53 protein-coding genes (1 of these 53 running past the window's edge) are annotated in these 57380 nt (G+C 60.1%); 18 read left to right on the forward strand and 35 right to left on the reverse strand.

The genetic code is table 11. The features are described 5' to 3' along the window. Nucleotides 1–307 precede the first annotated feature (307 nt). Both ctlX and astA read left to right on the forward strand, forming a co-directional pair. Nucleotides 308–1243 (forward strand): citrulline utilization hydrolase CtlX, encoded by a 936-nt coding sequence (gene ctlX / locus KRR23_RS13750; RefSeq protein ID WP_216742935.1) that lies wholly within the window; start codon nucleotides 308–310, stop codon nucleotides 1241–1243. After that, nucleotides 1243–2277 carry an arginine N-succinyltransferase gene (astA, locus tag KRR23_RS13755; protein ID WP_216742936.1) on the forward strand — a complete coding sequence of 345 codons (1035 nt, stop codon included), beginning with the start codon at nucleotides 1243–1245 and terminating at the stop codon, nucleotides 2275–2277. Before ctlX ends, astA begins: the two co-directional genes overlap by 1 nt. 11 nt (nucleotides 2278–2288) lie before the next feature. Here astA and KRR23_RS13760 read toward each other — a convergent pair whose 3' ends face one another. The 9 genes from KRR23_RS13760 to argH form a co-directional block, all read right to left on the reverse strand. Beyond that, on the reverse strand, nucleotides 2289–2996 hold the full coding sequence (locus KRR23_RS13760) for an HPP family protein (RefSeq protein WP_216742937.1): 708 nt from the start codon (nucleotides 2994–2996) through the stop codon (nucleotides 2289–2291). A gap of 157 nt (nucleotides 2997–3153) precedes the next feature. Continuing rightward, the gene (locus KRR23_RS13765; protein ID WP_216742938.1) at nucleotides 3154–4329 is read right to left on the reverse strand and encodes an MFS transporter; all 1176 of its coding nucleotides are present in this window, start codon (nucleotides 4327–4329) and stop codon (nucleotides 3154–3156) included. Between the two features lie 134 nt (nucleotides 4330–4463). Continuing rightward, nucleotides 4464–5813: an MmgE/PrpD family protein gene (locus KRR23_RS13770; protein ID WP_216742939.1), complete on the reverse strand. Its 1350-nt coding sequence runs from the start codon at nucleotides 5811–5813 to the stop codon at nucleotides 4464–4466. Beyond that, entirely contained in the window at nucleotides 5810–6697 is an 888-nt protein-coding gene (locus KRR23_RS13775; RefSeq protein WP_216742940.1) for a polysaccharide deacetylase, read from the reverse strand. The genes KRR23_RS13770 and KRR23_RS13775 overlap by 4 nt, the downstream gene beginning before the upstream one ends. Further along, a complete protein-coding gene (locus KRR23_RS13780; RefSeq protein WP_216742941.1) occupies nucleotides 6690–7538 on the reverse strand; it encodes a polysaccharide deacetylase in 849 nt (282 codons plus the stop codon). The genes KRR23_RS13775 and KRR23_RS13780 overlap by 8 nt, the downstream gene beginning before the upstream one ends. Before the next feature lie 226 nt (nucleotides 7539–7764). After that, nucleotides 7765–8589, reverse strand: coding sequence for an ABC transporter substrate-binding protein (locus KRR23_RS13785; RefSeq protein WP_216742942.1), 825 nt, complete (start codon nucleotides 8587–8589; stop codon nucleotides 7765–7767). 24 nt (nucleotides 8590–8613) lie between these two features. Beyond that, a complete protein-coding gene (locus KRR23_RS13790; RefSeq protein ID WP_216742943.1) occupies nucleotides 8614–9378 on the reverse strand; it encodes an amino acid ABC transporter ATP-binding protein in 765 nt (254 codons plus the stop codon). Between the two features lie 20 nt (nucleotides 9379–9398). Further along, nucleotides 9399–10274 (reverse strand): amino acid ABC transporter permease, encoded by an 876-nt coding sequence (locus KRR23_RS13795; protein WP_054597473.1) that lies wholly within the window; start codon nucleotides 10272–10274, stop codon nucleotides 9399–9401. 83 nt (nucleotides 10275–10357) lie between these two features. Continuing rightward, nucleotides 10358–11785, reverse strand: a complete 1428-nt coding sequence (argH, locus tag KRR23_RS13800) for an argininosuccinate lyase (RefSeq protein ID WP_216742944.1) — start codon at nucleotides 11783–11785, stop codon at nucleotides 10358–10360. A gap of 294 nt (nucleotides 11786–12079) precedes the next feature. Between argH and KRR23_RS13805 the strand changes: the two genes are divergently transcribed. Continuing rightward, on the forward strand, nucleotides 12080–13045 hold the full coding sequence (locus KRR23_RS13805) for a LysR family transcriptional regulator (protein WP_216742945.1): 966 nt from the start codon (nucleotides 12080–12082) through the stop codon (nucleotides 13043–13045). A gap of 252 nt (nucleotides 13046–13297) precedes the next feature. Here KRR23_RS13805 and KRR23_RS13810 read toward each other — a convergent pair whose 3' ends face one another. From KRR23_RS13810 to KRR23_RS13895, 18 genes are all read right to left on the reverse strand, one after another. Beyond that, nucleotides 13298–13819: a GNAT family N-acetyltransferase gene (locus KRR23_RS13810; RefSeq protein ID WP_216742946.1), complete on the reverse strand. Its 522-nt coding sequence runs from the start codon at nucleotides 13817–13819 to the stop codon at nucleotides 13298–13300. A 42-nt stretch (nucleotides 13820–13861) separates the two neighbouring features. Next, nucleotides 13862–15469 carry a phospholipid carrier-dependent glycosyltransferase gene (locus tag KRR23_RS13815; protein WP_216742947.1) on the reverse strand — a complete coding sequence of 536 codons (1608 nt, stop codon included), beginning with the start codon at nucleotides 15467–15469 and terminating at the stop codon, nucleotides 13862–13864. A gap of 14 nt (nucleotides 15470–15483) precedes the next feature. Beyond that, nucleotides 15484–16857 (reverse strand): UDP-glucose/GDP-mannose dehydrogenase family protein, encoded by a 1374-nt coding sequence (locus tag KRR23_RS13820; protein ID WP_054597468.1) that lies wholly within the window; start codon nucleotides 16855–16857, stop codon nucleotides 15484–15486. After that, on the reverse strand, nucleotides 16854–17267 hold the full coding sequence (gene arnF, locus KRR23_RS13825; RefSeq protein WP_123581655.1) for a 4-amino-4-deoxy-L-arabinose-phosphoundecaprenol flippase subunit ArnF: 414 nt from the start codon (nucleotides 17265–17267) through the stop codon (nucleotides 16854–16856). The genes KRR23_RS13820 and arnF overlap by 4 nt, the downstream gene beginning before the upstream one ends. Then, nucleotides 17264–17608, reverse strand: a complete 345-nt coding sequence (gene arnE, locus KRR23_RS13830; protein ID WP_019690505.1) for a 4-amino-4-deoxy-L-arabinose-phosphoundecaprenol flippase subunit ArnE — start codon at nucleotides 17606–17608, stop codon at nucleotides 17264–17266. The genes arnF and arnE overlap by 4 nt, the downstream gene beginning before the upstream one ends. Then, nucleotides 17605–19254 carry a lipid IV(A) 4-amino-4-deoxy-L-arabinosyltransferase gene (arnT, locus tag KRR23_RS13835; RefSeq protein WP_216742948.1) on the reverse strand — a complete coding sequence of 550 codons (1650 nt, stop codon included), beginning with the start codon at nucleotides 19252–19254 and terminating at the stop codon, nucleotides 17605–17607. Before arnT (KRR23_RS13835) ends, arnE begins: the two co-directional genes overlap by 4 nt. After that, on the reverse strand, nucleotides 19251–20135 hold the full coding sequence (arnD, locus tag KRR23_RS13840; protein WP_123581653.1) for a 4-deoxy-4-formamido-L-arabinose-phosphoundecaprenol deformylase: 885 nt from the start codon (nucleotides 20133–20135) through the stop codon (nucleotides 19251–19253). Before arnD ends, arnT (KRR23_RS13835) begins: the two co-directional genes overlap by 4 nt. After that, nucleotides 20135–22126: a bifunctional UDP-4-amino-4-deoxy-L-arabinose formyltransferase/UDP-glucuronic acid oxidase ArnA gene (gene arnA / locus KRR23_RS13845; protein WP_054597465.1), complete on the reverse strand. Its 1992-nt coding sequence runs from the start codon at nucleotides 22124–22126 to the stop codon at nucleotides 20135–20137. Before arnA ends, arnD begins: the two co-directional genes overlap by 1 nt. Next, nucleotides 22123–23142, reverse strand: a complete 1020-nt coding sequence (gene arnC, locus KRR23_RS13850; RefSeq protein WP_054597464.1) for an undecaprenyl-phosphate 4-deoxy-4-formamido-L-arabinose transferase — start codon at nucleotides 23140–23142, stop codon at nucleotides 22123–22125. The genes arnA and arnC overlap by 4 nt, the downstream gene beginning before the upstream one ends. A gap of 5 nt (nucleotides 23143–23147) precedes the next feature. Then, complete coding sequence (gene arnB, locus KRR23_RS13855; RefSeq protein WP_019690500.1) at nucleotides 23148–24287, reverse strand: UDP-4-amino-4-deoxy-L-arabinose aminotransferase; 1140 nt, start codon at nucleotides 24285–24287, stop codon at nucleotides 23148–23150. Nucleotides 24288–24746: 459 nt separating this feature from the next. Next, nucleotides 24747–25853 carry an ABC transporter ATP-binding protein gene (locus KRR23_RS13860; protein WP_216742949.1) on the reverse strand — a complete coding sequence of 369 codons (1107 nt, stop codon included), beginning with the start codon at nucleotides 25851–25853 and terminating at the stop codon, nucleotides 24747–24749. Further along, the gene (locus KRR23_RS13865; protein WP_253912092.1) at nucleotides 25850–27463 is read right to left on the reverse strand and encodes an iron ABC transporter permease; all 1614 of its coding nucleotides are present in this window, start codon (nucleotides 27461–27463) and stop codon (nucleotides 25850–25852) included. Before KRR23_RS13865 ends, KRR23_RS13860 begins: the two co-directional genes overlap by 4 nt. Nucleotides 27464–27467: 4 nt before the next feature. Further along, nucleotides 27468–28484, reverse strand: a complete 1017-nt coding sequence (locus KRR23_RS13870) for an iron ABC transporter substrate-binding protein (protein WP_216742950.1) — start codon at nucleotides 28482–28484, stop codon at nucleotides 27468–27470. Between the two features lie 318 nt (nucleotides 28485–28802). After that, nucleotides 28803–30338, reverse strand: coding sequence for a glycosyltransferase family 39 protein (locus KRR23_RS13875; protein WP_216742951.1), 1536 nt, complete (start codon nucleotides 30336–30338; stop codon nucleotides 28803–28805). A 155-nt stretch (nucleotides 30339–30493) separates the two neighbouring features. Continuing rightward, nucleotides 30494–32143 (reverse strand): lipid IV(A) 4-amino-4-deoxy-L-arabinosyltransferase, encoded by a 1650-nt coding sequence (arnT, locus tag KRR23_RS13880; RefSeq protein WP_216742952.1) that lies wholly within the window; start codon nucleotides 32141–32143, stop codon nucleotides 30494–30496. 528 nt (nucleotides 32144–32671) lie between these two features. Continuing rightward, complete coding sequence (locus KRR23_RS13885; RefSeq protein ID WP_216743160.1) at nucleotides 32672–33295, reverse strand: histidine phosphatase family protein; 624 nt, start codon at nucleotides 33293–33295, stop codon at nucleotides 32672–32674. 353 nt (nucleotides 33296–33648) lie between these two features. Then, nucleotides 33649–35022 (reverse strand): sensor histidine kinase KdpD, encoded by a 1374-nt coding sequence (locus KRR23_RS13890; protein WP_216742953.1) that lies wholly within the window; start codon nucleotides 35020–35022, stop codon nucleotides 33649–33651. Then, nucleotides 35000–35692, reverse strand: a complete 693-nt coding sequence (locus tag KRR23_RS13895; RefSeq protein WP_216742954.1) for a response regulator transcription factor — start codon at nucleotides 35690–35692, stop codon at nucleotides 35000–35002. Before KRR23_RS13895 ends, KRR23_RS13890 begins: the two co-directional genes overlap by 23 nt. Nucleotides 35693–35812: 120 nt before the next feature. On the opposite strand from KRR23_RS13895, the gene KRR23_RS13900 reads away from it, so the two are divergent. The 6 genes from KRR23_RS13900 to KRR23_RS13925 all read left to right on the forward strand — a co-directional run bounded on the left by KRR23_RS13900 (nucleotide 35813) and on the right by KRR23_RS13925 (nucleotide 44054). After that, a complete protein-coding gene (locus KRR23_RS13900) occupies nucleotides 35813–36502 on the forward strand; it encodes a response regulator transcription factor (protein WP_216742955.1) in 690 nt (229 codons plus the stop codon). Nucleotides 36503–36606: 104 nt separating this feature from the next. Then, complete coding sequence (locus KRR23_RS13905; protein WP_253912093.1) at nucleotides 36607–38007, forward strand: efflux transporter outer membrane subunit; 1401 nt, start codon at nucleotides 36607–36609, stop codon at nucleotides 38005–38007. Further along, on the forward strand, nucleotides 38004–39197 hold the full coding sequence (locus KRR23_RS13910) for an efflux RND transporter periplasmic adaptor subunit (RefSeq protein ID WP_216742956.1): 1194 nt from the start codon (nucleotides 38004–38006) through the stop codon (nucleotides 39195–39197). The genes KRR23_RS13905 and KRR23_RS13910 overlap by 4 nt, the downstream gene beginning before the upstream one ends. Beyond that, nucleotides 39194–42271, forward strand: a complete 3078-nt coding sequence (locus tag KRR23_RS13915) for an efflux RND transporter permease subunit (RefSeq protein ID WP_216742957.1) — start codon at nucleotides 39194–39196, stop codon at nucleotides 42269–42271. Before KRR23_RS13910 ends, KRR23_RS13915 begins: the two co-directional genes overlap by 4 nt. 26 nt (nucleotides 42272–42297) lie before the next feature. Next, nucleotides 42298–43590: a HAMP domain-containing sensor histidine kinase gene (locus tag KRR23_RS13920; RefSeq protein WP_216742958.1), complete on the forward strand. Its 1293-nt coding sequence runs from the start codon at nucleotides 42298–42300 to the stop codon at nucleotides 43588–43590. A gap of 110 nt (nucleotides 43591–43700) precedes the next feature. After that, nucleotides 43701–44054, forward strand: coding sequence for a DUF1428 domain-containing protein (locus KRR23_RS13925; RefSeq protein ID WP_054597451.1), 354 nt, complete (start codon nucleotides 43701–43703; stop codon nucleotides 44052–44054). A 70-nt stretch (nucleotides 44055–44124) separates the two neighbouring features. Here KRR23_RS13925 and KRR23_RS13930 read toward each other — a convergent pair whose 3' ends face one another. From KRR23_RS13930 to KRR23_RS13940, 3 genes are all read right to left on the reverse strand, one after another. Next, nucleotides 44125–44316, reverse strand: coding sequence for a hypothetical protein (locus KRR23_RS13930; protein ID WP_123581643.1), 192 nt, complete (start codon nucleotides 44314–44316; stop codon nucleotides 44125–44127). Between the two features lie 110 nt (nucleotides 44317–44426). After that, nucleotides 44427–44897, reverse strand: coding sequence for a cyanase (gene cynS / locus KRR23_RS13935; protein WP_216742959.1), 471 nt, complete (start codon nucleotides 44895–44897; stop codon nucleotides 44427–44429). Nucleotides 44898–44931: 34 nt separating this feature from the next. Then, nucleotides 44932–45594 (reverse strand): carbonic anhydrase, encoded by a 663-nt coding sequence (locus KRR23_RS13940; protein WP_054597448.1) that lies wholly within the window; start codon nucleotides 45592–45594, stop codon nucleotides 44932–44934. Between the two features lie 256 nt (nucleotides 45595–45850). On the opposite strand from KRR23_RS13940, the gene mdcA reads away from it, so the two are divergent. From mdcA to madM, 9 genes are all read left to right on the forward strand, one after another. After that, nucleotides 45851–47521, forward strand: a complete 1671-nt coding sequence (mdcA, locus tag KRR23_RS13945; protein WP_216742960.1) for a malonate decarboxylase subunit alpha — start codon at nucleotides 45851–45853, stop codon at nucleotides 47519–47521. Next, nucleotides 47521–48396 carry a triphosphoribosyl-dephospho-CoA synthase gene (locus KRR23_RS13950; RefSeq protein ID WP_216742961.1) on the forward strand — a complete coding sequence of 292 codons (876 nt, stop codon included), beginning with the start codon at nucleotides 47521–47523 and terminating at the stop codon, nucleotides 48394–48396. The genes mdcA and KRR23_RS13950 overlap by 1 nt, the downstream gene beginning before the upstream one ends. Next, on the forward strand, nucleotides 48396–48695 hold the full coding sequence (locus tag KRR23_RS13955) for a malonate decarboxylase subunit delta (protein WP_216742962.1): 300 nt from the start codon (nucleotides 48396–48398) through the stop codon (nucleotides 48693–48695). Before KRR23_RS13950 ends, KRR23_RS13955 begins: the two co-directional genes overlap by 1 nt. Further along, on the forward strand, nucleotides 48688–49539 hold the full coding sequence (locus KRR23_RS13960; protein WP_216742963.1) for a biotin-independent malonate decarboxylase subunit beta: 852 nt from the start codon (nucleotides 48688–48690) through the stop codon (nucleotides 49537–49539). Before KRR23_RS13955 ends, KRR23_RS13960 begins: the two co-directional genes overlap by 8 nt. Then, nucleotides 49536–50339, forward strand: coding sequence for a biotin-independent malonate decarboxylase subunit gamma (gene mdcE, locus KRR23_RS13965; protein ID WP_216742964.1), 804 nt, complete (start codon nucleotides 49536–49538; stop codon nucleotides 50337–50339). The genes KRR23_RS13960 and mdcE overlap by 4 nt, the downstream gene beginning before the upstream one ends. Then, complete coding sequence (locus tag KRR23_RS13970) at nucleotides 50333–50953, forward strand: malonate decarboxylase holo-ACP synthase (protein ID WP_216742965.1); 621 nt, start codon at nucleotides 50333–50335, stop codon at nucleotides 50951–50953. The genes mdcE and KRR23_RS13970 overlap by 7 nt, the downstream gene beginning before the upstream one ends. Continuing rightward, entirely contained in the window at nucleotides 50950–51870 is a 921-nt protein-coding gene (gene mdcH, locus KRR23_RS13975) for a malonate decarboxylase subunit epsilon (protein WP_216742966.1), read from the forward strand. Before KRR23_RS13970 ends, mdcH begins: the two co-directional genes overlap by 4 nt. Before the next feature lie 64 nt (nucleotides 51871–51934). Further along, complete coding sequence (gene madL, locus KRR23_RS13980) at nucleotides 51935–52351, forward strand: malonate transporter subunit MadL (protein WP_216742967.1); 417 nt, start codon at nucleotides 51935–51937, stop codon at nucleotides 52349–52351. Nucleotide 52352: 1 nt separating this feature from the next. After that, the gene (gene madM, locus KRR23_RS13985) at nucleotides 52353–53117 is read left to right on the forward strand and encodes a malonate transporter subunit MadM (RefSeq protein WP_123581633.1); all 765 of its coding nucleotides are present in this window, start codon (nucleotides 52353–52355) and stop codon (nucleotides 53115–53117) included. A gap of 120 nt (nucleotides 53118–53237) precedes the next feature. Here the strand turns inward: madM and KRR23_RS13990 are convergent, their stop codons facing one another. The 5 genes from KRR23_RS13990 to KRR23_RS14010 all read right to left on the reverse strand — a co-directional run. Then, nucleotides 53238–54155, reverse strand: a complete 918-nt coding sequence (locus KRR23_RS13990; protein ID WP_216742968.1) for a LysR substrate-binding domain-containing protein — start codon at nucleotides 54153–54155, stop codon at nucleotides 53238–53240. A 177-nt stretch (nucleotides 54156–54332) separates the two neighbouring features. Continuing rightward, nucleotides 54333–55376 (reverse strand): LLM class flavin-dependent oxidoreductase, encoded by a 1044-nt coding sequence (locus KRR23_RS13995; RefSeq protein ID WP_216742969.1) that lies wholly within the window; start codon nucleotides 55374–55376, stop codon nucleotides 54333–54335. A 36-nt stretch (nucleotides 55377–55412) separates the two neighbouring features. Beyond that, nucleotides 55413–55898, reverse strand: coding sequence for a flavin reductase family protein (locus tag KRR23_RS14000; protein ID WP_123581630.1), 486 nt, complete (start codon nucleotides 55896–55898; stop codon nucleotides 55413–55415). A gap of 97 nt (nucleotides 55899–55995) precedes the next feature. Then, complete coding sequence (locus KRR23_RS14005) at nucleotides 55996–57150, reverse strand: ABC transporter ATP-binding protein (protein WP_123581629.1); 1155 nt, start codon at nucleotides 57148–57150, stop codon at nucleotides 55996–55998. A 17-nt stretch (nucleotides 57151–57167) separates the two neighbouring features. Next, nucleotides 57168–57380: the 3' end of an ABC transporter permease gene (locus KRR23_RS14010; protein ID WP_123581628.1), read on the reverse strand. It continues 597 nt past the right edge of the window; 213 of the gene's 810 nt are visible here — the last part of the coding sequence; the start codon falls outside the window, past its right edge — the gene reads right to left on this strand; the stop codon is at nucleotides 57168–57170.

Raw genomic sequence — 57380 nt, forward strand, 5'->3', positions numbered from 1 at the left:
TACTTCCCCATGACACCCCCAAAGGTTGTGTCCAACATTTGGGGGTCAGTTCACTCTGCGTGGGAATGCAGCCCGTGACGCTCCGCGTCACTTCAACGGCGGACGCAGAGCGTCCAATGAGGCGTTCCCACGCAGAGCGTGGGAACTATCTATCAGCGATTTCAGACGATTTATCACGCTCACCAAATCGGCTGCAAGCCATCCCGTTTTCAGCCATTTTCAGCACCAACTCCCTCCTTATCAGCCGGGTTTTTCCGGCGCCGAATCAGACAATGAGCACCTCTCAACCCTCATTGATTCTGTGCCCATGCAAACCACCAATACCGTTTTGATGATTCGCCCGACACGTTTCTCCTTCAACCAGGACACGGCCGCCAACAACCGTTTCCAGCGCCCGGCGGCTGCGGCCGAAGACGTACAACTCAAGGCCCTGCAAGAGTTTGACGGCTATGTCGCAGCCCTGCGTGAGCACGGCGTTGAAGTCATGGTGCACAACGACAGCGAAGCACCCCACACCCCGGACTCGATCTTTCCGAACAATTGGTGGAGCAGCCATCCCGACGGCACGCTCGTGCTGTACCCGATGCAGGGCCACAACCGCCGTCTTGAGCGCGACAAAGGCGTACTCGACTGGCTGCGCGATGGTTACCGCATTGAGCAATTGCTTGACCTCTCCGACCTTGAGCAGCAGGAAGTGTTCCTTGAAGGCACCGGCAGCATGGTCCTCGATCGGGAGCAGCGCATCTGTTACGCCGGGTATTCGACCCGCACTCACGCCAAGGCCCTGGATCAGGTGGTTGAACACCTCGGCTATGAACTCTGCGCCTTCAACGCGGTGGACCGTCACGGTGTGCCGATCTATCACACCAACGTGATGATGAGCGTCGGCACGCAACTGGCAGTGGTCTGCCTGGAATCGGTCAGCGACCTGGACGAACGCAATGCACTGCGCTCTCGTCTCGAGCGCAGCGGCAAGCAAGTCTTGACCCTGAGCTTCGATCAGCTGGAGTCGTTCGCCGGCAACATGCTTGAAGTGCACAACGCCGCTGGCGAGCCGTTGCTGGTGATGTCGCGTACGGCCTGGCGGTCGCTGCATGCCGACCAGCGCCGGATGGTCGAAGCGTACGCCAAACCTCTACCGGTAAACATTGACACCATCGAGCGGATTGGCGGCGGCAGTGCGCGCTGCATGCTCGCGGAAGTCTATCTGCCTAAACGCGTGAGCCCACAGGAGCAGCATTGATGATCGTCCGTCCTGCAACAATGAATGACCTGCCGGCGTTGCTGGCACTGGCCCACAGCGCCGGCACCGGGTTGACCACCTTGCCGGCCGATGCCGGGCGTTTGCGGCAGCGCCTGGAATGGGCTGAAAAAACCTTCGCCGGTGAAGCCGAACGTGGCGATGCCGATTACCTGTTTGTGCTGGAGGCCGACAACGGTGAAGCCGTCGGTATCTGCGCACTCGCGGGTGCGGTCGGGCTGCGCGAGCCTTGGTACAACTACCGGATGGGGTTGTTTGTCGCCGCCTCGAAAAATCTCGGGATCAATCAGCAATTGCCCACACTGTTTCTGGGCAATGACATGACCGGGCAATCGGAGTTGTGTTCGTTGTTCCTGCACGCTGGTCATCGCAGCGGTCTGAATGGTCGTTTGCTGTCCAAGGCGCGATTTCTGTTTCTCGCCGAATTTCGCCAGTACTTTGGCGACAAGGTGATCGCCGAGATGCGTGGTTACTCGGACGAAGAGGGCGTTTCGCCGTTCTGGGAAGGGCTGGGCCGGCACTTCTTCAAAATGGATTTCGCCGACGCCGACTACCTCACCGGGCTGGGCAACAAGACCTTCATTGCCGAGCTGATGCCCAAGTTCCCGCTACCGACCTGTTTGCTGCCCGAGGCTGCGCGGGCGACGATCGGCCGGGTTCATCCCAACACCGAACCGGCGCTGGGGATGCTCAAGGCTGAAGGGTTCGAGCACAAGGATTACATCGACATCTTTGACGGCGGCCCGTTGATCGAGTGCGCCACCGGCGACATTCGCGCAGTGCGTGACAGCCAGGTATTGCAGCTGAGCATCGGCACGCCGGGAGAGCAGGCGGCGGTTTATCTGATTCACAACCGCCAGTTCGCCGATTGCCGGATTACTGCTGCACCGGCGCGGGTCGCCGCCGGGACCTTGATTGTCGATGCTCACACCGCCAAGGCACTGGGGTTGACTGCCGGTGCTTCGGTGCGGGCCGTCAGCCTGGCCGTACCGGTGCGGCAGCAGTCGGCGGCGTAGTGGTTTAGTGGCTAAGGCCGAATGCCAAACACTTCACTGATACTGCGGCGTTTGGCATGCAGCTCGCTGGCGTGGATTAACTGCTCAAGGTCCTCGGGCGTGACGTCGAAGAACTCCTGCATTTCGGCCAGGGCCAGCTTGAGGTCTTCGGCGGTAATCGCCAGCGCGTCTGCGGGCGGATGATCGGCGGGCACCGTGGTGACCGGTTCACTGTGGCCCTTGGGGTAACGGATCCGCGTCAGGTTGTTATAGACCAGGGCGCTGAGTAGCATGCACGTCGCGGCGAGCATTACCGGGCCGAGTTCGCGCCAGTCCATGGCGATGGTCGCCGGGTCTGCCAGCACCAGCAGCAACGCCAACGCACCCGCCGGCGGGTGCAGGCAACGCAGCCAGCACATCAGAATCAGCGCCATGCCAGCCGCCAGACAGGCACTGCCCAGCGTGCGCCCAAGCACATGGGCCACCAGCAGCGACACCACCGCCGCGCAGAGGTAGCCGCCGAGAATCGACCACGGCTGCGCCAGTGCGCCGGACGACACCGCGAACAGCAACACCGCCGACGCGCCCAACGGGCCGATCAGGTGCAAGGCCACGTCCATCCCGAACACCTGGCCGCAGACCCAGACACTCAGCAGTGTGCCCAGCGACATGCCGATGGCGGCACGGCTCCATTCAGAGGGGCGGGTGTTGATGGCAGCGGGTATCCAGCGAGCGAGCATAGCGAAAACGATCCAGTGGCAAAGGGCAGGCAAAAAGAAGGGCTTGTCTGGATCACCAGAAAGCCCTTTAAGCGTTCCAACATTTGGGGGAGGAACCGGCACAGTGTGCCGATCTATCTCATCACTGACAAATTCATATTAATGAGCCTTCAATGCATTATTTTTGAAGTATGGCGACGCGTCGACCACTAAGGAAACACAGTAATCCGCCCATGGCGGTCAGTGCGCTGAGGGCATAAAACATCGTCGCCGGCGCCGTGTGGGTCAGCAAAAAACCGCAAATCACCGGGCTCGCCGCACCGCCCAATGCCGCCAGGTTCTGCGCGCCGTAGTAGCTGCCGCGCAGTTCTTCCGGGGCCAGGGTGTCGACGAACAGGAACTCTGCCGGGTAGATGATCATTTCGCCGAGGGTGAAGACAAACATCGCCAGGCACCACTGCACCAGGTTCTGCGCGAAGCTGAAACCGATCAACCCGAAGATGAACAGGCTGCTGCCGATAATAATCCAGTAACGCAGCTGTTCACGCTTGAGGAAGCGGCCGATCTGGTACTGCAAGAGAATCACGCTGATCGCGTTGCAGGCGAGGATCGCGGCCATGGTTTGCAGGGCAATGTGCTCGTTTTGCGTCACCAGCAGGTATTGCGACAGGTACAGGGTGAAACGCCCATGCACCACGGTGCTGAGCAGGCAGCCGCAGGTGAACATGATCAGTGTGCGGTCGTTCTTCAGGGTCACCAGGGTTTTCAGAAAACTTTGTGGTTGGCCAACAACCGCTTCCTTGGCCGATCCGGGAATCCCTCTCATCAGGAAGGTACTGAAAAAAGCGATGCCACCGGCAATCAGGAACGGTGCCAATGGCTGCACCCCGGCAATCACCACCCCAAGCATTGGACCGGTGGCGTAACCGATATTGGTCAGGGTGTAGCGCAGCGAAAACGCCTTGGCCCGTTGGCCTATCGGCAGGTTTTCACTGAGGATCGCTTTGGAGCCGATCAGAAACAGCGCCGAAGCGGTTTCGGTAATCACCAGCGTCAGCGTGGTCAGGTAAAGGTTGTGGGCGAAGGTCAGCAGGACAAAACCGACGGCGCTGGAGAGCATCGCCAGAATCAGCAACCGGCGTTTTTCCAGGCGGTCGATGATGTAACCGCCATACAGCGCGAGCAAGGTGGCGATGAACACCGCGATGCCCAACAGCAGGCCGACGTCCTGTTGGTTCAGGCCCAGCTTGTTGCTGAGGAACAGTGTCAGCAACGGGCTGGTGATGGCGCGGCTGACGACGATGGTCAGCGAGCAGATCATCAGGCGGCGAATAACGAGCGAGTAAGTGGCCACGGTGGTGCGGATGTCCTTATTCAGATTTAGCTATGCGGCGACGCCATTCGCGAGCAAGCCCGCTCCCACAGGGGACGCATTCCAATGTGGGAGCGGGCTTGCTCGCGAAGAGGCCGGTCCTGACAAACCAGGGCTCATGCCAGCCACCGATCCAGTTCCCAAACCGATTCCAGTTTTTCCAGTTGCCACAAGCGCTCCAGTAACCCGGTCGCCTGTTCCACCGGCAGCACCCGCGTCGCCAGGCTGAGGAATTTCTCCTCCAGCGCTGCATCACTCAACGGATTCCCCGGTGCCCCCAACGGCACCTCGACACACAGGCTTGCCGTGCGACCATCGCGGTTGCGAATGCTCACGACCGGCTCGCCATCCTCTGACAGTTGTGGATCCACTACAAGGTGAATGCGTGACATCCAATGCGCGATTTCTGACGTACTGCGTTGTTCGTCGTCATAGGCCTCAAGCCGGCAATGACCATAGACCAGCCGAGCGGCGAGCGCATACGGCAGACTCATTTGCGCGGCGGCCAGACTGCCAACATCGCGCCCGCCGCACATCTCGTTGAGAAAGCCACACAGCGACACCTGAACGTCTTCCAGCTGATCGGTCTCGATCTGCAACTGCTCAAGCAACAAACCCAAGGCATCGATGGCCGAGTGTGTGCCACGGCATGACGCGTAAGGCTTGATCGAGCAGCGGGCGAGTTTCCACACCACGCCAAGGTCTGCGTCCAGCGCCTCGGGCTGCGCGTGTTCAGCCGCGAGGGTCTTGAGAAAACCGCCCCAAACGTCGTCGAACAGCTTCGTTGGCCCGCTGATCCCTTGCTCGGCAAACCGCGCTGCCAGCAATCCACCTTCGGCAGCGCGGCCGCTGTGGAGCTTTTTGCTTTGCGAGCCGTCGTGGATAAACGCCCAGAGGCCGCCGCTGAAACTGCCGGCAATGCCCAGTGCCGCGAGAGTTTGTGCCTGATCAAGACCGAGTATTCGCGCACTGGCCGCCGCCGCGCCGAATACGCCGCAGGTGGCGGTCGAGTGCCAACCGGCGCCGTTGTGCGCCGAGTAACCTCCGCAGGCCTCAAGCACCCGACGGCCGATCTCATAACCGATCACCACGGCGGTGATCAGTTCGCGACCGCTCACTGGTGCGGGACTCAGGCTGACCGCCGCCATCACCGCAGGCAGGACTACCGCGCCGGAATGATCGCAGCCGCCGGTATCGTCCAGTTCCAGCGCATGGGCGGCAATCCCATTGAGCATCGCTGCCTGCGCCGCACCGACATACTGCGCAGTGCCCCAGACCAGTGTTTGGCCAGTTTCATTGGCAAAGGTTTGCCGGACGGTGACGGCAATCTCACTGGCGGCCCCGGCCAGGGTCGCGCCGACGGTATCAAGAATGTGTCGCTTGGCTTGTGCCACCAATGCCGGCGGCAAGTCTTCGAAACGGGTATCGACGCACAATTGCGCCAGACGCTGCAATGGTTCGCTCATGGCAAGTACGCTCGATAATGCCGCTCATACACGGCGGCTGGATGCTCCTCGTCCATCGGCACAGCACGCTCGGCCCACCACTGGGCGACGTCGCCAGCCGTGGCGATCCACACGTCGTCGTGTTGCTGGATACCCAGCAGCAACTCGCGCAGGACACCGATGCGTCCTGGGGTCGCGATGATCTCCGGGTGCAGGCGCAGCACATAGCACAGGCCAAAGCGATGAAACCCGGCGAAGTCCATTTGCAGGTTGCCCAAGGTGTGGCTGTAAGAGGCAATCCGCGATTGCGCGGGTGGCACCGCCGGGCTCAGGTTGAACGCGAAGTACGGTTCGTCCTCCAGCTCATAGTGCAACGGCAGTTCGATCACTTCGGGCGTCGTCGGATGGGCGAACGGCAGGTCATCGCCACGCCAACAGGATGACCAGCGAATGCCTTGCTCGCGCAACACTTCGGTAAACCCCGGTGCCCAGTTGCCGGCGGGAATCCGGAAGCCCGTTGGACGCTGGCCGGTAATGCCGGCCAGTGCCCGGCAGCCGTGCTCAAGGGCGGCGGTCTGCTCGGCCAGATTCAGGGTGTCGTAGTTCTGATGGCGATAACCGGCGCAGGCAATTTCATGACCGGCGGCCTGGATCGAGCGGATATGTTCGGGGTTTTCTTCGGCAACGATGCCCGGTACGCACCAGCTGCTGGCAACCCCCAGCTCCTTGAACAGTGCGAGCAAGCGTTCGACCCCGCGTTGGGTGCCGTAGCGCCACACCGACAGGGTCTTGTCGCGACCGGCGACTTCCGGAGCCTGGGTCAGGATGCCGTGCACGTCGTTGTAGTCGACGGTCAACACCACGGCGCATCGGTAGCCTTTGGGCCAGACCGTCGAATCAGTCATGTTGATGCTCCTTGAGCCACCAGTGGGCGACATCGCGGCAGGTGGCGAACCACACGTCATCACGCTGGCGCATGTGCTCGAAGAGTTTCTCCAGCAGCAGAATGCGCCCCGGTTTGCCGGTGATCTTCGGGTGGTAGAGGGTGGTCAGGCACAGCCCTTCATTCATCGCACCGTCGAATTCGCGGCACCAATTGTCGAGGGTCAGCTCATAGCTGGCGGTACGGTCCAGCCCCGAGGGAAAATCCGGCGCGCGGGTGTAGGCGATGGAGGCGTAATCGTCCATTTCCCAGCGGCCGGGGATTTCCACCAGCGGGGTATCAAAGCCCGGCACGTTCACCAGATACGGCCGGTCATCGCCGCGCATGCTGCTGGAATAGGTCACGCCAGCTTCCACCAGCATGGCCGGCGTCTCGGCCCGCCAGTCGCCGGACGGGGTGCGAAAGCCTTCTGCGCGGATGTTCAAATGCTGCCAGAACACCTCGCGGCATTTATTCATGACGTCCTTTTGCTGCTCTAGCGTCAGCGCATAAAAGGACTCGTGTTTGTAGCCGTGATAAGCCACTTCATGCCCGCGCTCGATGATCGACTGGCACTGTTTCGGCCAGTTCTCCACGACCCAGGCCGGGACGAAGAAGGTGGTCGGGATGCGGAATTCGTCGAGCAGATCGAGAATCCGTGGCAAGGCCCGATACGGTCCGTAACCGCCAAAACCGAAATACTCGGGCTTGTGCCAGATCGAGCCGTTGAGCATCGCATCGCCGGTCGGGCCATCGAGATCGAAGGCCAGAGCCAGGCAAGCGTTGTGACCGTCGGGCCAGGTCGGTTGGGGTGAGGAGGACATGGGTGGTGCTCCGTTTTTTGTGCTGGTATTGATCGTTTGGATGTTGGGTGTCAGTTAGAAGCACCCCTCACCCCAACCCTCTCCCCAGAGGGGAGAGGGGGAAAGGGAGCCGATCTTCAAGTTTTTCAAAACTTGAGTTCAACTCGGACTCTCAGGTCGTAGCATTTCTAACAAACAACCCGATCAGCTCCCTCTCCCCTTTGGGGTGAGGGGTGGTTCTTGAAGGTTACTTACCGGCGTTAATGGTCACCGTCTTGATCGCCCCCAACTCCAGATCCCACTTCTTCAAAATCGCCTGATAGCTACCGTCATCAATCATGCTCTGCAACGCCACCTTCACTGCCTCACTCAACTCAGGCTTTTTCTTGCTGACACCCAGCCCGCTGAACTGCACCGAGATCGGCATCCCCACGGTCTTGTAGGTGTCTTTTTCCTGGGTCTTCAGATACGACAGGGTTTCGCTGCCCTGCATGGCCGCATCGATGCGGCTCTGACGCAGTTGCGCACGGGCGTCGGCGGAGCCTTCGGTGCCGATCACGTTGATCGCCGGTTTACCCTTCGCTTCGCAATTGGCCTTGCTCCATTCAGCAATTTCCGCCGGGAAAGTGGTACGTCGGCTGGTCCCGACTTTCTTGCCGCACAGGTCGGTGATTTCATTCGTGTCCTTGTTCTTTTGCAGGGTGTAGAACTGCGGCCCGCTGGTGAAGTAGTCAACGAAGGTCACGCTCTGCTGGCGTTCGGCGGTGTCGGTCATGCCCGACAGCACCACGTCCACGCGGTCGGTGGTCAGGGCGTTGATCATTTGCTCGAAGCCGGTTTCCTGCCATTTGATCTTCACGCCCAGACGCTCGGCCAAGGCGTTGCCCAGGTCGTAGTCCAGGCCGGTGAGGGTGTTGGTGGCCGGGTCCTTGAAATCCATCGGCGGATAGTTGGGCATGATCGCCACGACGATTTCGCCCTTGGCCTTGATGCTCGCGGGCAAATCAGCTGCCCAGGTCATCGAAGAGGCCATCAGGCCAGCCACTACTGCAGGGATAAGGAGTTTTTTCATGGTCGTTCTCTTTTTGAGTTGTCGTTAGGTGCGAACGGCAGAAATGAAGCTTTGGGTGCGCGGGTTTTGTGGACTTATTAGTATTTCTTCGGGGCTTCCTGCCTCCACGATCTGCCCGCCATCCATGAACACCATGCGATTGGAAACCTCGCGGGCGAAGCCCAGTTCATGGGTGACGACGATCATGGTCATGCCGGTCTGCGCCAGATCGCGCATCACCGACAGCACCTCACCGACCAGTTCCGGGTCGAGTGCCGAAGTGGGTTCATCGAACAGCATCAGCTTGGGCCGCATGGCCAGCGCCCGGGCAATGGCTACCCGTTGTTGCTGACCACCGGAGAGTTCGATCGGGTAGCTGTTGCGCTTGTCGGCCAGGCCGACGCGGGCCAGCAGTTCCAGGGCTTCTTCGTGCGCTTCCTTGGGCGAGCGCTTGAGCACCTGGCACGGGCCTTCGACGATGTTTTGCAGCACAGTCATGTGCGGAAACAGGTTGAAGCGCTGGAACACCATTCCAGTGGCTAGGCGCTGCCGGGCGATCTGTGACTCGTTGAGCTCGTGCAGTTTGTTGCCGGCAATGCGGTAACCCACCAATTCGCCGTCGACCCAGAGTCCGCCCTTGTCGATTTTTTCCAGCTGATTGACGCAGCGCAGCAGGGTGCTTTTGCCGGAGCCGGACGGCCCGATGATGCACAGCACCTCGCCCTGTTCGACTTCGATGTTGATGTCTTTGAGCGCGTGGTATTGGTCGTAGTACTTGTTCAGGCCAACAGCCTTGACGATGCTTCTCATGTTCAATTCTCCTGCGCGACTCACGAGCGCTTGCCGGCGCCACGAGCGAAACGACGCTCCAGACGGCTTTGACCAAAGGACAAGACGGTGACGGCGGCCAGGTACCAGATGCCGGCGACGATCAGCAGCTCCATCACGCGGGCGTTGGCGTAGTAGATGTTCTGGGCGTTGTAGAGCAGTTCCGAGTACTGAATCACGCTGGCCAGGGAGGTCATCTTGACCATGCCGATAAACTCGTTGCCGACCGGAGGAATGATGATGCGCATGGCCTGCGGCAGGATGATCCTGCGCAGCGCTTGCAGGCGCGGCATGCCGATTGATTTGGCTGCTTCGTACTGGCCGGTGTCCACCGAGAGCAGACCGGCGCGCACCACTTCAGCGGTGTAGGCGCCCTGGTTGATGCTCAGGCCCAGCAGCGCTGCGACGAAGGGCGTCATCAGGCTGACGGTATCGAGTTCGAACAGCCCCGGAATGCCGATGGTGGGGAAGATCAGCGCCAGGTTGAACCACAACAGCAGTTGCAGAATCAGCGGCGTACCGCGAAACAGCCAGGTGTACGTCACCGCGACATAGCGCAGGATCGGGTTCGCCGACATGCGCATCACGGCGGTAATCACCCCGAAGACAATCCCCAGCGCCATCGCCAGCACGGCCATGACGATGGTGTTGAGCAAGCCGAACAAAATCGCTTGGGAGGTCAGAAACTGGCCGATGTACGACCACTCGATCTTGCCCTCGGCGAAAGCCCTGACCAGACCGACGATGGCGACGACGATAAGCGTGGCGAAGAAGATCCGCCCGTAGTAGCGCCGAGGTACATGCTCATACTGGGTGATGTCGAACTGGTTTTCGGCTTTTTTGCGCTCCGCGAGGAGCTCTGCCTGAGTCTGGTTCATTTCGGTTCTCCGAACACGGGTGTTTCAGATCAACACAATCCCTGTAGGAGCAAGCTTTGCTCCTACAGGGGGTTGTGCTTTATTCAGAGGCGGAAGCCTTGATAGTTTTCGGCCCATTGCTGCTGTGCGGCGAGGGCGGTTTTCAAGCGGCCGATCTGTTCCCGGACCTGTTGCGGTGCGGTACCACCCCAACCACTGCGAGCAGCGATGGCGGCTTCCAGGGTCAGGCTGTCGCGCACTTCGGGGGTCAGGCGCACATCGATCTCGGCCAGCAGCGCCGGTGAGGCTTCCCACAGTTCGATATCGTGTTTCTCACAGGCCTGAACCAGCGCGCCGGTGATTTCGTGGGCCTCCTTGAACGGCACACCGCGCACCGCCAGCCAGTCGGCGACCTCGGTGGCGAGAGTGAAGCCCAGCGGTGCCTGGCGACGCAGCTCTTCGACATTGACCTTCATGGTCGCGACCATCCCGGCCATGGCTGGCAGCACCAGCAGCAGGGTGTCGACGCTGTCGAGCACACCGTTTTTGTCTTCGCTTAGGTCACGGTTGTAGGACAGTGGCAAGGATTTGAGGGTCGACAGCAGACCGGTGAGGTTGCCGATCAAACGGCCAGCCTTGCCACGCGCCAGTTCAGCGATGTCCGGGTTTTTCTTCTGCGGCATGATCGAACTGCCAGTGGCGTAGGCATCGTCCAGCGCGACCCAACGAAATTGCCGAGAAGACCACAGGCAAAACTCTTCAGCCAAGCGGGAAATGTTGACGCCGAGCATGCTCGCCACGAACAGGAACTCGGCGACGTGGTCACGGCTGGCCACGGCGTCGATGGAGTTTTCGCAGACACCGCTATAGCCCATTTCCTTCGCCGATTGCTGCGGCTGACGGGCGATAGCGGAACCGGCCATGGCCGCTGCGCCCAATGGCGACAGGGAAGTGCGCACGTCCCAATCCACCAGACGTTGCACATCGCGCAGCATCGACTGGGCGTGGGCCAGCAAGTGATGGGCAAACACGATCGGTTGTGCCTGTTGCAGGTGAGTGAAGCCCGGGCAAATGCTGTCGATGTGCAGCTCGGCCTGCTCGACCAGCGCCTGTTGCAGGGCCAGCACTTCGGTGGTCAGGGTGCGAGCGTGATCACGTAGAAACAACCGCAGATCGTTGGCAGTCTGATCGTTGCGCGAGCGTCCGGCGCGCAGCTTGCCACCCAGCGCACCGAGGCGTTCGGTCAGCAGGCGCTCGATGAAGGTGTGGACGTCTTCGTCATCCTGAGTCGGGCTGACAAAGCCAGCACGGAAGTCTTCACCGATACGCTCCAGCGCATCGAGCATGGTTTGGGTTTCCTGCGCATCGAGCAAACCGGCGCGGTGCAGTTCCCCGGCATGGGCCTTGGAACCGGCGAGGTCGTAAGGGGTGAGGCGGAAGTACCGCTCAGGGCAGCGGGACAGGGCTGCCAGGGCTTCGGACGGGCCGCTTTTGAAACGCGCTCCCCACAAACGATCGGTTGCTTGAGTCATTGTTGTTTTCCTCGTCGGTAACACGAACAGATGTCGTTACGCAGAGCCTTGAACACTCGCCGGGATCGTCCGGGCGTGGTTCGGCTCATGCAGTTTTCAAGAGGGCAGTTGCAAGTGGCGAGAGCTGATCGAAGTGTCAGCTTTTAATAGTTTCGAATCAGCGAGTTGGCGCTGATCGGGGGGAATTATTGGGAGTTGCCAAGCCTGGTTTTCTGTGTTCATTATTATTAGCCAGCGTTGTTTTTGTTGTTGGACACAGACTGTTGAATCGGGCGCCAGAGGTAAATAAGCATTATGGAAACCCCACTTTCCAATTCTGGAAACCCGCCGTTGAAAACGGCCCATCGAGCGCCTTTGGCCCTGAGCGGGCTGGACTTCAAACTGCTTAAAGTGTTCAAGGCAGTGGTCGAGGCCGGGGGGTTTAGTGCGGCTCAAAACGAGCTGAATGTCGGGCTGGCAGCCATCAGCAAACAGATCTCCGACCTTGAGATTCGCATTGGCATGCGCCTGTGTACTCGGGGTCGAGAGGGATTTAATCTGACCGAAGAAGGGCGCCTGGTCTATCAGGCGTCGATTGACTTATTTGCCTCGGTCGACAACTTTCGAGACAAGCTTAGTTGCGTTCAGAATGAATTGATTGGCGACTTGGGAGTAGGAGTGATCGACAATACGATTACCGATGAAAACTCTCCGTTAGTTGCTGCATTGAAACGAATAAATGAAGAGTCGCCGAAGGTGCGCTTTCAACTTCAGGCCTCGCAATTGGATGAAGTGGAAAGAGGTGTTGTAGAAGGGCGGTTGGTCGCCGGAATAGTGCCGGTTTATCAGAAAAGAGAAGAGTTCGATTACTTCACGTTGTATGAAGAAAGATCAGAGGCCTACTGCGCAGTGGGGCACCCGTTGTTCAGCGTTGCGGATGAGGAGATGGGCGAAGATGTGCTCAAGCAGCACGAGTTCATCAACCATCGTTACGCCATCCACCGCGACAAGCTGACCTTTGCCCGATACGACAGTTTTTCCGCCTCGGCGTCACAGGTCGAAGCGGTCGCCATGCTGATCAAAACCGGGCGTTTCCTGGGTTTTCTGCCACAGCATTATGCGGCGCCACTGGTTGCACAAGGCACGTTCAGAGCCCTGCGGCCGGACCTGATTAGTTTCAATACACCGTTCAACCTGATCCTGCGGCACAACACGGTGCGCAGTCCTTTGGTCAAGGCGTTCGCCCAGGCATTGGGGGTGGATCTGAAGGCGAGCGTTTGAGATTGGCTGTAGAAGTCTGCCTGCTCGGTAGTCGCTGAGCGTGCGGCACGGTAGTCGCAGAGTTTGGCGTTTATAGCGCCTGTCGGGAGTGTCGAACACATCTTTCAGATGTTCGCCGGATAAGTAAAACAGCAGGTTTAAGTGTTGGTTGCTATCGAGGTGAGATCATTCGAGGGACGACCGCTTGATGCAGTGAAAGTACAGTCAACAGGACAACAGTTCCTGCAGCTGTTTCCCGCCGATACATACCTTTTACGGTTTGATGCAACAGCGCATCGCACACCGTCGGGCGCCCGGCAATCCATGGGCGATTTCTGCTTCCAGCACTGTCTGCAAGCGTTGATCGAGATCGGAAAATGCCAGGGTTTCAAAACCGAACCGCTGATAAAACGGCTCGTTCCATGGCAGTGTGCGAAAGGTCGTCAGCGTCAGCGCGGTCAACCCGCTATGGCGTGCGTACTCAAGGGCGGTCTGCAACAACCTGCGCCCCAGGCCCTGGCCCTGAAACTCGCTGCTGACAGAAACCTCCTGGATATGCAGTTCGGTATCGACGGCATGGGCGCTGAGAAAACCCACGATTGATCCATTGGCCATCTCGGCAACCCAGACCTGCGCGGACTCTATGGCGCGCAGGTGCTGCTTGACGCTGGTCACGGGGGCGTCGGCAAGCCAGGCAAGTTCAGGGTCATTACGGAAGAGAATGGCAGCTGAGCGCTCTACGGCGGGCAGTGCGCTGGCATCGTCGAATTGGGCACGGCGAAGGGAAGGGGTCATGGGCGCAAGCTTAAGCAAGCGCCCTGACGATGTGCAACCCGTTCAGGGCTGCACGGGTACCAGATGCAGCAGGACGTAATCGTCCTTGTCGAAGTTCCCGTTCAGTACCGGTTGCAATGTTGCCAACCGAGAGCCTTTCAGGGCCTCGTAGTCACTTTTTTCCATCACCAGCCAGACAGGGCCTTTCAGGTTTTCCAGTTCTTGCACTGAATGAGTGAAGACCGGGAACAGATCATGCTCGACGTTGACCATGAACTTGATCGCCTTGGCGTCTTTGCCCATGGCGTGCAAGACCACAGGCGCCGGGTCCTTCTGGATCAGCTCAAAGGCTGCACGACTGAACGTACGGGTGTCGAAGAGCCTGCGCTCTGCGGGCTCGAACACCAGAATGTAGGTCGACCACAGCGCCAGCACTGCGGTGAAGGCCAGGCCCACTGCACGCACGCGTGGCTTGAACAACAGCCCCAATGCGATCACCTGCAACACACCGAGAATCGTCATCACCGCCGTCACCGAGGTGAGATGCTCCGGGAAGCGTCGCTTGGCGACCAGCAGCCCGACGATCAGCAGACCAGGAATCAGCAGCCACAGGCCCTGCATCAGGCCGCGCAGCCACTGGAGTACCCGGCCCTGCGCGCCCTGGAACGGGTACGCCGCAATGATCGCTGCCATCGGCAGCATCGGCAGCATGTAGCGGGCTTTTTTCGCCATCGGAATCGACAGGCCGATCATCACGATCAGCCCGGCAGCGGTGCACAAGGTCAGCAGGCGCAACGCCGGTCCTCGGTCCTTGCGGCCGAACAGCAACACCGCGGCCAGCACCACTACCGCCAAGGGATACGCCAGCGCATAGTTGCCCAGCGAACTGCTGAAGTAAAACAGCGGACCGCTCGCGCCTTCACGGCCATCCATGCGCCCCATGAACTGCATGCGGATCACATCTTGGACGAAGGTCGGACCGCCACTGGCGTTGGCCAGCCACAGCAACAAACCAATACCGGCTGCCAGCAGCAAAGCTGCCAGCAAGCCGATCGTGATCATCCGCCGCCACTGGCCATTGAGCAGGTAATAACTGCACAAGACGCCGGTAGGCACCACCAGGCCGATAGGCCCGCGAATGGCAAAACCGAGCACCAGCAACGCGAGTATCAGCGGCAGTCGTCGCGGCGCCTGAAAGTGGTCGGCGGCATAGCCCAGATAGAACACGGCGAAGGTCACGGCCGCGACCATCTGGTCGAGGGACACGGCGCGGGTTTCGGTGATGAAGGTATTGCTCAGCATCATCAAGGCAATGCTGATCAGCGCCCAGGTTCTGGAGTAGGGCGCTACCAACCGGTACATCAGCGTGACAATCGTCGCTGAGGCAATGGCGCTGGGTAACCAGGCCGTCAACGCGTTTACCTGGCCAAAGGGCAGCGAAAGCAGCCAGGTAAAAAACGTCGAGGTGGCCCAGTAATCAGCGTAAGGCTGGCCATAGGTGGTCGGGAAGAATCCCGGCCCATGGCGCAGCATTTCCTGGGCAAACAGTACAAACCGCGTGTCGAATCCGATCGCCGATTGCTGGTAGACCCCGGCGCAGAACAGCAGCAGCGCCAGTAGCCCCAGACCTAACGATTGTTGACGGATCCCTGTCGATGGATATGCGTGCACGCGGCCTCCTGGGCTTAGACGGAAGAGGCTGGCCACTGCTGCTGAGGGATTGGCAGATTGCGCGACTCGCCACGACCCATCGGGAAGTACTTGAAGCCTTTGCGTGCCAGACGCTCGGCGTCGTACAGGTTGCGACCGTCGAAGATCACCGGGGCCTTGAGACGCTCTTCGATCAATTTGAAGTCCGGCGCCTTGAACTGTTGCCATTCGGTGCACACGATCAACGCGTCTGCGCCAACCAGTGCGGATTCCGGCGTGCCCATCAGCGACAGGTTCGGTTGATCCGGGTACAGGCGTTGGGTTTCCTGCATGGCTTCAGGGTCGAATGCACGTACGTGTGCGCCGGCAGCCCACAACGATTCCATCAGCACGCGGCTTGGCGCATCGCGCATGTCGTCGGTGTTGGGTTTGAACGCCAGGCCCCAGAGGGCGAAGGTCTTGCCTTTCAGCTCGCCTTTGTAGAACGCGTTGATGCGTTCGAACAGCTTGTGTTTCTGCCGCTGGTTGATAGCTTCGACCGCTTCCAGCAGGTCGCTGGAGCAATTGGCTTCCTGGGCGCTGTGGATCAACGCGCGCATATCTTTCGGGAAACACGAACCGCCATAGCCGCAGCCAGGGTAGATGAAGTGGTAGCCGATGCGCTGGTCTGCACCGATGCCCATGCGTACAGCTTCGATATCCGCACCCAGGTGTTCGGCCAGTTCGGCGATCTGGTTGATAAAGCTGATTTTGGTCGCGAGCATGCAGTTGGCTGCGTACTTGGTCAGCTCGGCGCTGCGCAGGTCCATGAACATGATGCGGTCATGATTGCGGTTGAAGGGGGCGTAGAGGTCGCGCATTACTTCACGGACTTCTTCACGCTCGCAACCGATGACGATGCGGTCAGGGCGGCGGCAGTCACTGACGGCCGAGCCTTCCTTGAGGAATTCCGGGTTGGAGACGATATCGAACTCCAGGGTACGCCCGGCTTTTTTCAGCACGCCTTCAATGTGCGCGCGCAGGGTGTCGCCGGTGCCGACTGGAACAGTGGACTTTTCCACGAGAATCAGCGGTTCGACGCGATGGCGTGCAACTGCATCACCCACGGACAAGACATATTTCAGGTCGGCCGAGCCATCCTCGTCAGACGGTGTTCCGACAGCGATGAACAGGACCTGACCGTGCTCGATGGCCATTTTCTCGTCGCTGGTGAAGTGCAGGCGCCCGCTCTCCAGGTTCTCCTTGACCATGCTCTCCAGCCCTGGTTCAAAGATAGTGACGTGGCCTTTCTGCAGCATTTTGATCTTGTTCTGATCGACGTCCATGCAGACGACATCATGACCGACTTCAGCCAGGACAGTCGCCTGCACCAGACCGACATAACCGCTACCAATTACACTGATTTTCATGAGGCATTCCTGACTTCTGTGGCGCGAGCAGTTCGAGAGTTGATAGTGATGACACCGAGGATGACCAAGGCCACCCCGAGTGTTTTGGAAAGACTGAAATTTTCGTTGAACAGCGGCAGGCTGGCGGCCAATAGATACACCAGTGCATAGCTGATACTCAACAGCGAGTAGGCCCGGCCCAGCGGCAGATCGCGCAGAGCGGCGAGCCAGCACAGCATGGACAGGGCGTAAGCGCAGATCGACGCCAGTACCACGCCGATCGCGAGCAGGTCGATATTACCGTTGCTCAGGGCCTGCAGCCACTGATCGGGCAGTGGCAAATGGCTCATGCTCCAGCGCATGCCCAACTGGGCGGCACTGACCAGTGCGACGCTGCCCATGGCAAAGCTGATTCCACGACGAAGGCTCATGCGTGCCTCCCGAGCAGAACGACGCCGGCGATGATCAGCGCAACGCCGATCCAGTGACGGCGATCAATGGTTTCGTGGAAGACGAAGTGGGCGGCCAGGGTGATCAGCACAAAGTTGAGGCTGAGCATCGGGTAGGCGATGCCGACTTCCAGGCGCTGCAACACCAGCAGCCATACCAGCAGGCCAAAGCCCAGGCACGCCAGTGCCAGCCACAACCACGGCGAGAGCAGTTTTTCGCTCCAGCCGGAGTCCTTGCCGCGCCAGCTTTCCACGGCGTATTTCTGGGCGATCTGGCCCATGCAGGTCAGCAGACAGGCGGACAACAGCAAAATCAGGGTCATGGCGCGCTCTGTGGAATGATCAGAATGACCATGTTGCCTTGCTCGTAACGCTTGCCATCCTTGGGCAGCAGGTCGAGTTCGTGGACTTCATCGTCACCCTTGACGCGCATGACGACACCAACCGGGCCGGTCTTGCGGGCTTCGCTCATCCACTGTTGCACGTGGTCGGTATCGACCCGACGTGCCGCGGCATCCGGGTAGTCCAGGCCATATTTCACTTCGCCGATGGTGTTGTACAACGCCACGTCAGGGCGTTGCAGACGCCAGGCCACCGCGGAGGCAGCGCCCAGGTCATTGCTCAGCAGGCTTTTGGTCTGGCTGAGTTCGTCAATGTGCTGGAGGACAAACTGGTCGGGCATCTTGTTGTAGACCACCGAGTGCGGCAATGCGGCCGGCAGGATGGCGATCAGCAGCCAGCTGCCGATTGCCGGCGCAGCCCATGCGCTCAACGGTCGAACCACCAGCAACAGGTTGGACAGGATCCAGCCCATGAGCACGATGAACACCAGCACCAGGCTGTGCATTTCATCGACATACACGGGTTTTTTCAGTTGCAGGTAAACCATCGCCAGCAAGGTGGTCAGGCCGATGACCAGGTTCAGCAGGCCGTTGACCTTGAACAGCCGGCTTTGCCCCAGGTTCAGTCGGTCAATCAGTGCATTGCCCATCAACAGTGCCAGGGGCAACAGGCACGGCAGGATGTAGGTTGGCAACTTGCCTTTGCTCAGGCTGAAAAACGCCAGCGGCAGGACCAGCCACAACAGCAGGAAGCCGGTGCTTGCCTGACGTCGGGTTTGCCAGGCTTGCTTGAGCGCCGAAGGCAGGAGCGCTGCCCACGGCAGGCTGAACGCCACCAGCATTGGCAGGTAGAACCACCACGGCGCTGCGTGCTGCGCATCGTCACCGGCAAAGCGGCGAATGTGCTCGTGCCAGAAGAAGAAGCGCCAGTAATCAGGTTCCTGCGCATGCACGGCCAGGACCCACGGCAGGCTGACGACAATCGCGACCGCGATCGCCATCGGGCCGTACGCCAACAGTTCACGCCAGCGCTTTTGCCAGATCATGTAGGGCAGGGCGATCAATACCGGCAGCAACCAGGCCAGGAACCCCTTGGTCAGGAAGCCCATGCCGCAGGCCAGCCCCAGGGTTGCCCAACTCATCAGCCGCGCATTGCGGCTGCTGCTGTCCAGCGCGAACCACAAGGCCACCAGGCTCAGGTTGACCCAGAATGTGAATTGCGGGTCGAGGTTGGAATAGCCGCCTTGACCGGCGACCACGGCGAAACTCATGTAGAGCAATGCGCTGGCGATGCTTTTACGCGGATCGTTCCAGAGCCTGCGTGCGATCAGGTAGGTCAGCACGATACTCAAACCGGTCGCGAGTGCCGACGCAACGCGCACCCCGAACAGGTTCTCGCCGAACACGGCCTGGCCGATGGCGATCATCCAGTAACCGGCAATCGGTTTCTCGAAATAACGCAGGCCCATGAAATGCGGCGACACCCAGTTGCCACTCAGGAGCATTTCCTGACTGACCTGGGCGTAGCGGGTTTCATCCGGAATCCACAGACCATGCGTGCCCAGCGGCAACAGATAGACCAGACCGAAAGCGATAAGCAGTAACGGCAAAGCCCAGCGTTTGCTCATGCGCCTTGCACTCCCAACCATCCTTCTCGGCCTTCAAGGGCGCCACGTAGCACGCGCCCCTGAGGCAGGGTTGTCGGTTGGGCGGGCAAAAGGTTACCCAGCGGCTGGAACTGGATGTCACGCTGACGCGCATCAACCAGCAGTTGACGGAAATCGTTTGCCATCAGAATCCCTTCTACCTCCGCATGTATCGTATATACGTTCAGCTTCGAGGGGCTGAATCGGTCAAGAATGTATGAGTTGAACTCATTGGCTGCTACGACGGGACCCACCACTTCATCGAAGGTTGGCAAGTCGACCGGAATTTGTGGCGTGCCGAGGCTGCCGTCTGCCAGCCGAGGCTGGAACAGGCTTTGTCCGCGACAGTCGCTGTTATAACGAAAGCCAAAATGCTGCTTGGCTTCGATGACCCGCTCATCGGCACGCCAACCGGCGGCCGCCGAACAGTCCACGCGCTGCCCGATAATATCGCTGAGGGTGTCTACACCCCGGCGAATCTGCTCGATCAGCTCGGCGTCGCTCCAGCGCCCTGCGTTGGCTTGCCAGCCGTGGTGATCCCAGGCGTGCAAGCCCACTTCATGGCCAGCTGCGAGGGTCTGGCGCATCAGGTGCCCCAGGTCACGGCCGATGGGCTTGCCTGGCCAGGCGGTGCCGGCCAGCAAGATGTCCCAGCCGTACAGACCTGCGGCATTGGAGCGGAGCATTTTCCAGAGGAACTGCGGACGGATGAGGCGCCATAAATGGCGCCCCATGTTGTCCGGACCAACGCTGAAGAAAAACGTCGCCTTGACTTGTGCTTCATCGAGCATCTCCAGCAACCGGGGTACCCCTTCACGGGTACCTCGGTAGGTGTCGACATCGATCCGAAGACCTGCCTGCATCAGCGCTTGTCCGCGATTTCGAGCATGGCTTCGCGCAGGAAGAAGTCCAGCGTGTTACCGATGGTTTCGCTCATCTCGACAGTCGGCTCCCAGTTCAGCAGGCGCTTGGCGTTTTCGATGCTTGGCTTGCGGTGTTCCACGTCCTGGTAGCCAGCGCCGTAGAACGCCTTGCTCTCTACGTCGCGGAAACCGGCGAACGGAGGGAAGTTGGCGCGCAGTGGGTGAGCTTCGAACTGACGCAGCAGTTCTTCGCCCAGTTGACGGATGCTGGCTTCGTTGTCCGGGTTACCGATGTTGATGACCTGGCCGTTGCACGAATCGTTTTCGTTGTCGACGATACGGGCCAGGGCTTCGATGCCGTCGGCGATGTCAGTGAAGCAGCGCTTCTGCTCGCCACCGTCGAACAGACGGATCGGGGTGCCTTCCACCAGGTTCAGGATCAGCTGGGTGATGGCGCGGGAGCTGCCGATACGGGCCGAGTCCAGACGGTCCAGACGTGGACCCATCCAGTTGAACGGACGGAACAGGGTGAAGTTCAGGCCTTTGGCGCCGTAGGCCCAGATTACGCGGTCCAGCAGTTGCTTGGAGACCGAGTAGATCCAGCGTTGCTTGTTGATCGGACCAACGATCAGGTTCGAGGTGTCTTCGTCGAAGTTCTTGTCCTGGCACATGCCGTAGACTTCGGAAGTCGACGGGAAGATCACGCGCTTGTTGTACTTCACGCAGTAGCGAACCAGTTTCAGGTTCTCTTCGAAGTCCAGTTCGAATACGCGCAGTGGGTTGCGGGTGTATTCGATTGGAGTGGCGATAGCCACCAGCGGCAGAACCACGTCGCACTTCTTGATGTGATATTCGATCCACTCGGAGTGGATGCTGATATCGCCTTCGACGAAGTGGAAGTTCGGGTGGCTGCGCAGACGCTCGATAGCGTCGGAACCGATGTCCAGACCATAGACGTCGTACTTGTCGTCACGCAGCAGGCGCTCGGACAGGTGGTTACCGATGAAACCGTTGACGCCGAGGATCAGTACACGGGTACGACGCGGGGCACGGCCCGATTCAGCGCCACGCAGTACGGAACCGTCGACCAGACCCAGTTCGTTGGCCAGTTGCGGGCCGCTCAGGTACAGACCGTTTTCGTTACGCTGGCCGGAAGTGACAACCAGCGAGTCTTCGCCGCAAGCGATACGCAGTGGATCAACGCTGATCACACGGCCTGGTGCCAGACCTTCGTTGCCCTTGACGACTTCAGCGCTCCAGACAATCAGTTTGTGCTCGCCCACGGCGCAGAAAGCACCCGGGTAAGGTTGGGTCACGGCGCGAACCAGGTTGAACAGCTCTTCAGCCGGCTTCTTCCAGACCAGCTTGCCGTCTGCCGCGGTACGACGACCGTAAACAGAGGCTTTGGATTCGTCCTGGGCGGTTTCGGTGATTTTGCCCTGAGCCAGCAATGGCAGGGTGTCACGCAGCAGGTTCGAAGCGGCTTCGCGCAGCTTGCCGTGCAGGGTCAGTGCGGTGTCGGCACGCTCGATCGCGACGCGTTGCTGGGCAATGATTGCGCCAGCGTCGGCACGCTTGACCATGCGGTGCAGGGTTACGCCGGTTTCGGTTTCACCGTTGACCAGTACCCAGTTCGCTGGAGCGCGGCCGCGGTAGGTTGGCAGCAACGAGCCGTGCAGGTTGAACGCGCCTTTGCGGGCGGTAGCCAGCAGTTGCTCGCCCAACAGGTTGCGGTAGTAGAACGAGAACAGGTAGTCCGGGTTCAGTTTGGCAATGCGCTCGATCCACAGTGGGTGGTTGACGTCTTCCGGTGCATGCACAGGAATGCCTTTGCGGGCGCACAGTTGAGCGACCGAGCCGTAGAAGGTGTTTTCCTTCGGATCGTCGGCGTGGGTAAACACGGCAGCAATCTCGAAACCTGCGTTGAGCAGTGCTTCGATACCTGCACAGCCAATGTCGTGATAGGCGAAAACAACAGCTTTTGAACTCATGGCGAAACCTGATCAGTAGTGGTGGAAGGCAGACCGTCGACAGTGGCAACGGGAGCAGGACTAGCGGGTTTGTTACGTAGGATTTTTTCGATAAAGAACCGCGGACGGGCGCGGACATCGCTGTACATGCGGCCCAGGTATTCACCCAGAAGGCCCATGCCGATGAATTGGCCGCCAGTGAACACAAAGAGCACGGCGAACAGTACGAAGGTGCCACCACCCGCCCAGCTGGCGCCGAAGATCAGGCGCAGGAAGATCAGCAGGAAGGCAAACAACATGCCCAGCGCCGCCAGACTGAAACCGATGATGCTCAGCAGTCGCAGTGGGGTAGTGGTCATGCAGGTCAGCAGATCGAACATCAGGCTGATCAGGCGCATCGGGCTGTACTTCGACTCGCCATGCTCGCGCTCGGCGTGCTGCACCAGAATCTCGGTGGTGTGGCGGGCGAAGCTGTTGGCCAGGATCGGGATGAAGGTGCTGCGTTCACGGCAGGCCAGCATGGCGTCGACGATGGTGCGGCGGTAGGCGCGCAGCATGCAGCCATAATCGCTCATGGCGACACCGGTGGAACGTTGCACGGCCAGGTTGATCAGTTTCGACGGCCAGCGGCGCAGGGCCGAGTCCTGGCGATTGTTGCGCACGGTGGCAACCACGTCGTAGCCCAGTTCGGCCTGTTCCACCAGACGGGGGATTTCTTCCGGCGGGTTCTGCAGGTCGGCGTCGAGGGTAATGACCACATCGCCTTTGCAATGCTCGAAACCGGCCATGATTGCCGCGTGCTGGCCGTAGTTGCGATTGAGAATGACCGCAACGACCTGGCTGCCTTCACGCTCGGCGGCTTCTTCGAGAATTTGCGCCGAATTGTCACGGCTGCCGTCATCGACCAGGACGATTTCGTACTCGTGTTTGAGTAGCTGACAGGCCGCTTCGGTCCGGCGCAGCAATTCAGGCAAGCTTTCTTCTTCGTTGTAGACCGGGATAACGATCGACACGCAGTTAATTGGATATGGCTTCAAAGGCTTCAGTCCAGAATGTTTTCAATGGCGCCAACGACGCGTTCGACATCGTCGGTAGTCATGTCGGGGAACAGCGGGATCGAGCACAGTCGTGCCGAGTTCCATTCGGTATTGGGCAGATGAATGCCCGGGAATCGCTGACGGTAGTAAGTGTGCAGGTGGGTGGCCACAAAGTGAATACCCGTACCGATATTCTGTTCTTGCAGGGCCTTCATGAACGCCTCGCGATCCATCCCGCAACGCTCGGCGTCAATGCGCAGTATAAACAGGTGCCAGGCGTGTTGTTGCGGGTAGGTCGGTACGCTCAGAGGTTGTACCGGCAGGCCTTCGAGGCGTTGCAGGTAGGTCTGCGCCAATGCGGTGCGTTTGGCGTTGATCTCGTCGAGGCGCTGTAGCTGCACCAGTGCAATGGCTGCGTTGATGTCGGCCAGGTTGTACTTGAAGCCTGGCTCGATGACCATGGCCTGAGGTTTACGGCCGTGGGTCAGGCGATCGTAGGCGTCTACGCCGAGGCCATGGAACTTGAGCATGCGCACTCGATCGGCCAGCGCTTGATTGTCGCTGACAAACATTGCGCCTTCGGCGCAGGTCATGTTCTTGATCGCGTGGAACGAGAAGATCGCGGTGCCCTGAGCGCCAATGGCGCGGCCACGGTAGCGGGTACCGGCGGCATGGGCGGCGTCTTCGATGACGGCGATGCCATGTTTGTCTGCCAGCGCATAGAGCGGGTCGAGATCAAACGCAGCGCCGGCGTAGTGCACCGGGATGATGGCTTTGGTGCGCGGGGTAATGGCGGCTTCGATGGCCTGGACATCGGTCATCAGGGTGTCACGGTCGACGTCGACAAATACCGGGGTAGCGCCCAACAGGCAGATCATGTTGGCGGTCGAGACCCAGGTCTGCGAAGGCGTGATCACTTCATCGCCAGGGCCGATACCCAGCGCCAGTAGCGTGATGTGCATGCCGCCGGTTGCAGAAGACAGTGCGACGGCGTGCTGGCAGCCTGTGTACTGTGCGAATTGCTCCTCCAGCTCCTGGTTCTTCGGCCCGGTGGTGATCCAGCCAGAGCGCAACACCTGCTCAACAGCGGCAATTTCTTCATCACCAATGCTTGGGCGAGAGAAGGGGAGAAAAGCCTGATTCATGTGGACCTCGGGTTTGGATATGTCAACAGCCCTTGAAGGCGGCAAGTCGGAGCACAACTTGCGAATCAGCTCGAAGCGGTGCTTCGAGGCGAAGTCGGTGACAGCGTAGACGAAAAAACGAAAAGTATATCAATCAGTTAACCAATCTTCTGGAAAAAGTGCACTAATTGACTTTTATTTTGTCGCTCGGCAGTTTGAGTGGCCCAAAGGCATCGCTCCGGATGCGCAGAGGGTAATCTCGAAAATGTGAAAGGGACATGAAAAACCGGTGTCGAGAATGTTTAACTGTAACCTTTACAGCAAATGTTCAGGGTTTTTCAACACTTACAGTCCTTTCTGGCAGCTATTGCCATTTTTCAGGCGCTGCAAGGAAAATCGTCAATTGGCCCGCACATCGCTAAAAAGATAGTAAATAGCTTGCCAAGACTACTTCACCCTGAGTTTGCGTCAAGCTGCAAACTATGGCGTTGCAACCGCCTGGCGGCGAGCAGGCTCAGTCAACACGTGCGCGTTACCGAGAGTTGAAATGTGTACCAGGCTGCCAGCGGCTGGTGCATGCACCCCGGAACTGCGAACCAGTAACGAGCGGCTTGCTGACTGTCCATCCGTAGCAGGTGAGGGTTGCTTCAGTTCCACCGTCAAGGTGCAGGTATTGCCGCCAAAGTCGCGATCGGTCACCACCCCGATGCAGCCATCCACCTGTTCCAGATCGGCGGGCTGACTGGAAATCTGCAACTGCTCGGGCCGCAACATGATCCGCGCTGCACCGTTTGGCGAGGTGCTGCTGACATTAACCCGTCCCAGGTCGCAGATGGCGTAGCCATTTTCGACCCGCGCCGGCATGACTACGGCATCCCCGAGGAACAGCGCCGTTTCTTCATCGCGAGGATGCAGGTACAGATCCATCGGTTGCCCGGTCTGCACCAACCGACCCTGGCGCATCACGGCCAGTTGATCGGCAAATGACAACGCTTCGGACTGATCGTGAGTCACCAGGATGGTGGTCACGCCGGTGTCTGACAGAAGTTTGGCAACCATTTTGCGCATGGACGCCCGCAGGCCGGTGTCCAGTGCCGAGAAGGGTTCGTCCAGCAGCATCAGCCGAGGTCGTTGCGCCAAGGCGCGGGCCAGGGCTACCCGTTGTTGCTGACCACCGGAAAGCTCGTGCGGCCAGCGCTGGCTCATGCGTGCATCCAGCGACACCATGTCCATCAGCTCGGCGACGCGTGCTTGCTTCAAGGCGGCATCACCCGACAGTCCAAAGGCAATGTTGCCGGCAACCGTCATGTGTGGAAACAACGCACCGTCCTGTGGCACATAACCAATCATGCGCTGATGGGCGGGGACTTCGGTCGAACCGTCGACCAGTGTCTGGCCGTTGAGCGTGATGCTGCCAGAATCGGGAAACTCGAACCCGGCAATCATCCGTAGCAGGGTGGTCTTGCCCGAGCCGGAAGGGCCGACGATGGCCGTGCGACTGCCCGCTGGCACCGACAGGCTGACGTTGTCCAAGGCAGGCAGGGCGCCGAAGGTTTTGTAGATGGAGTTCAGTTCGAGAGCGTTCATCGGCCTGCCGTGCGTTTGGATTGATGATAGAGAAGCGCGGTCAACGGAAGCGACAGCAAAATCATGATCAGCGCATAAGGTGCCGCTGCGGCGTAGTCAATTTCGCTGGTCATGGCCCAAAAACCGGTGGCCAGGGTGCGGGTGCCACTTGGCGAGAGCAACAGGGTTGCGGTCAGTTCATTGGTGATCGCCAGAAACACCAGCGCTGCGCCGGCGGCGGCCCCTGGTGCGGCCAGGCGCATGGTAATCAGCCAGAGCGCCTGGCTCGGCGAGCGGCCCAGGCTGCGGGCGATATTTTCCAGTTCTACCGGTGCCTGGGCAATACCCGCGCGCAAACTGACCAGCGCGCGTGGCAAGAACATCAGCAGGTACGCCAGCAGTACCGTGATGGTGGTCTGGTAAATCGGCCGGGCAAAGCTGATGGTGACGGTCACCAGCGCCAGCGCTACGACGATTCCCGGCAATGAACTGGTGATGTAGTTGCAGCTTTCCAGGATGCGATGCAGGCGCCCCGGCGAACGTATCGACAACCAGGCCACCGGAACTGCCGCGCAGGTGGTGATCACCGCGCCGACACTGGCCAGAACGAGGGTCTGCTTCAATGCCGGAAGAATTTCCGCCATGCGCCAGACGTCCGCGCCACCGGCAATCAACCATTGGGCCAGGGTAATCAGCGGCACACCGAGGGCCAGCGCGCTGGTGATGATCGGCAGTAAAAGTGCAGCGGCCTTGGTGTTGCGTGTCAGCCGCTGGGTGCGTTGCAGGCGCGCACTGCCGGAACCGACTCGTGCGTAACGGGCGTGGCCACGCGATGCGGATTCAGCGGTCAACATCAGCAGGCAGCACAGCGCCAGCACCCCGGCCAGCATATTCGCCGCCGGGCCGTTGAAGCTCGACTGGAACTGGTCGAAGATCGCCGTGGTGAAGGTGTCGAAGCGAATCATCGCGTACAGGCCGTATTCGGCCAGCAAGTGCAGGCCGACCAGCAAGGCGCCGCCACAGATGGCCAGGCGCAGTTGCGGCAGCACGACCCGGAAAAACACCGCCCAGGGCTTCAGGCCCAGCGATTCGGAGACATCTTCGATGGCCGGATCAAGGCGCCGCAGGGTGGCGGCGACTGGCAGATAGAGGAACGGGAAGTAGGCGATAACCGAAACCAATACCCCGGCAAACAACCCGTGAATCGGTGGTGCCAGGCTGACCCAGGCATAACTGTGGACAAAGGCCGGCACCGCAATCGGTGCCGTTGCCAGCACCGACCAGAGGCGGCGGCCTGGTAAATCGGTGCGTTCGGTCAACCAGGCGAGTGCCACGCCGAGCGCGATACACAGGGGAATCGTGATCACCACCAGCAACACGGTGTTGATCAAAAGTTCGGCCACTCGGGGCCTGAAGACCAGCTCGGCAATCGTCGCCCAGCCGGTCTTGATGGAAATGCCGATGACAAACGCTAACGGCAGCAGGGCCAGCAACGAGACCAGAATGGATATGGCCACAACCCACGAGCCGCTGCGCCTCCCGGAGACGCGGCGAGGGTGTTGACGAGGGTTGGCCAGAGTCGTCAGATCGACGACTTCACTAGCTTCTGGCAGCGCGACTGGCTTGGACATCGGATTACAACAACCCCGCCTGAGTCATCAGCTCGACGACTTTTTTGCTGTTGAGTTTGGAGGCATCGACCACAGGCGCGTCAAGTTGCGCCAGCGGCACCAGTTTCGGGTTCGACTCGGCTTTCTGGCCTACGGCGTATTCAAACGAGTTACCGTTTTTCAGAATGGCCTGGCCTTCTTTGCCGGTGATCCACTTCAGGAACGCCTGAGCTTCTTCCTGGTGTTTACTGGACGCCAGGACAGCGCCACCGGAGAGGCTGACAAACGCGCCCGGATCTTTGTGCTTGAAGTAGTGCAGCGAGGTGTTCTTGCTGTTTTCGCCGGTTTTGCTCTGATCGACGAAGCTGTAGTAGTGGTAGATCACGCCGCCTTCAATCTGACCGGCGTTCACTGCCTTGAGCACAGCGCTGTTGCCACGGTAGGCGGTGGCGTTGGCTTTCATGCCTTTCAACCATTCCAGGGTGGCGGCTTCGCCCTTGAGTTCCAGTACGGCGGCGACGATGGCCTGGAAATCGGCGCCGGCAGGCGAACCGGCCCAACGACCTTTCCAGCTTGGGGAAGCCAGGTCCATCAGAGACTTTGGCAGATCGGCTTCGGCCAGCTTGGCCTTGTTGTAGACAAACACGGTCGAGCGAGCGGCGATGCCCACCCATTTGCCATGGGCCGGGCGATAGGCCGAACCGATTTGCTCCAGGGTCGACGGCGCAACAGGGGTAAACAGCCCGGCGTTATCCACCAGCACCATGGCCGGGGAGTTCTCGGTCAGGAATACGTCTGCCGGGGAGGCCGCACCTTCTTGCACCAGCTGATTGCCCATCTCGCTGTCATCGCCATTGCGCAGCGTGACCTTGATCCCTGTTTCATGGGTAAAACCTTCGACCCAGGCCTTGGTCAGGGTCTCATGCTGCGCGTTATAGACCACGATGCCGTCGCTGCTTGGCGCAGCAAAGACATGGCCAGCACCCATAAGAGCGGTGGCGAGCAGCGCGATTTTCAGAAACGAAGGGCGACGATGATTCATTTTGTTAGCAGCTCCTGCAGTTTTATAAAGAATCAGATGGGCAAGCCTGTTGTTCGATTCCCGCAATCCCTGCAGCTCGCCCAGAACAATGCGAATCATTCGCATGGGTTTTGGTGGCGGCAATGTAGTGCGGGATATGTGAAAAAAACGTCAAGCAAGTCGTTAATCAATGTCGTTTGTATTTAGATTGAGGCGCTAAGGAGGGAGTTTGAAGGACAGAGTGGTTTGAATTCAAACACTATCGTCGACTGGCTCACTGATTTCACGTGAGCCGTGCAGGGAAGCATCGAGAGGCCCGATGGGCCTCTCGATCATTTTTCATTGGGCGGGGGCGTTGGGGATGAAGGCGACGCTGGCATCCGAGCGCGGATGCAGCAGCCGCTCACCGTTGTCTGGCTGCGTGACGACGGCCTGGTGGTCGACGCTCAGGTAGTTCAGCGGCAGCGTATCGCCACGTTTGTAGTGCGCGACAATGATGGTGCGCTGCGGGTTCCACTGCTGGCCGCTGTTCTTTTCCAGCCATGCCATGAACTGTGCGGTGGTGCCTTCGCGAGGGAAGTCCTTGCTTTCGGGCACGTAGTAGAAAGGCGCACCGTCGTTTTGCAGGTACATCGGGACTTTGTTGTCGACATCGACCATCACCATCCGCCATTGATTCCACGGTGCGATCAGGCTGGCCTGGGCCTTGACGTCCTTGCCGAACTGCACAACGCCGCCACCCGTGTTGCTCCAGGGCACGATAATCCCGAGGATCAGCAATAGCAGGACCGTCGTGACGCCAAAACCGATCTTCAGGCCGCGTCCTTCGGCTTTGCCGGCAGCGCGCCGTTCTTCCATGTGCCGGGTGACCCACCAGGCCGCCAACAGTTGGGCAAATGGTACTAGCGGCAAAACGTAGTAACTGCGTCGGCTACCACTGGCCGTGAAGAACAGGAACAGCAAGCCCAGGCCCCAGATCAACCAGCGGGCATTGGGTTCGAGTGTGCGCCAGTTACGGGCCGCGACCCACAGCCCAAGCACCCAGTACGGTGCCCATGGCAGGGTATAAACCGGCAAGTAGATCAGGTAGGTGTAAATGGGCCCGATGTGGTCGAACGGCTGGAAAAACCGCACCACGTTTTCCCGGAAGACCAGCCCCAGGCCGCTCTGGGCGGAGGTGGGTGCGCCGTAGATATTCGACAACACGAACGGCACCGCATAGACCAGGCCGGCAACCAACAGGGCGACGCACAGGCGCAGGTTGAGGTGACGTTTCCAGCGGCCTTCTTGCAGCAGATGCGGCAACAGCACCAGGCCGGGCAGGATAAAGCCGATCAGGCCTTTGAACAGCGAGGTCACGGACAGCAGCAGGAAGAACACGCAGTAGCGCCCGAGTCGCGTGTCGTCCGGGCCGCGCCAATACCACCAGATTGCTGCCAGCACACCGCAGACGGTCAGAATGTCAGCCGTCGCGACTCGGGCCCAAAAGACGAAATAGAAGGTGGTTGCGAGCATCCAGCCGGCGATCAGACCGGTGCCTTTGCGAAACAGTTGCTCGCCAATCAAGTAGACCAGCCAGACACTCAACCAGGCGGCAATCACCGAAGACAGACGCAAGGACCAGTGGCCCAGGCCGCCTGTAAACCAGGTGGTGGCGGTAATCAACCAGTAGGAGGGCAGTGGTTTGTCGTAATAGGAGCCGCCCATGAGGTACGGGTCGAAGTAGTTACCGCTTTGCAGCATCTGCAGCGTGATATTCGCCCAACGGGTTTCCGGGCCCCAAAGCTCCCGTGTGCCCAGTCCCAATAACAGGAGTAGCGCTGAAACCCCAAGCAGGATCAGCAGCGCGCGTGTTTCCGTTTCCCGCGACTTCATGTGGTATTTCCCTTAGGTCTCGACCGCCAGCTGCAGGATTGCTCCGTGCCTTTGAACGCCGCGACCTGCGCGCCGGGGTCAGAAAATGCAGATCATCTACTTGCCGGGTGACGATTTGCACATCATCACCCGGTAAACCGGCGCATCAGGAATCTTCAGGGCAGTTTCGGGAAAATCAGGATCTCCAGTTCGCCTCGTTTGTAGTGCTTGCCATCAGTCGGCAGCAACAAGACTTCCTGCTCTTCCAGGGCATTTTTTACCCGCATGACCACACCCACCGAGCCCTTTTTGCGGGCTTCGGTCATCCACTGCTGGACACTGTTCATGTCGACTTTGCGGGGTGCAGCCTCAGGGAAATCAGTACCGTACTTCAACTCACCCACCGTGTTGTACAGGTCAACTTGCGGGCGCTTCAGGCGCCAGGATAATGCCGAAGCCGCACCCAGGTCGTTACTCAGCAGCGAAGTGGTCTCGCTCAATTCCTGAACATGCTCGGCGATGAACTGGTCAGGCATTTTGCTGTTGACGATGACAGCCGGCATGGCGGCCGGCAACAGGGCGACCAGAAGCCAGATCCCCAGCGCCGGAGTGGCCCAATAGACCAGCGGTCGGAGGGCTTGCAGGGCGTTGGCGATGATCCAGCCGGCCAACACGATGAAGCCCAGCGACAGGGTAAACATTTCGGTGTTTTCAAAGATCGGCCGGGTGATCTGCAGATAGATCAGGACAATCAGGGCAATCGTCGCGATCGCTACGTTGATCAGGCCGTTGATACGAATCGCGCGGCCACGGGCCTCGCTCACCAGATCGATCAGTGTGCTGGCCATCAGCAAGGCCAGCGGCAGCAGGCACGGCATGATGTAGGTCGGCAGCTTGCCTCTGCTCAGGCTGAAAAATACCAGCGGCAGGAGCATCCACAGCAACAGGAAGCCGGTGGTGTTCTGAGTCTTGTTTTTCCAGGCTTGAACCAGTGTCGATGGCAACAGGGCCGCCCACGGCAGACTCGAAACCACCATGATCGGCAGGAAGAACCACCACGGCCGGGTGTGCTGGGCATCGTCGGCGGCGAACCGGCGAATGTGCTCTTGCCAGAAGAAGTACCGCCAGAAATCCGGTTCGTGACTATTGATCGCCAGCACCCACGGCAGGCTGACGATGATGGCGACGACCAGCGCTACCAGGCCATAACGCAGCAATTCACCAAAGCGCTTTTGCCAGATCATGTAAGGCAGTGCGATCAACACCGGCAACAGCCAGGCAAGGAAGCCCTTGGTCAGGAAACCCATGCCACAGGCGAAGCCGAGCAGGGCCCAGGCACCGAGTTTGCTGCGTGGGGTTTTATTATCCAGGGCAAACCACAAGGCAACCAGGCTCAGGTTGACCCAGAAGGTGAACTGCGGATCGAGGTTGGAGTAGCCAGCCTGGCCGGCGATCAGGCCGAAGCTCATGTAGAGCAGGGCGGCAGCGAAACTTTTGCGCGGATCGTTCCACAGGCGACGGGCGACCAGATACGCCAGCCACACACTCAGCCCGGTGGCGACCGCCGAGGCAATACGCACGCCAAACAGGTTCTCGCCGAAGATCGCCTGACCGATGGCGATCATCCAGTAACCGGCAATGGGCTTCTCGAAGTAGCGAAAGCCCATGAAGTGCGGAGACACCCAGTCACCGCTCAGCAACATCTCCTGGCTGATCTGCGCGTAGCGGGGTTCGTCGGGAATCCATAACCCATGGCCGACCATCGGCAACAGGTAGAACAGGCCGAAGGCCAACAATAGGCAGGGTAGAGCCCAGCGCTTGATCATTTGACTCGTGCTCCCTGCGACTTCATTCGGCGGTTCGGATTGCTGCGTGAGCAATCAGTAAAGTGATGCGTGACGAGTATTATTTTTCGCTTCATGGGACGGCCTTGATACCGGAAGACGTTGCTCGGTTTTTGGTGTTTTGGTTACGACGTTCGATGCTGCGCCGGTCTTCTTCAACAAAGACGCGTGCAGGGGCGCAGGCATCGCTGTGGCGAGCCGGCCGTATTACTCGGCAAAAGGATAAAGTCGACGCATGACATTCCTGGGCCTCCTGGCAGCGGACTGGACGGGTGCAGGTGAGTGAGCCGCTGTGAGCGGGCACCGCATGCTACAAGTGGAGCGTCGAGTCTTCCATTGAGGATTTTCCCCAAGCAGGCATTCAAACGTGAAATCCCCGGATTTTCAGTAACTCGCTGAAAAAATAAAGTTATTCAATTTGTTTCAACTGCGCGCGAGCGCTGGCGAACTGCCGTAATGGCTTTGTTTTTTGAGTTCGTTAACAGCGCTGGCGTGTCCTGGCCAACCGTGTTATTTGCTGGCGAATCGCTTATCCAGCACGGCTGGCCAGTCCCCGGAATTCACAATACCAAGCACTTTCAGCTGGCCGTCAGCCGTCACCGAAACGAACAGGGAGCTGGTGTACTGACTGGTAGGAGCATGCTTGAAGCCGGTTTGTTTCTCGAAGTCGCTGATACAGCCGCTGTGCGTGACCAGGACCAGATTGCGATGTGCCGTTTTGTGTGCGACCACATCGTCACGCATGGTCTTGCCGCATTGGGCCAGCCATTCCTGATTCGAGGCCTCTTTGCCAAACATGTACTGCGCGGTTTGCATCGTGCGGGTCGCAGGGCTGCTGAACACATCCGCATGGTCCATGCCCAGGGCGTTGAACCCCTTGCCGACGTCTGTCGATGCCGCGCTGCCTACCTGGGTAATGCCATCGGCCGGGCCCAGGCACGGGTTTTTCGACTGATCGCAGCGTTCGGCATGTCGAACCAGCACCACCACATCCCCTGCCTGCCAGTGTTGGAATACGCCAGCCGTTGCCATGTGATCACTTTCCGCCAGCATCGCTGGAGACCGGGGCCACAAGGTGAACCCCATGACCAGGGCGGCCACTATCACTGCCGACGCCGCTAGCGTGACCTTCAGAAACCGTTTTTTGACCGCTCGTTTAGGCGAGTCCTTGGGTAATACAGTATTAACCACGCCTTTCACCTGTAAGTCGTATTGGGACGAAGAATGTCGATTCCGTTCAAGCAGTCAGGATAGACAGTTCACGGAAAACGCGAGCATTGAAGGTCGATTTGTGATGATCAATGTAGAGGCGGGCAAGTGGGGGATAAGTGAAACGAATGTGAAAATTTCGCTGGAACGCTTAACCCACCCTTAACGACAGCTAATTGTTTGATTTTAATTGCATTGCCATCGACCAGAGACGCCTGCGCCAAGACCTCGCGCGAGGTCGTCGGGAAGGCGGCAAGAGCCGCCCGAGACCGATTGTTTCAAGCTGTTTCGTGAGTCTGTTTTCCCAGCAGATCGATTTGGCAACCCGGGGCCGCGTCGTAGACCGCAAGCTTCATGTCGTGCAACCGCGCCACCGCCGACACCATGCTCAAGCCCAACCCGTTGCCGGGTGTGTGACGGCTCAGTTCTGAACGGTAGAGCCGGCGAAATACCGCCTCGCGCTCGTCTTCCGCAATTCCCGGACCGTTATCGACTACCCGAATACCGATGCCCGTTGCGTCGCTGATGACGCTGAGACTGACGCTGCTATGGTCGGGTGAGAACTTGATCGCGTTATCCAGCAGGTTGCAGCAGGCATCGAACAGCAGTTGCGCATCGCCAGCGATCAGCGTTGGCTGCGCGCCGGCATGGAACGCCAGGCTGATGCCGCGCTCCTCGGCCAGCGGTTCGTAGAGTTCGGTGGCATCGGCGCCAATCAGGTTCAGATCGACCGGTGCAAAGTGGCTGCGTCGTGCGCTGTCCTCAATCTCGGAAATGCGCAGCAAGGCACGGAACGTCAGCAGCAGGCCCTTGGCCTCGGTCAGGGCCGAATCAATGCTGGCGGCGTATTCGTCCTCGCGCAGACCCCGCCGTTGCGCGCGCTCAAGGCCGGCAATCAGCCGGGTCAGGGGCGTGCGCAGGTCGTGGGCGATGTCGTCGCAGACGCCCTTGACCTCGCTCATCAAGCGTTCCAGCTCATCGAGCATGCTGTTGACGACATTGGCGAGGCGGTCGATGTCATCGTTGTTGCCCAAGGTGGGCAAGCGGCTGCTCAAGTCGCCTTCGATGATGCCTTTGATCGAGTCGCTTAACTTGTCGAGACGGCGCCGCGCCGAGTAGCCGAGGCCGATCGCACCTAACAGGCCAACCACCAGCAGCAGGACCCCACCGGAAACCAGCGCATGGACCAAAAGTTCGTCGAACTCGCCGATATCATGCATGTCCTGGGCGACCAGCAAGGTTTTGCCGTCTTCCAGTTTATGAACGATAAACCGCACCGGACGGGAGCGATCATTGGTTTTTTGCCAGTCGAACTCGGCGGGGCGATCATATTTTCTGAACGGCGGCAGTTGATGAATGGCGCCGACAATGTACTGGCCGTTTTCATCGAACAAACTGTGGGGCAGGCGGCCTTCTGTGTCCGAAATGGCGTGTTTGCGGATTTCCTCTTCCCGCAGTTGCGGGGTTTGCTGGCTGCGATTCTCTACCTGACGATAGAGCGCAGTGTCGGCCTCGGTCTTCAGGTAAAACGCGGTCTGCCAGTAAATGTAGCCAAATAGCGCCAGAAACGAGCAGCCGAACAGCCCCAGGAACATCAGGCCTGTGCGAAAACTGATGGTGCGCGGAATCTCACTCAGGTGAACGGAGAACATAGCCGGCCCCCCGAATGGTGTGGATCATCTGCGGTTCACCTTCGGCGTCGATCTTGCGCCGCAGGCGGCCGATATGCACCTCGATGACATTGGTGCGCTCGTCGTAGCTGTAATTCCATACGGCTTCAAACAACATGGTGCGTGTGACCACCTGTTCGGCGTTACGCATCAGGTGTTCCAGCAACGCGTATTCACGCGGAACCAGGTCGATGGTTCGATCGCCACGGCGCACACTGCGGCGTAACAGGTCGACGTGCAGGTTGCCGACGCGCAGCTGGTTGTCCGGTTCGCGGGTGGCGGGTTCGGCACGGCGACGGCTCAAGGCGTCCAGCCGCGCGGTGAGTTCGATAAACTCGAAGGGCTTGGTCAGGTAGTCATCACCACCGGCGCGCAAACCTCGAACACGCTCATCCAGCGCGCTCAGGGCACTGAGGATCAACACCGGCGTGCTCACGCTCGCCGCTCGCAAGGCGGTCAATACGCCCAGCCCATCGATGCCGCCCGGCAGCATCCGGTCGAGCACGATCAGGTCGAAGGGCTCGCTGAGGGCCTTGAGCAAGCCGTCGCGGCCATTGTTCACGCAAGTGACGGTAAACCCGTGGTCCTGCAGGGCTGCTTCAATTTCGTGGGCGGTGGAGCTGTCGTCTTCGACGACCAGAACATGGGTCATGGGAGTTGAACCGGTCACTTGAACGAGTGGAGAGATGGCATAGTGTGTCAAATCCAGGAAGACGCCAACGTCGCCGCCGGATAAATAAAAGTTTAGGTTCCTGTTAAGAGAGAAAGCTCCTTGCGCATTCTAGTCGTTGAAGACGATGCCCAGACCGCCACCTACCTGTTGCGTGGGCTGACGGAAAGCGGGCACGTGGTGGATGTCGCCGAAGAAGGTAACGATGGACTGGCCATGGCCCTGGAAGGGATTCATGACGCGTTGATTGTCGACCGGCGGCTGCCGGGGCTCGACGGCATTGCGCTGGTAAGGGCGATACGCAGTCGCGGTTCGCGTATTCCGGTGCTAATGCTCAGCGCTCAGTCGACCACCGCGCAAAAGGTCGAAGGCTTGCAAGCCGGTTGTGACGATTACCTGGCAAAACCCTACGCGTTCGCCGAGGTGCTCGCGCGCCTCGATGCTTTGCTTCGCGGCACCGATCAACCGAGCGCAGCAGGGCGCAAGCTGCAAGTCGGCGAACTCGAACTCGACTGCGCGACCCGTACGGCGGTGCGCCAAGGCCGTAGCATTGTCTTGCAACAGCGTGAGGCGCTGTTGCTGGAAAAACTCATGCGCCACAGCGGTCAGGTGGTCACCCGCGACATGCTGCTCGACAGTGCCTGGGATTACACCTTCGACCCCAACGACAATGTCATCGACAAACATATCCATCGTCTGCGGCGCAAACTCGACGAAGGTTTCGAGTACTCGCTGATCAAGACCATTCCGGGCGCGGGTTACAGCTTTCAGGGCCGTCGCGAGCCCGATTAAATAAAAGTTTACCTGCAGGCGAACGCTCTGCAAGGCGCTGTTGGCTATCTTCGGCTGATTCGTGGAGGTGCTCCACAATCGTTTCAGCCGGAGATCGCGTGCCAATGTCAGTTGCAACCTCACCGAGGCGTAACTTTTTATCAATATCGGTGCTGCTGGGCGTATTGATGCTCGGTGGCTGCTCGATGGTGCCCGCCTACCATCAACCGGAGTTGCCGCTGGCGGCAAACTGGAATGGCTCCGGGCAAACGACCGCGGCACGGGGAGGGCAGTGGTGGAGCCAATTCCACAGCGCTGAACTGAATGATCTGATCACCCGTGGCCTCTCGGCCAATTACACCCTTAAAGCCGCGGCCAGCCGCATTGAAGAGGCACGCGCTTCGGCTCAGGTCGTCGGCGCTGGGCAATATCCGACCCTGGCACTGGGCGGCAATGTCCAACGCCAGAACAATTACGGCACCACCAAGAAAAGCAGCGTGTTCGCCCAAGCGTCATACGAGCTGGACTTCTGGGGCAAACAGCGCGCTGCCGCCGACTCAGCTGACGCGTTGGCCAATGCCAGCGTGTTCGACGCACAAACCCTGCGCATGAGCCTGGGGGCGAGTATTGCCGACAGCTACTTCCAGGTCTTGTCGCTGGAAGAACGGCTGCGCCTGGCCCAGTCAATTGCCGACGACGCCAAGCAGGTGCTCGATCTGGTCGAAGTCCAGGCCAGCCAGGGCGCCGTGTCCAATCTTGAAGTGGCGCAGCAACGCAACGCCCTGCAAACCTTCCAGGCGGCGATGCCACCATTGCGTCAGCAGCGCGATCTGGCGCTCTACCAATTGGCGGTACTGGTGGGCGAGACGCCGCAAGGTTTTCACCTGAAAAACTCCGGTCTTGAGGGTTTGCAGATGCCGCGTCCGTCCGCTGGACTGCCCATCGGCCTGCTGCGTCAGCGGCCCGATGTGCAAGCAGCCGAAGCGCGACTGGTCTCGGCCAACTTCGATGTCGGGGTCGCCCGTGCGGCGTTCTTGCCAAATCTGTCGCTGGACCTGATCGGCGGTATCGACACCATTGCCGGCGGCAATATCTGGAGCGTCATCGGCACATTGGCCCAACCGGTGTTCACCGGCGGCCAGCTCAGCGGCCAATTGCACGTTGATCAGGCCCACGTGCAGGAACTGACCGCCAGTTACCGTGAATCGGTGATCGAGGCGCTGCAAGACGTCGAAACCCAACTGAGTGCCACCCGCGAACTGGATAAAAGCTATGCCTTGAATCAGGCCGCGGTGGACTCCGCCCGCGAGGCCGCGAGGTTGGCGCAGGTTCGTTATCGGCTGGGCTCCACCGATTTCCAGACCTTGTTGATCGTCGAGCGCACCCAGTATCAGGCCGAAGACACGCTGTTGCAGGTACGCCTGCAACACCTGCAGGCCGCCGTCGGTTTGTTCCGGTCGCTGGGCGGTGATTTCACGCCCGACACCCTCGCTTCCCTTTCTCCTTCTCAGGCGTCACACCCATGAATGCTAAGCCACGCGTTGCGAACCCTCGCCATCGAGCGCTCTCCTGGGCGCTGCTGGTTCTCCTTTTGGGCGCCGGCGTCGGCGGCTTTCAGTGGATCAAACGAGCCCAGGCCGCGCCCACCAAGGCCGAAGCCACGGCAGTCCCGGTGCAACTGACGCAAGTCAGCCAACAGGACCTGCCGATCTGGCTCAGTGCAATCGGCAACGTTCAGCCGCTCAACAGCGTGAACGTGCGGGTTCGGGTGGATGGCGAGTTGCAGAAAGTCCTGTTCAAGGAAGGCCAGACAGTGAACGCCGGCAGTCTGTTGGCGGTGATCGATCCACGGGTCTATCAGGCTCAAGTGGCGCAGGCGCAAGCGCTGGTGGCCAAGGATCAGGCACAGTTGGCCAACCTGCGGGTCAATCTGGACCGGGCCAGCAAACTGGCGGCCGCCAAGGCCGGGCCGACCCAGGACGTCGACACCTATCGCGCCGAATTGGCGGCGCAACAGGCCACGGTGCAGGCTGACCAGGCGGCACTGGATAACGCGCGCCTGCAACTGGAGTTCACTCAGGTCAAGGCACCGCTGACCGGGCGTACCGGCCAGCGCTTGCTGGACGTCGGCGCCATCGCCCACGGCGCGGAAGCCACGGGCCTGGTGACCATTACCCAGATGAACCCGATTTCGGTGGCTTTCGCCGTCTCCCAGGACGAACTCCCGCAGATCCTTGAAGAAAACGCCAAGGGCGCCTTGCAAGTGGTCGCCATGACCCGCGACGGCCATCAGGAAATCGCTCGCGGCCGTCTGAGTTTCATTGACAGCCAGGTGGCTGCCGCGAGCGGTCAGATCCAGTTGAAGGCCGAGTTCGACAACAGTGCCAACCAGTTGTGGCCTGGCGAATTGGTCAGCGCACGCTTGCTGGTCAGCACCCGCCAGGACGTCACGGTGGTGCCGTCCAACGCCGTGCAGTTCGGTCGTCAGGGCAACTTCGTCTATGTAGTTGGCGCCGATCAGAGAGTGCAGCCGCGTCAGGTCGATGCCGCCGCCGTGGTCGATGGCAAGCAGTGGATTCGTCAGGGGCTGGCCGCTGGAGAAACGGTCGTCGTGCAAGGCCAGTCACGCATCGCACCGGGCGTCAAAGTCGCACCGGTCAAGGCTGACGAAGCCGCTGCGCTGGCGGCTGCCACACCGGTGGAGAGCGCACGATGAAAGGGCTCGCCGGACTGATTCAACGACGTGTGGGCCTGAGCCTGTTAGCGCTTGGGGTGATGTTGCTGGGCGCTTTCGCGTACTTCCAGTTGCCAGTGGCCCCTTTGCCTACGGTGGATTTCCCGACCATTCAGGTCACCGCCAAACTCTCTGGAGCCAGCGCCGAGACCATGGCTTCGTCGGTCGCGACACCTCTGGAAAGAGCCTTTGCCGCGGTTCCGCAAGTCACCTCGATGACCTCCTCGAGCGCGGCCGGCAAGACTCAGGTGGTGTTGCAGTTCGACCTGTCACGGAACATCGATGGTGCTGCGCAGGATGTGCAGACCGCGATCAACACCGCGACCCCGAACTTGCCGAAGACCATGACCAGTACGCCGACCTTCAACAAGGTCAACCCGGCGGAAGGGACGGTGTTGTCACTGGCCGTGACCTCGCCGACACGCACACTGCCGGAGCTCGACCGTTACGCGGACAACTACATTGCCCAGCGTTTGTCGCAGATGCCGGGCGTCGGCCTGGTGGATTTCCACGGTGAGCAAAAACCGGCGGTGCGGATTCAGATCGACCCGGATGCGCTGGCCGCACGCGGCCTGAGCCTGGAAGACGTGCGCAGCGTGATCGGCGTCAGTACCGTCGATCAGCCCAAGGGCACCCTTGACGGGCAGACCCGCTCCGTCACGCTCGGCGCGACCGACCAGATGCTCGACCCGCAGCATTATCGGGATCAGGTGATTGCCTATAAAAACGGCATGCCGATCAAGCTCGGTGACCTTGGCCGGGTAATCGCCGGTGCCGAAGATACCCAGCAAGCCGCACAGTTGGGTGGCGAGCCGACGGTGATCGTCGACATTCACAAACAGCCGGGTTTCAACCTGCTGTCGACCATTGCCACGATCAAGGCCAAGTTGCCCGAACTGACCGCGTCGTTGCCTCGCGACGTGCAGGTTCAGGTGGTGGGCGACCGGACCCAGACCATCGAAGCCTCGGTCAACGACATGCAGTTCACTTTGCTGCTGTCGATTGCCCTGGTGGTCGTGGTGATCTTCGTGTTCCTGCGCAAGGCCACCGCCACGTTGATCCCCAGCCTGACCATTCCGCTGTCGCTGGTGTCGACCTTCGGCGTGATGTATTTGCTCGGCTACAGCCTCGACAACCTGTCGATCATGGGCCTGGCCATTGCCGTCGGCTTCGTGGTGGACGATGCCATCGTGGTGATGGAAAACATCGTGCGCCATCTGGAGATGGGCAAGTCTCGCCTGCAATCGGCGGTCGATGGTTTGCGCGAAGTGGCGTTCACCATTGTCTCGATGACGGTGTCGCTGATTGCGGTGTTCTTGCCGATCCTGTTGATGTCGGGGATCGTCGGGCGCTTGATGCGCGAGTTCGCGGTGACGGTCAGCGTGGCGATCATCATGTCCTGCATCGTCTCGCTGACGATCACCCCGATGCTTTGCGCCTGGCTGCTCAAACCGCATACCGAGAGCGAGGAGGGGCGTTTCGCCCAGGCTTGCGAGCGGGCGTTCACTGGCTTGCACAATGGCTATCGCCGCAGCCTCGACTGGGTCCTCGACCATCAGCGTCTGACCCTCGGCGTGGCACTGGCCACATTGCTGGCGACCGCGGTGTTGTATGTGAGCATTCCCAAGGGCTTCTTCCCGCAGCAGGACAACGGCCTGATCCAGGGCGTTGCCGAAGCCGCTGCCGATATTTCGCCGATGGCCATGCGGGAGCAGGTCAACCGCGTCGCCGAAGTTGTCGGTCATGACCCGGCAGTGGCCAAGGTATATTTCTGGATCGGCCCGAACCCGACGGTCAGCCAGGGCAAGGTGATGATCAACCTCAAGCCGTTCAGCGAGCGCACCGACAGTGCCCGCGAGGTGATCAGCCGCTTGCAGCCGGCCCTCGATCAGTTGTCCGGGGTCAAGGTTTACCTGCAGGCTAACCAGGACATCCAGATCGGTGGCCGCGCCAGTAAAACCCAGTACCAGTACACCCTTCAGGACCCGGACAGCGCAGAGCTGGATCACTGGAGCGGGGTGCTGCTGGAAAAACTCAAGAGCTTGCCGCAACTGCAACATGTGACCTCTGACCAGCAACAGGCCATTGCTCAGGCAACCCTGGTGATCGACCGTGCCACGGCGGCGCGTCTGGGCGTGACGGTGCAGGCCATCGACGACGTGCTGTACGACGCCTTCGGGCAGCGTCAGGTCGCGACGATGTTCACCCAGCTCGACCAGAACCACGTGGTTCTTGAACTGGACCCGCACTGGCAGACGTCCACGACCACGCTGGAACACTTATACGTGCGCGCCAGCTCCGGAACCCTGGTGCCATTGAATCTGTTGGCGAGCATCAAGACCGAGCAGGTGCCGATCATCATCAACCACCAAGGGGTATTCCCGGCCATTACCCTGTCGTTTGACCTGGCGCCCGGTCAAGCCCTGAGCGATGCGGTCAGCGCGATCAACCAGGCGTCTTTGGCGGTGGCGATGCCCGACTCTGTCGTCGGCAGTTTCCAGGGCACCGCCCAGGCATTTCAGGACTCGTTGAAATCACAACCCTGGCTGATTCTGGCGGCCATTCTGACCGTCTACATCGTGCTGGGCGTGCTCTACGAGAACGCGATTCACCCGTTGACGATCATTTCGACCCTGCCGTCCGCCGGGTTCGGTGCACTGCTGGCATTGATGCTCTGTGGACAGGACCTGTCGGTCCTTGGGATGATCGGCATTATTTTGCTGATCGGCATCGTCAAGAAGAACGCGATCATGATCGTTGACTTCACGCTGTCGGCCCAGCAGCGTGGCTTGTCTGCCAGAGACGCCGTGCGCGAAGGGTGCCTGTTGCGCTTGCGGCCGATCCTGATGACCTCGCTGGCGGCACTGCTCGGCGCGGTGCCATTGGCGTTCGGCCACGGTGCCGGCTCGGAGCTTCGCCAGCCATTGGGCATTGCTATTGTCGGTGGCCTGGCGGTCTCGCAGATCCTGACGTTGTACACCACCCCGGTCGTCTACCTTTGGTTTGAGCGTCGGCGTCTCAGCCAAAAACTCGTCGCGCAGGACATCAAGGTGTGACGTCGGCATTCAAACACTGGAAAGACATGGACTCCAAACAAAGCCTGACAAAGAGGATTGTGATTGTTTTCGCACTGATGACTGCGTTTGTCGCAGGGGTCTTTGCGGTTGGCATTGTCGCGACCGTGCATATCGTTGAAAGAAGGCTCACCACCACCAGCCTGAGCGGTGGGCTGCAACGCCTGCTGCTGATGGACAACACCGATGACTGGACCCATCGACCGGAAAAAGACGAGCTGTTTTTCTTTGAGGGCGGACTGGGTGAAATGACCCCGGACGAACAGCTCAAGGCGCTGCAGCCGGGGTTTCAGGAAATCGTCTTTGGCGGTGAGGACTACTACGCCATGGTGAAGGTGGTTGAAGGTCGCCAATACGTCCTGCTGAAAGATCAGCGAAGCCATGAACAACGCGAACGCGTGCTGTACGCGGTGGTGATTGTCGGGTTTGTGTTGAGCATCCTGCTGGCGATTCTGTTGGGGTGGCTGCTGGCGCGACGCGTCATGGCCCCGGTGGTCCGTTTGGCGCGTCAGGTGCGTCACCGCGATCAGCTACTGGAACTCGCGCCACCGCTGGCGCCCGAGTATGCCGTCGACGAGGTCGGCGAGCTGGCGATGTCCTTTGATCAAACCCTGGGCCGACTGCGCGAGGCGCTGGGCCGGGAAAAACTCTTCACCAGCGATGTCAGCCACGAATTGCGAACGCCGTTAATGGTGCTCGCCAGTTCATGTGAGCTGTTGTTGAGCAATCGTGCCCTGGATCAGCGCTCGATGGCCCAGGTCAGCCGTATTGCCAGGGCCAGCGATGAAATGCGACAGCTGGTCGACACATTCCTGATGTTGGCGCGTGACCGGGACAACGACTCCGCTAACGGTGGCAACGCCTCCTTGAAAGAGGTCGCCGATGCGTTGGCCGAGATTTGGGGCAGGCTGATCCGGGAAAAAGGCCTGGAGTTCATCTACCTCGACGAGCAGACCTCAAACAGCTACTACAACCTGACGTTCCTGCAATCGGTGATGGGCAACCTGCTGCGCAACGCCTGGCACTATACTGATCATGGCTTCATTCGCCTGACCCTGCGAGATCATGGCTTCAGCGTGGAAGACAGCGGTATCGGCATTCCGGAAGAAAAACGTCATGCGATGTTCCAGCCCTTTGTCAGGGGCGACGAACACCGGGGCGAAGGGCTGGGATTGGGGCTGTCGCTGGTTCAGCGGATCTGCACCAACCAGAACTGGCGAGTGGAACTCACCACCCGCGAACCCCACGGCTGTCATTTCGCCGTGGACCTGGCAGAGCGTCAGAAGCAACTCCTGCTCTAGCCAGCACGGAAATGTCCGTTGGTCGGTTCGCCTGACAGGCCGGTCGATTTGCGCTCTTGCAGATCGACTAACCGGTAAATCGATGACGCATTTCAAAGAGGAGAGTGATCATGTCCTATGTCGATGGCTTTGTTGCCGCCGTACCCACCGCCAACCGCGATAAATTCAAGCAGCACGCCGAGTTCATGGCAGGTATTTTCAAGGAAAACGGCGCACTGAGCGTGACCGAATGTTGGGGCGACGATGTGCCTCAAGGCAAGCTGACCTCATTCCCGATGGCAGTGAAACTCAAGGAAGACGAGACCGTGGTGTTCTCGTGGATCATCTGGCCAGACCGTCAAACGCGCGACACCGGTATGAAGAAGTTCATGGACGACCCCAGGCTTCAATCCCTGGACAACTCAATGCCTTTCGATGGTCAACGGATGATCTTTGGCGGTTTCGAGATGATCGTAAACGTGTGAGGCCTGTCGCGTCATCCGGATGTCAGGTGGGCCTGAAAAAGATGCAGACCCGCCTCGGATGGCGCACGGGTTATTCCGGAAGGGTGATTCGGCAGCTCTTGCGATTGCGGATTTCGTTATCCGTCGGGCGCTCTTTCACAAACTCGAAACGCGGTTCGCCTTCGTTGTAGGTGACCAGCCAACCCCATTCCAGCTCGGACTCATCTTGCCCGGGCTTCGGCGGCGCAGCCCACCAGGGTTCCTTGCTGACAATCTGGCGCATATCCCCCTCCGCGTGGTTTGGGTCCCTTCAACTATAACGTGGATGACTGGAGGTGCCAGAAATGCGTTTCGAGTGGGCCGGCAGATTAATGCCGGCCCACGCTCGTCAGCTTAAAACGGTTTGTAAGGCAAGAATTTCCCGTCCAGGGTGATCACAGCACGGGAGCCGCCTTCCGGATCTTCGACCCTCTTGATGTCCATCTTGAAGTTGATGGCGCTGATAATGCCGTCACCGAACTGCTCGTGAACAATCGACTTCAGGGCGGTACCGTAGACCTGGATCATCTCGTAGAAGCGGTAGATGGTCGGGTCGGTCGGCACGCCGCTGGCAAGCGAGCCGCGAAGCGGGATGGTTTGCAACTGGGCGACGGCGTCGTTGTCCAGGCCCAGGTGCTGGACCACCACTTTGGCAGCCGCTTCCGGCAGTGGGTGTTGGCCGAGCAGGGCCGCCGTGACATAGAGCAGGCTCAGGCCGGTGCCTTCAGTCAGGTTTTCCCAGGACAGGTCCTTGCGGGCCTTGGCTTCGAGGATTTTGCCGGTCAGGGCCAGCGTTGGGTCTTGATAAGCATGGGACTGTTGCATGGTGCTTCTCCTGCGGATTGATGGGGTGTGTGATTCAAGCGACGTTGGCGACAGCCCGGGCGGGCATGGCGCAGGTGTCAGGAAAATCGGCAATCGATACAAATTGCCGGGAGACACCGTCGAGCGCGTCGATGCCGCCACTTTCGATGTCGTAGACCCAGCCGTGCAGATTCAACGCGCCTTGCTCCTGGGCCAGGCGAACGCTGGGATGAGTCTGCAAATTGGCCAGTTGAGCGATGACGTTCTCTTTGACCAGTGAGGTCAGGCGCGCTTCGTCACTGCTGTGAGGACGGCCGGCATTGATCACCTTGGCGCCTTCGGAGTAGCGCAACCAATTGGCGACGGCGGGCAAGTGGTCCAGGCATTTGCACTGTGCAATGGCGGTCATCGCACCGCAATCGGAGTGCCCGCAGATCACCACATCGGTGACGCCCAGTACGGCAACGGCGTATTCGACCGTGGCGGAGACACCGCCAGGCTCGGGCCCGTAGGACGGCACGATGTTGCCGGCATTGCGAATCACGAACAGTTCGCCGGGTTCTTGCTGAGTCAGCAACTCCGGCACGACACGACTGTCGGAGCAGGCAATGAACAGTGTTTTAGGCGACTGGGTAGAGGCCAGGTGCTTGAACAGGCTGGAGCGCTGTGGAAACGCTTCACGCTGAAACTTGAGGAAGCCATCGATCAACTCTTTCATGGTGAAGTACCTTGCCGTTGTGGTTGGCTGAAAGAATGAACGCGCACAGCTATAGCGTCCAAGATCGATGGCTTATGGTTTTTATAGGCTGACCTTATAGGTAGAGATGGAAAGCTAGGTATCAGCGTCGATGGCTGACTCTGCCAATAACCGGAAAACCATTACCCTGAGCGTAATAGTTCACCGCTCATCTTGATTGATGCCTCTACCATTAGCTCCTAAGGTAATTCCACGAAAGCGAACCCGTGGAGTGAGCATGACAACAACAATATCCCCCGACTCGCGCTGGACGCGGCGGCGCAGTGAAAAACAGCGCCGCCTGGAGCAAGTGCGAGGTCTCGCCGATGGCGTGGTGTTGCCTACCGACAAGATCGTTGCGGCGCTGGAGGCATTAATTTTGCCTGGCGACCGTGTGGTGCTGGAGGGCAACAACCAGAAGCAGGCGGACTTTCTTTCCCGTTCCCTGGCCAAGGCCGATCCGGCCAAGTTGCATGACCTGCACATGATCATGCCCAGCGTCGGCCGCTCGGAGCACCTCGACCTGTTCGAACGAGGTATTGCGCGCAAGCTCGATTTCTCCTTTGCCGGCACCCAAAGCCTGCGCATCAGCCAGTTGCTGGAAGATGGTTTGCTGGAAATCGGCGCGATCCACACTTACATCGAACTCTACGCCCGACTGGTAGTGGACCTGATACCCAACGTGGTGCTTTCGGCCGGTTTCATGGCCGACCGCGCCGGCAATATCTACACCGGACCGAGCACCGAAGACACTCCGGCGTTGATAGAACCGGCGGCCTTCAGCGACGGCATTGTGATCGTCCAGGTCAACCAGTTGGTGGACGACGTCAGCGAGTTGCCCCGCGTGGACATTCCCGCGTCCTGGGTGGATTTCGTGGTGGTGGCTGACAAACCGTTCTACATCGAACCGCTGTTCACCCGTGACCCCCGGCACATCAAGCCAGTGCATGTGCTGATGGCGATGATGGCGATCCGCGGGATTTATGAAAAGCACAATGTTCAGTCGCTCAACCACGGTATCGGTTTCAACACTGCCGCCATCGAATTGATCTTGCCGACCTACGGCGAATCGCTTGGACTCAAGGGCAAGATCTGCCGCAACTGGACCCTCAATCCGCACCCGACGCTGATTCCGGCCATCGAAAGTGGCTGGGTCGAAAGCGTGCATTGCTTCGGCACCGAACTGGGGATGGAGAACTACATCGCCGCGCGCCCGGACGTGTTTTTCACCGGCCGCGACGGTTCCCTGCGTTCCAATCGAATGTTCTGCCAACTGGCCGGGCAGTACGCGGTGGACCTGTTTATCGGCGCAACCTTGCAGGTGGACGGCGACGGCCATTCTTCCACCGTGACCCGTGGACGCCTGGCCGGTTTCGGCGGTGCACCGAACATGGGCCACGACCCGCGTGGTCGCCGCCACGGCACCCCGGCCTGGCTCGACATGCGCCACGGCGATGCCCCCGAAGCCTTGCTCGAGCGCGGCAAAAAGCTGGTGGTGCAAATGGTCGAGACCTTCCAGGAGGGCGGCAAACCGACTTTCGTTGAAACCCTCGATGCGGTTGAAGTGGCGAAGAAAAGCGGTATGCCGCTGGCGCCGATCATGATCTACGGTGACGACGTCACTCACCTGCTCACCGAAGAAGGCATCGCCTATTTGTACAAGGCGCGTTCCCTGGAAGAGCGCCAGGCAATGATCGCGGCCGTGGCCGGGGTCACCGCCATCGGCCTGCGCCATAACCCCAAAGACACAGCGCGCATGCGCCGCGAGGGCCTGATCGCCTTGCCCGAAGACCTCGGCATCCGCCGCACTGATGCCACCCGCGAACTGCTGGCGGCGAAAAGCGTCGCCGATCTGGTGGAGTGGTCGGGTGGCCTGTATAACCCGCCCGCCAAATTCAGGAGCTGGTAATGCACGCACTCAATCTGCAACCCAAGCGCCTGACCCTGGCCGAACGGCTGGCGGACCTGGCAGTAGACGCGCTGATCGACGAAGCCGACCTGTCGCCCAAACCGGCGCTGGTGGACCGTCGCGGCAGCGGTGCCCACAGCGATTTGCACCTGGGGCTGATGCACGCTTCGGCGCTGTCGCTGTGGCCGGCCTTCAAGGACATGGCTGACGCGGCCGTCGCGTTTGGCGAAGTCGGTCTGCCGTTGCGCGAGGCCCTCGGGCAAATCGGTCGCGACGGTGAACAAACGATGCTGGCCACCACCGATGGCGTGAACACCCATCGCGGGGCGATCTGGGCCTTGGGCCTGTTGGTCGCAGCTACCGCGTTGGAACCTGAATCCAGTGGCGCCAGCGCAGTCACTGTGCGCGCCGCGCGTCTGGCCTTACTCGAGGATCGCCATGCGCCGCGGCCGTTCAGCCACGGCGCTCAAGTGGCACAACGTTACGGCGCGCGAGGCGCTCGGGAAGAGGCACAACTGGGCTTCCCGGCAGTGATGCAATTCGGCTTTCCGCAACTCCTGCGCAGCCGCGCCGCCGGCAGTGGCGAACAGAACGCCCGGCTCGATGCGTTGCTGGCAATCATGAGCACGCTCGCCGATACCTGCGTGCTTTACCGCGCAGGCGAGCAAGGGCTGCAAACCATGCAACTCGGTGCCCGCTCGGTGTTGGAGGCAGGCGGCAGCGCCAGCCTGGCCGGTCGTCGCCGGTTGCATGAGCTGGACCAACAATTAATTGCGTTGAATGCCTCGCCTGGCGGCGCTGCGGATTTGCTTGCAGCCTGCCTGTTTATCGACCGCATCTCATCCTGCGACGGCGTCATCCAGGGAGCTTTCTGATGGAAACCTTATCCTTTGAATTCCCCGCCGGGCAGCCGGCGCGGGGCAGGGCGCTGGTCGGCTGTGTCGGCTCGGGCGACCTCGAAGTACTGCTCGAACCGGGACAGGCCGGCACGTTGACGATCCAGGTGCAGACCTCGGTCAATGGCAGCCAACAGCGTTGGCAGCATGTGTTCGCACGGATGTTCGACGGCCAGACACCGCCGGCGATGGCCATCGATATTCATGATTTCGGGGCCACGCCAGGCGTGGTGCGCTTGCGTCTGGAACAAGGCTTCGAGGAGATCGGCCATGAGTGATAGCGCAGCGCTGCTCAACAAACACAGCTTCGTCGAACTCGGTGCTCGACAACGCGCCAAGGCCTTGCTCGACACTGGGACCTTTCGCGAATTGCTCGACCCGTTTCAGCGGGTCATGTCGCCGTGGCTGTCGCGCCAGGGCGTGGTGCCGCAAGCCGATGACGGTGTGGTCATCGCCAAGGGCAGCATCGGCGGTTTACCGGTGGTGATCGCCGCCATCGAAGGTGCCTTTCAGGGCGGCAGCCTGGGTGAGGTCGGCGGGGCGAAAATTGCCGGCGCGCTGGAACTGGCGGCCGAGGACAACCGTAAAGGCATCGCCACCCGCGCCGTGCTGTTGCTGGAAACCGGTGGCGTGCGTTTGCAGGAAGCCAACCTCGGGCTGGCGGCGATTGCCGATATTCACGCGGCGATTGTCGATTTGCGCCAGTACCAGCCTGTGGTCGGTGTGGTGGCCGGCAGCGTCGGTTGCTTTGGCGGCATGTCGATTGCCGCCGGGTTATGCAGCTATTTGCTGGTCACTCAGGAAGCGCGACTTGGCCTCAATGGTCCGCAAGTGATCGAACAGGAAGCCGGGATCGAGGAGTACGACTCGCGCGACCGTCCGTTCATCTGGAGCCTGACTGGCGGCGAGCAACGGTTCGCCAGTGGGTTGGTGGATCGGTATGTCGCCGATGACGTGGCGCAGATTCAGCAACAGGTCAGCGAGTTGTTGCAGCTGGGGTTACCCGCTGAACAGCGCAGTCGTCAGGCGGACCTGTTCCTGCAACGCCTCGCGCGTCTGGATGCGGTGCCACAAATCGAACCGGCGACGGTTCGCGATCTGTTTCAAGGAGCGCACTCATGAGCGGTTATTCCCTGAGAGGTTTGCACTGGTTTGATGCCTTGAGTGCCGGCTCCACCGTCGTTGACGGATTACCCGCTTCGTTGAAGGTCGCCGATGGTATGTTGGGTAAACAGCCCGTGCGGTATATCGCTGTGGTGGCCGATCCGCAGAATCGCTTTGTTCGCGCGCGTGACGGCGAGGTCGGTTTGTTGGAAGGCTGGGGTTTGGCTAAAGCGGTGGATGAGGTGATTGAAGCCGATCGCGCCAAACCGCATAAACGCGCACTGATCGCCATCGTCGATGTGCCGAGCCAGGCCTACGGTCGCCGCGAAGAAGCCTTGGGCATTCATCAGGCGCTGGCCGCTGCTGCGGACAGTTATGCCCGTGTACGATTGGCCGGGCATGCAGTGATCGGTTTGCTGGTGGGCAAGGCGATGTCCGGGGCGTTTCTGGCCCACGGTTATCAGGCCAATCGGCTGATTGCCTTGCGTGACCCAGGGGTAATGGTTCACGCCATGGGCAAGGTCTCGGCTGCGCGGGTCACCCTGCGCAGTGTTGAAGAACTCGAAGTGCTGGCCGCCAGCGTGCCGCCGATGGCCTATGACATCGACAGCTATGCCAGCCTGGGCCTGCTCTGGGAAACCCTGACGGTGGAACAGATCGAGCAGCCGACCGCGAGCGATCTGGCTCGGGTCAGCGACTGCCTGCGTCAGGCCATTGGCGACGTTGAAAGCACCGGGGCTGATTTGAGCTCGCGGCTGGGCGCGACCAATCGGGCGGCGTCGAGCAAGGTTCGCCAACTGCTGCGTGAGCAATGGTGAACGGGTTTCTGGCCCATGATCTGCTCTGGGGCCTGACCCCGGAGCAGTTGCCAGCGGACGCGCCGCGCTGGGCCGTCGAGGTGACACGCAAGGGTCAGCCAGTCGTGGTTCGACGCGCCTTGAGTGCTGCAGATCAGATTGCAGTGGGTGTGCGTGGACCATTGCGCGAGCAACGTTATGCCACGTGGATGGCGGTCGAAGCGATCCGGCACCGGATTCGACCGGAAGATCTTTGTCATGTCGAGGGTGATCGTGACCTGCCGGCCTTGCAGGCCCTGGCGCAACTGCGACCGATGCTCGATGCCTGCGGTTGGGTCTGGGGCGTCAGTGGCAGCGCCGGGTTTGAATTGGCCTGTGGTGTGACTGCGTTGCATGAGCGCAGCGATCTCGACTTGATCCTGCGCACGCCGCAACCGGTGGACCGAGTTCAGGCACAGGCACTACTGAAGCAGCTGGACGCCGTTGGGTGCCCGGTGGACATGCAATTGCAAACGCCGCTGGGCGCGGTTGCCTTGCGCGAATGGGCCGGTCCGGCAAAACGGGTGTTGCTCAAAAACGCCCGCGAAGCACGGCTGGTGATCGACCCTTGGCATCCACAGGAGCAAACAGCGTGAGCAGCCTGTTGGTGTTTCCCGGCCAGGGCGCGCAGCAGCCGGGCATGCTCCATCGTTTGCCCAAGGCGACTGTGATCGAGGCGAGTGAGGTGTTGGGGGAGGATGTTCTGTTACTCGATTCCGCCCAGGCGCTGAAATCAACCCGTGCGGTTCAGTTGTGTCTGCTGATCGCAGGTGTTGCTGCAGCGCGTTTGTTATTGCGGCGGGGATGTACAGCGGATTACGTGGCCGGGCTGTCCATCGGCGCGTATCCGGCGGCGGTGGTGGCGGGTGCATTGTGTTTCAGCGATGCGCTGCATCTGGTCAGCCTGCGGGGTGAGTTGATGCAACAGGCCTATCCGCAGGGCTACGGCATGACCGCGATCATCGGTCTCGAACTCGCGACCGTGGAAAGCTTGCTGGCGCAGGTTCACAGCGGCGAGACGCCGGTTTACCTGGCCAACATCAATGCTGATAACCAGCTGGTGATTGCCGGCAGTGATGCGGCGATGAAAGCCGTCGCCGAGTTGGCCAAAGGGTGTGGCGCGGGGTTGGCCAAACGGCTGGCGGTCAGCGTGCCGTCGCATTGCCCGCTGCTCGATGAACCCGCGCAGGTGCTGGCCGAGGCGTTTGCCACGGTGCCGTTGCAGTTACCGACAATCGGCTACTTGAGTGGTAGCCGCGCCCGGCCGATCCGTTCGGTCGAGGCGTTGCGCGAGGACCTGGCGTTCAACATGTGCCGGGTGGTGGACTGGCGCGGCACCGTACAAAGCGCCTACGAGCGTGGCGTGCGGTTGCACATCGAACTGCCACCCGGAGCAGTGCTCACTGGACTGGCGCGACGGGTGTTTGAACAAGGCACGGTGATCGCCTTCGATGGTGCGCGCCTGGACACGTTGCAAGCGCTGCTGCGTGAGGAGGGACGTCGCCAACCCTAGACACCGCTCGCGCTGCGAAGGACAAAAACAATAACTTCGACGATGCACTTTGAGGATAACAACAATGATTATTTACGGTGTGGCACTGCTGGCGATCTGTACGCTGGCAGGGGTGTTTGTGGGTGACTTGCTCGGCGTGTTGTTGGGCGTCAAGTCCAACGTCGGCGGGGTCGGTATTGCGATGATCCTGCTGATTTTGGCGAAGCTGTGGATGCACAAACGCGGCGGCATGACCAAGGATTGCGAGTTGGGTGTCGGCTTCTGGGGCGCCATGTACATTCCGGTGGTGGTGGCCATGGCCGCGCAACAGAATGTCGTCGCCGCCTTGCACGGTGGCCCGGTGGCGGTGTTGGCGGCCATCGGTTCGGTGGTGATCTGTGGTTGCACTATCGCCCTGATCAGCCGGACCCACAAAGGCGAGCCGTTACCGGACGAGCCGGTCGACAGTGTCTCGATCACGGCTCCAGCAGGAGGTCGCTGATATGTGGAATCTCATGGAAGCGGGTCTGAAACATAACGATCTGGTCACCGCGTTCGCATTCGTCGGGGTGATCATGTGGATCTCCGTCGTGCTCTCCAAACGCCTGACGTTCGGACGGATTCATGGTTCGGCGATTGCCATCGTCATCGGCTTGGTGCTGGCCTGGGTCGGCGGCACGCTCACCGGTGGGCAGAAAGGCCTGGCGGACGTCGCGGTGTTTTCCGGCATCGGCCTGATGGGCGGCGCCATGCTGCGCGACTTTGCGATCGTCGCCACGGCCTTCGAAGTTCAGGCCACCGAAGCGCGCAAGGCCGGGCTGATCGGCGCGCTCGCGCTACTGCTGGGTACCGTGCTGCCGTTTATCGTCGGGGCGAGCATCGCCTGGGCGTTCGGCTATCGCGATGCGGTGAGCATGACCACCATTGGCGCCGGTGCGGTGACCTACATTGTTGGCCCGGTAACGGGCGCGGCGATTGGCGCCAGTTCCGACGTGGTCGCACTATCGATTGCCACTGGCTTGATCAAGGCCATTCTGGTGATGGTCGGCACACCGATGGCGGCGCGCTGGATGGGGCTTGATAACCCGCGCTCGGCGATGGTCTTCGGTGGATTGGCCGGCACCGTCAGCGGTGTGACTGCGGGCCTTGCAGCGACGGATCGGCGGTTGGTGCCGTATGGCGCGTTGACGGCGACCTTTCATACCGGGCTGGGCTGCCTGCTGGGGCCGTCGTTGCTGTACTTCATCGTTCGCGGAATTGTCGGCTAGGTTCAGCACTCAGATCGTTCCCACGCTCCGCGTGGGAATGCAGCCCGTGACGCTCCGCGTCACAAAAGCGGACGCAGAGCGTCCAATGAGGCATTCACACGCGGAGCGTGGGAACGATCATCAGGTAGCATGCCGATTGGCATACATCCGACACTCCGCCAACAACGCCAGCAAATTCGGGTCTCGCTCCTTGGCCTTCAGAAATACCACCCCAATGTGCTGCTGCAACCGATAGCGCTCCTGCAACGGGATCAGCTTTACCCGGTTCTCGTACACCGCAGCAATTCGCCCTGGCAGCAGCGCATAACCGACCCCGGAGCTGACCATGCTCAACAGGGTGAAGATGTCGTTGACCTGCATCGCCACCTTGGGCTCGAACCCCGCCTGTTTGAAAACCCGAATCCCGTCCTGGTGCGTGGCGAAGCCCTGGGTCAGGGTAATGAAGGTCTCGTTGCGCACCTCGGCGAGATCGACTTCGGCGCGTTGGGCAAACGGTGAGTCGGCCGGCGTGGCGAGGAAGATGTCGTCGGAAAACAGCGGGATCTGCTCGCAGTCCGGGTCGTTGACGCTGTCGTCCAGGGACACCAGGATCGCGTCGATTTCCATGTTCTTGAGCTTGTACAACAGGTCGATGTTCGAACCGAGGATCAGGTCGATGTTGAGTTCGCTGCGGCGGATCTTCAGGCCCATGATCAGTTGCGGCACAGTCTTGACCGTCAGCGAATACAGCGAGCCGAGCTTGAAGCGTTCGGCCGAAAACCCCGCGGCTTCGCGGGTCAGGCGCACGCTTTCGAGCACATCCTGAATCAGCTTCTGCGCCCGCTCTTCGAGTACATAGGCGCTTTCCAGCGGCGTCAGGTTACGCCCTTCATGCTTGAACAGCGGGCAGCGCAGGGCGCTTTCCAGCGAGTGAATGGCCCGGTGCACGCTGACGTTGCTGGTCTGCAGTTCGACCGCCGCACGGGCCAGATTGCCGGTGCGCATGAACGCCAGGAACACTTCCAGCTTTTTCAGGGTCAGTTCTTCGTCGATCAGCATGGCCATTACTCTTTTTCAGTCCGTTGATTATGCCCATGCGTTGTTGTGTTGTCCGATGTGCGGTTGAGTTCGCCTTGGTTAACTTGCAGGGGCGCCAACCGTCGCTGAGGAAGACGCCGTTGCCGGCGTCTGTTGAGGCGTGGCGCCCGTCACGCAGTGAGCAGGCGCGAGGAGATTTCAGCGAAACGCTGGTACCACCTGTTTGATGAACAGCTCCAGGGATTTTTTCTTCTCCGCATGGGGCAGGCTGTTGTCGCACCAGAAGCTGAACTCGTCGACGCCCAGTTCCTGGTAATACTTGATGCGGGCGATGACCTCTTCCGGGGTCCCGATCATGGTGTTCTTGCGGATGTTTTCCAGCTCGAATTCCGGGCGCCCGGCGAATTTCTCTTCCGGGCTCGGCGCCAGGAAACCGTTGACGGGTACTTCCTTGTTGCCGAACCAGGCATCGAACGTACGGTAGAATTTCGAGATCGCCTTGGCGCCGACTTTCCAGCCCTCAGGATCATCGACCGCGTGGACGTGCGTGTGACGCAGCACCATCAATTGCGGGCGCGGTACGTCCGGATTGTTATCGAGGGCGGCCTGGAACTTGTTCTTCAGATCGAGGACTTCTTCGTCGCCCTTCATCAGCGGCGTGACCATGACGTTGCAGCCGTTGGCTACCGCGAAGTTGTGGGAATCCGGGTCGCGGGCGGCGATCCACATCGGCGGGTTAGGCTTCTGGATCGGCTTGGGCACACTGGTGGAGGTCGGGAATTTCCAGATATCGCCGTCATGGGCATAGTCGCCTTGCCACAGTGCGCGAACCACCGGGACCATTTCCCGCAGGGCTTGACCGCCGGAGGAGGCGGGCATGCCGCCGGCCATGCGGTCGAACTCTACCTGATAGGCGCCACGGGCCAGCCCGACTTCCATGCGGCCATTACTGATTACGTCCAGCAGCGCGCATTCGCCGGCAACCCGCAACGGGTGCCAGAACGGCGCGATGATGGTACCGGCGCCAAGGTGAATGGTCGTGGTCTTGGCCGCCAGGTAGGCCAGCAGCGGCATTGGGCTGGGCGAGATGGTGTATTCCATGGCGTGGTGTTCGCCGATCCAGACGGTGCTGAAGCCACCGGCCTCGGCCATCAGGGTCAGTTCGCTCAGGTCCTCGAACAGCTGCCGATGGCTGATGCTCTCGTCCCAACGTTCCATGTGCACGAACAGCGAAAATTTCATGACGCTTACCTCGAATCTTTGTTATTGGCTGTCGGTTCAGGCGAGGACGGGCAGCGCGCCCATCTTGCCGTGGCAGTACACCAGCGGGCCTGCCGTGTGATGTGGCACGATCAGGTTTTTCACCGCGCCGACCATGATCGCGTGATCGCCACCTTCATATTCGCGCCACAGCTCGCATTCGATGATTGCCGTGGCGTTGTTCAGCAGCGGGTTGCCCAGCGCGCTCAACGTCCATTCGATCCCTTGCGCCTTGTCCTTGCCTTTGCGGGCGAAGGCATAGGCCTCGTTTTGCTGGCCGCCGGAAAGAACGTGGATGGCGAAGCGCTTGTTCTTGATCAGTACCGGGTAGGAATCGGAGCTGTAGTTGGGGCAGAACAGCACCAGAGCCGGGTCCATGGACAGCGAGCTGAACGCGCTGGCGGTGAGGCCGACGATTTGCCCATCGTCATCCAGCGTGGTGATCACGGTCACCCCGGACGGAAACGAACCCATGACTTGTTTGTAGATGGCGGCATCGATCATTGGACGGTCCTCTGGTGTTGTACGACGGTTTTTATCTTTATATTGGTCGATGGTATACCGTAATACATCGTTTGCAAGCGCTTTTTGTGAGGCCGGATCAGTGGGCGCCAGCGGCTTTGTTCAGGTCGCTTTCGGTCCATTCGGTATACACGCAAGCATCCGCAGTGGCCCAGCGCACGCGCACCGGGTCGCCGGTCTTGAGTGGCATGCCGGCGGCAGAGAGCGCCTTGACGGTCATCGACGTACCGCCCGCGGTCATCACGGTGCAGGTCTGGCTTTCACCGAGGAACAGCACCTCGCCGACCGTCGCCGAGACTTCGTTCCAGCCTGCTGCCAGGGGTTCCTGAGTGGCTTGCTGGACGCTCAATGCCTGGGCCTTTTCCGGACGCACCATCAGCAGCACGTCCTGATCAGTTTTCAGTCCGGCAGTCAGGCGGATCGACAGCGACTGGCCTTCGAAACTCGCGGCCGCATTGCCCTGGGCCTTGAGCTTGAGGAAGTTCGAGTTGCCGAGGAACGACGCGACAAAGGCATTCGGCGGGTTCTGGTAGAGGTCGTAGCCGCTGCCCAGACCGACGATCTTGCCGTGGCTGAAGATCGCGATGCGTTGGGACAGCCGCATCGCTTCTTCCTGGTCGTGGGTCACGTAGACGATGGTGATACCCAGACGCCGATGCAGTTGGCGCAGTTCATCCTGAAGGTCTTCACGGAGTTTTTTGTCCAGTGCACCCAAAGGCTCATCCATCAGCAGAATGCGCGGTTCATAAACCAGCGCCCGAGCGATGGCGACTCGTTGCTGCTGACCACCTGAAAGTTGCGAAGGGCGGCGATGGGCAAACTGTTCGAGCTGCACCAGTTTGAGCATCGCATCGACGCGCCGTTCGCGTTCGCTGGCGGCCAGTTTGCGGATGGCCAGGGGGAAGCCGATGTTGTCGCGCACTGACAGGTGCGGGAACAGCGAGTAGCGCTGGAACACCATGCCGATGTCGCGCTTGTGCGGCGGCACATTGACCAGCGACTGGCCATTGACCAGGATCTCGCCACTGCTCGGGGTTTCGAAACCGGCGAGCATCGACAGGGTGGTACTTTTACCGGAGCCACTGGAGCCAAGGAAGGTCAGGAATTCACCATCCTTGATGTCCAGCGAGATGTTGTCCACGGCAGCAAAGTCGCCGTAGTGCTTGTTCAGGTTGCGCAGGCTGACCAGCGGCTTGTCGTTCTGCTGCGAGGAATCTTTGATGACGGCACTCATGTCGTACTCCTGGGCGCTCAGGCGCTGATTTCATTGCGCCGGCGAACGGCGGTGGCGATGACCATGACCAATATCGAGAGGCCGATCAGCAGCGTCGAGGCGACGGCGATCACAGGCGTCAGGTCCTGGCGCAGGGTGGTCCACATTTTCACGGGAAGGGTTTGCAGGGTCGGGCTGGCCATCATCACGCTCAGCACCACTTCATCCCAGGAAACGAGGAAGGCAAACAG

Origin of the sequence: Pseudomonas sp. CVAP#3, assembly GCF_018986375.1 — a bacterium.
GTDB classification, from domain to species: domain Bacteria; phylum Pseudomonadota; class Gammaproteobacteria; order Pseudomonadales; family Pseudomonadaceae; genus Aquipseudomonas; species Aquipseudomonas helvetica.

Bases quoted from the DNA above. Each gene is read 5' to 3' on its own strand.
- ctlX (WP_216742935.1), top strand. From the start codon at position 308: ATGCAAACCACCAATACCGTTTTGATGATTCGCCCGACACGTTTCTCC.
- astA (WP_216742936.1), top strand. From the start codon at position 1,243: ATGATCGTCCGTCCTGCAACAATGAATGACCTGCCGGCGTTGCTGGCA.
- KRR23_RS13760 (WP_216742937.1), bottom strand. From the start codon at position 2,996: ATGCTCGCTCGCTGGATACCCGCTGCCATCAACACCCGCCCCTCTGAA.
- KRR23_RS13770 (WP_216742939.1), bottom strand. From the start codon at position 5,813: ATGAGCGAACCATTGCAGCGTCTGGCGCAATTGTGCGTCGATACCCGT.
- KRR23_RS13775 (WP_216742940.1), bottom strand. From the start codon at position 6,697: ATGACTGATTCGACGGTCTGGCCCAAAGGCTACCGATGCGCCGTGGTG.
- KRR23_RS13780 (WP_216742941.1), bottom strand. From the start codon at position 7,538: ATGTCCTCCTCACCCCAACCGACCTGGCCCGACGGTCACAACGCTTGC.
- KRR23_RS13785 (WP_216742942.1), bottom strand. From the start codon at position 8,589: ATGAAAAAACTCCTTATCCCTGCAGTAGTGGCTGGCCTGATGGCCTCT.
- KRR23_RS13790 (WP_216742943.1), bottom strand. From the start codon at position 9,378: ATGAGAAGCATCGTCAAGGCTGTTGGCCTGAACAAGTACTACGACCAA.
- KRR23_RS13795 (WP_054597473.1), bottom strand. From the start codon at position 10,274: ATGAACCAGACTCAGGCAGAGCTCCTCGCGGAGCGCAAAAAAGCCGAA.
- argH (WP_216742944.1), bottom strand. From the start codon at position 11,785: ATGACTCAAGCAACCGATCGTTTGTGGGGAGCGCGTTTCAAAAGCGGC.
- KRR23_RS13805 (WP_216742945.1), top strand. From the start codon at position 12,080: ATGGAAACCCCACTTTCCAATTCTGGAAACCCGCCGTTGAAAACGGCC.
- KRR23_RS13810 (WP_216742946.1), bottom strand. From the start codon at position 13,819: ATGACCCCTTCCCTTCGCCGTGCCCAATTCGACGATGCCAGCGCACTG.
- KRR23_RS13820 (WP_054597468.1), bottom strand. From the start codon at position 16,857: ATGAAAATCAGTGTAATTGGTAGCGGTTATGTCGGTCTGGTGCAGGCG.
- arnF (WP_123581655.1), bottom strand. From the start codon at position 17,267: ATGAGCCTTCGTCGTGGAATCAGCTTTGCCATGGGCAGCGTCGCACTG.
- arnE (WP_019690505.1), bottom strand. From the start codon at position 17,608: ATGACCCTGATTTTGCTGTTGTCCGCCTGTCTGCTGACCTGCATGGGC.
- arnT (WP_216742948.1), bottom strand. From the start codon at position 19,254: ATGAGCAAACGCTGGGCTTTGCCGTTACTGCTTATCGCTTTCGGTCTG.
- arnD (WP_123581653.1), bottom strand. From the start codon at position 20,135: ATGCAGGCAGGTCTTCGGATCGATGTCGACACCTACCGAGGTACCCGT.
- arnA (WP_054597465.1), bottom strand. From the start codon at position 22,126: ATGAGTTCAAAAGCTGTTGTTTTCGCCTATCACGACATTGGCTGTGCA.
- arnB (WP_019690500.1), bottom strand. From the start codon at position 24,287: ATGAATCAGGCTTTTCTCCCCTTCTCTCGCCCAAGCATTGGTGATGAA.
- KRR23_RS13860 (WP_216742949.1), bottom strand. From the start codon at position 25,853: ATGAACGCTCTCGAACTGAACTCCATCTACAAAACCTTCGGCGCCCTG.
- KRR23_RS13865 (WP_253912092.1), bottom strand. From the start codon at position 27,463: ATGTCCAAGCCAGTCGCGCTGCCAGAAGCTAGTGAAGTCGTCGATCTG.
- KRR23_RS13870 (WP_216742950.1), bottom strand. From the start codon at position 28,484: ATGAATCATCGTCGCCCTTCGTTTCTGAAAATCGCGCTGCTCGCCACC.
- KRR23_RS13875 (WP_216742951.1), bottom strand. From the start codon at position 30,338: ATGAAGTCGCGGGAAACGGAAACACGCGCGCTGCTGATCCTGCTTGGG.
- arnT (WP_216742952.1), bottom strand. From the start codon at position 32,143: ATGATCAAGCGCTGGGCTCTACCCTGCCTATTGTTGGCCTTCGGCCTG.
- KRR23_RS13890 (WP_216742953.1), bottom strand. From the start codon at position 35,022: ATGTTCTCCGTTCACCTGAGTGAGATTCCGCGCACCATCAGTTTTCGC.
- KRR23_RS13895 (WP_216742954.1), bottom strand. From the start codon at position 35,692: ATGACCCATGTTCTGGTCGTCGAAGACGACAGCTCCACCGCCCACGAA.
- KRR23_RS13905 (WP_253912093.1), top strand. From the start codon at position 36,607: ATGTCAGTTGCAACCTCACCGAGGCGTAACTTTTTATCAATATCGGTG.
- KRR23_RS13910 (WP_216742956.1), top strand. From the start codon at position 38,004: ATGAATGCTAAGCCACGCGTTGCGAACCCTCGCCATCGAGCGCTCTCC.
- KRR23_RS13915 (WP_216742957.1), top strand. From the start codon at position 39,194: ATGAAAGGGCTCGCCGGACTGATTCAACGACGTGTGGGCCTGAGCCTG.
- KRR23_RS13920 (WP_216742958.1), top strand. From the start codon at position 42,298: ATGGACTCCAAACAAAGCCTGACAAAGAGGATTGTGATTGTTTTCGCA.
- KRR23_RS13925 (WP_054597451.1), top strand. From the start codon at position 43,701: ATGTCCTATGTCGATGGCTTTGTTGCCGCCGTACCCACCGCCAACCGC.
- KRR23_RS13930 (WP_123581643.1), bottom strand. From the start codon at position 44,316: ATGCGCCAGATTGTCAGCAAGGAACCCTGGTGGGCTGCGCCGCCGAAG.
- cynS (WP_216742959.1), bottom strand. From the start codon at position 44,897: ATGCAACAGTCCCATGCTTATCAAGACCCAACGCTGGCCCTGACCGGC.
- KRR23_RS13940 (WP_054597448.1), bottom strand. From the start codon at position 45,594: ATGAAAGAGTTGATCGATGGCTTCCTCAAGTTTCAGCGTGAAGCGTTT.
- mdcA (WP_216742960.1), top strand. From the start codon at position 45,851: ATGACAACAACAATATCCCCCGACTCGCGCTGGACGCGGCGGCGCAGT.
- KRR23_RS13950 (WP_216742961.1), top strand. From the start codon at position 47,521: ATGCACGCACTCAATCTGCAACCCAAGCGCCTGACCCTGGCCGAACGG.
- KRR23_RS13955 (WP_216742962.1), top strand. From the start codon at position 48,396: ATGGAAACCTTATCCTTTGAATTCCCCGCCGGGCAGCCGGCGCGGGGC.
- KRR23_RS13960 (WP_216742963.1), top strand. From the start codon at position 48,688: ATGAGTGATAGCGCAGCGCTGCTCAACAAACACAGCTTCGTCGAACTC.
- mdcE (WP_216742964.1), top strand. From the start codon at position 49,536: ATGAGCGGTTATTCCCTGAGAGGTTTGCACTGGTTTGATGCCTTGAGT.
- KRR23_RS13970 (WP_216742965.1), top strand. From the start codon at position 50,333: ATGGTGAACGGGTTTCTGGCCCATGATCTGCTCTGGGGCCTGACCCCG.
- madL (WP_216742967.1), top strand. From the start codon at position 51,935: ATGATTATTTACGGTGTGGCACTGCTGGCGATCTGTACGCTGGCAGGG.
- madM (WP_123581633.1), top strand. From the start codon at position 52,353: ATGTGGAATCTCATGGAAGCGGGTCTGAAACATAACGATCTGGTCACC.
- KRR23_RS13990 (WP_216742968.1), bottom strand. From the start codon at position 54,155: ATGCTGATCGACGAAGAACTGACCCTGAAAAAGCTGGAAGTGTTCCTG.
- KRR23_RS13995 (WP_216742969.1), bottom strand. From the start codon at position 55,376: ATGAAATTTTCGCTGTTCGTGCACATGGAACGTTGGGACGAGAGCATC.
- KRR23_RS14000 (WP_123581630.1), bottom strand. From the start codon at position 55,898: ATGATCGATGCCGCCATCTACAAACAAGTCATGGGTTCGTTTCCGTCC.
- KRR23_RS14005 (WP_123581629.1), bottom strand. From the start codon at position 57,150: ATGAGTGCCGTCATCAAAGATTCCTCGCAGCAGAACGACAAGCCGCTG.